Origin of the sequence: Azospirillum sp. CT11-132, assembly GCF_047302835.1 — a bacterium.
GTDB lineage: Bacteria > Pseudomonadota > Alphaproteobacteria > Azospirillales > Azospirillaceae > Azospirillum.
In genome coordinates, this window is the sequence record NZ_JBGLZA010000001.1 from 224,937 (window position 1) to 281,345 (window position 56,409).

At 67.7% G+C, this 56,409-nt stretch carries 52 protein-coding genes (2 of these 52 running past the window's edge); 17 read left to right on the top strand and 35 right to left on the bottom strand.

Translation table 11 applies throughout. The features are described from left to right. Positions 1-3,747, top strand: partial view of a PAS domain S-box protein gene (locus ACCD06_RS01000; protein WP_413338098.1) — the 3' portion only. 183 nt of this gene lie to the left of the window's left edge; the window shows 3,747 of its 3,930 coding nt (coding positions 184-3,930); its start codon lies beyond the left edge, outside the window; its stop codon occupies positions 3,745-3,747. Continuing rightward, entirely contained in the window at positions 3,744-4,874 is a 1,131-nt protein-coding gene (locus ACCD06_RS01005) for a two-component system response regulator (RefSeq protein ID WP_413338100.1), read from the top strand. The genes ACCD06_RS01000 and ACCD06_RS01005 overlap by 4 nt, the downstream gene beginning before the upstream one ends. Positions 4,875-4,929: 55 nt before the next feature. Here the strand turns inward: ACCD06_RS01005 and ACCD06_RS01010 are convergent, their stop codons facing one another. Beyond that, positions 4,930-5,529 carry a hypothetical protein gene (locus ACCD06_RS01010; protein ID WP_413338102.1) on the bottom strand — a complete coding sequence of 200 codons (600 nt, stop codon included), beginning with the start codon at positions 5,527-5,529 and terminating at the stop codon, positions 4,930-4,932. Between the two features lie 276 nt (positions 5,530-5,805). Next, a complete protein-coding gene (locus ACCD06_RS01015) occupies positions 5,806-6,612 on the bottom strand; it encodes a DUF2076 domain-containing protein (RefSeq protein WP_413338104.1) in 807 nt (268 codons plus the stop codon). Between the two features lie 377 nt (positions 6,613-6,989). On the opposite strand from ACCD06_RS01015, the gene ACCD06_RS01020 reads away from it, so the two are divergent. The 3 genes from ACCD06_RS01020 to ACCD06_RS01030 are packed head-to-tail and all read left to right on the top strand — an operon-like array spanning position 6,990 to position 9,941. Continuing rightward, on the top strand, positions 6,990-7,667 hold the full coding sequence (locus ACCD06_RS01020) for a chemotaxis protein CheX (RefSeq protein WP_247870637.1): 678 nt from the start codon (positions 6,990-6,992) through the stop codon (positions 7,665-7,667). Beyond that, the gene (locus ACCD06_RS01025) at positions 7,648-9,543 is read left to right on the top strand and encodes a PAS domain S-box protein (protein WP_109075029.1); all 1,896 of its coding nucleotides are present in this window, start codon (positions 7,648-7,650) and stop codon (positions 9,541-9,543) included. The genes ACCD06_RS01020 and ACCD06_RS01025 overlap by 20 nt, the downstream gene beginning before the upstream one ends. After that, a complete protein-coding gene (locus ACCD06_RS01030; RefSeq protein ID WP_109075030.1) occupies positions 9,540-9,941 on the top strand; it encodes a response regulator in 402 nt (133 codons plus the stop codon). The genes ACCD06_RS01025 and ACCD06_RS01030 overlap by 4 nt, the downstream gene beginning before the upstream one ends. Before the next feature lie 22 nt (positions 9,942-9,963). Here the strand turns inward: ACCD06_RS01030 and ACCD06_RS01035 are convergent, their stop codons facing one another. The 12 genes from ACCD06_RS01035 to gloB all read right to left on the bottom strand — a co-directional run bounded on the left by ACCD06_RS01035 (position 9,964) and on the right by gloB (position 26,040). Beyond that, the gene (locus ACCD06_RS01035) at positions 9,964-11,772 is read right to left on the bottom strand and encodes an ABC transporter ATP-binding protein (RefSeq protein ID WP_109075031.1); all 1,809 of its coding nucleotides are present in this window, start codon (positions 11,770-11,772) and stop codon (positions 9,964-9,966) included. Positions 11,773-12,012: 240 nt separating this feature from the next. Next, positions 12,013-14,130 carry a YgiQ family radical SAM protein gene (locus ACCD06_RS01040; protein ID WP_136702341.1) on the bottom strand — a complete coding sequence of 706 codons (2,118 nt, stop codon included), beginning with the start codon at positions 14,128-14,130 and terminating at the stop codon, positions 12,013-12,015. A 199-nt stretch (positions 14,131-14,329) separates the two neighbouring features. After that, entirely contained in the window at positions 14,330-15,577 is a 1,248-nt protein-coding gene (locus ACCD06_RS01045) for a TCR/Tet family MFS transporter (protein WP_413338108.1), read from the bottom strand. Positions 15,578-15,811: 234 nt separating this feature from the next. After that, positions 15,812-16,387 (bottom strand): TMEM175 family protein, encoded by a 576-nt coding sequence (locus tag ACCD06_RS01050; RefSeq protein ID WP_109075034.1) that lies wholly within the window; start codon positions 16,385-16,387, stop codon positions 15,812-15,814. A gap of 17 nt (positions 16,388-16,404) precedes the next feature. Continuing rightward, a complete protein-coding gene (locus ACCD06_RS01055; RefSeq protein ID WP_413338110.1) occupies positions 16,405-17,121 on the bottom strand; it encodes a YoaK family protein in 717 nt (238 codons plus the stop codon). Positions 17,122-17,579: 458 nt separating this feature from the next. After that, positions 17,580-18,443 (bottom strand): phosphate ABC transporter ATP-binding protein PstB, encoded by an 864-nt coding sequence (gene pstB, locus ACCD06_RS01060; protein ID WP_413338112.1) that lies wholly within the window; start codon positions 18,441-18,443, stop codon positions 17,580-17,582. A 2-nt stretch (positions 18,444-18,445) separates the two neighbouring features. Continuing rightward, positions 18,446-19,327, bottom strand: coding sequence for a phosphate ABC transporter permease PstA (gene pstA, locus ACCD06_RS01065; RefSeq protein ID WP_109075036.1), 882 nt, complete (start codon positions 19,325-19,327; stop codon positions 18,446-18,448). A gap of 5 nt (positions 19,328-19,332) precedes the next feature. After that, the gene (pstC, locus tag ACCD06_RS01070; RefSeq protein ID WP_109075037.1) at positions 19,333-20,316 is read right to left on the bottom strand and encodes a phosphate ABC transporter permease subunit PstC; all 984 of its coding nucleotides are present in this window, start codon (positions 20,314-20,316) and stop codon (positions 19,333-19,335) included. 108 nt (positions 20,317-20,424) lie between these two features. Then, a complete protein-coding gene (gene pstS, locus ACCD06_RS01075) occupies positions 20,425-21,492 on the bottom strand; it encodes a phosphate ABC transporter substrate-binding protein PstS (RefSeq protein WP_413338361.1) in 1,068 nt (355 codons plus the stop codon). A 186-nt stretch (positions 21,493-21,678) separates the two neighbouring features. Next, a complete protein-coding gene (locus ACCD06_RS01080; protein WP_413338115.1) occupies positions 21,679-24,288 on the bottom strand; it encodes a methyl-accepting chemotaxis protein in 2,610 nt (869 codons plus the stop codon). 283 nt (positions 24,289-24,571) lie between these two features. Continuing rightward, positions 24,572-25,177, bottom strand: coding sequence for a glutathione S-transferase N-terminal domain-containing protein (locus tag ACCD06_RS01085; protein ID WP_413338117.1), 606 nt, complete (start codon positions 25,175-25,177; stop codon positions 24,572-24,574). A gap of 95 nt (positions 25,178-25,272) precedes the next feature. After that, entirely contained in the window at positions 25,273-26,040 is a 768-nt protein-coding gene (gene gloB, locus ACCD06_RS01090; RefSeq protein WP_413338119.1) for a hydroxyacylglutathione hydrolase, read from the bottom strand. Positions 26,041-26,094: 54 nt separating this feature from the next. On the opposite strand from gloB, the gene ACCD06_RS01095 reads away from it, so the two are divergent. After that, the gene (locus tag ACCD06_RS01095) at positions 26,095-26,919 is read left to right on the top strand and encodes a methyltransferase domain-containing protein (protein WP_109075041.1); all 825 of its coding nucleotides are present in this window, start codon (positions 26,095-26,097) and stop codon (positions 26,917-26,919) included. On the opposite strand, the gene ACCD06_RS01100 is transcribed toward ACCD06_RS01095, so the two are convergent. Continuing rightward, entirely contained in the window at positions 26,904-28,130 is a 1,227-nt protein-coding gene (locus ACCD06_RS01100; protein WP_413338122.1) for a methyl-accepting chemotaxis protein, read from the bottom strand. The two genes, ACCD06_RS01095 and ACCD06_RS01100, sit on opposite strands and share 16 nt — an antisense overlap. A 199-nt stretch (positions 28,131-28,329) precedes the next feature. Between ACCD06_RS01100 and ACCD06_RS01105 the strand changes: the two genes are divergently transcribed. Beyond that, positions 28,330-28,878 (top strand): RBBP9/YdeN family alpha/beta hydrolase, encoded by a 549-nt coding sequence (locus ACCD06_RS01105; RefSeq protein WP_413338124.1) that lies wholly within the window; start codon positions 28,330-28,332, stop codon positions 28,876-28,878. A gap of 90 nt (positions 28,879-28,968) precedes the next feature. After that, positions 28,969-30,021 carry a 4-(cytidine 5'-diphospho)-2-C-methyl-D-erythritol kinase gene (locus tag ACCD06_RS01110; protein ID WP_413338125.1) on the top strand — a complete coding sequence of 351 codons (1,053 nt, stop codon included), beginning with the start codon at positions 28,969-28,971 and terminating at the stop codon, positions 30,019-30,021. Positions 30,022-30,028: 7 nt separating this feature from the next. On the opposite strand, the gene ACCD06_RS01115 is transcribed toward ACCD06_RS01110, so the two are convergent. From ACCD06_RS01115 to ACCD06_RS01125, 3 genes are all read right to left on the bottom strand, one after another. Beyond that, complete coding sequence (locus tag ACCD06_RS01115) at positions 30,029-30,331, bottom strand: hypothetical protein (RefSeq protein ID WP_413338127.1); 303 nt, start codon at positions 30,329-30,331, stop codon at positions 30,029-30,031. Positions 30,332-30,336: 5 nt separating this feature from the next. Then, complete coding sequence (locus ACCD06_RS01120) at positions 30,337-31,410, bottom strand: ABC transporter substrate-binding protein (protein WP_136702351.1); 1,074 nt, start codon at positions 31,408-31,410, stop codon at positions 30,337-30,339. A 105-nt stretch (positions 31,411-31,515) separates the two neighbouring features. Then, entirely contained in the window at positions 31,516-32,748 is a 1,233-nt protein-coding gene (locus tag ACCD06_RS01125; RefSeq protein WP_109075047.1) for a Bcr/CflA family multidrug efflux MFS transporter, read from the bottom strand. Positions 32,749-33,073: 325 nt separating this feature from the next. Between ACCD06_RS01125 and ACCD06_RS01130 the strand changes: the two genes are divergently transcribed. Then, positions 33,074-34,069: a BMP family lipoprotein gene (locus ACCD06_RS01130; RefSeq protein WP_413338129.1), complete on the top strand. Its 996-nt coding sequence runs from the start codon at positions 33,074-33,076 to the stop codon at positions 34,067-34,069. A gap of 21 nt (positions 34,070-34,090) precedes the next feature. Here ACCD06_RS01130 and ACCD06_RS01135 read toward each other — a convergent pair whose 3' ends face one another. Beyond that, the gene (locus ACCD06_RS01135; RefSeq protein ID WP_109075049.1) at positions 34,091-35,284 is read right to left on the bottom strand and encodes a pentapeptide repeat-containing protein; all 1,194 of its coding nucleotides are present in this window, start codon (positions 35,282-35,284) and stop codon (positions 34,091-34,093) included. A gap of 291 nt (positions 35,285-35,575) precedes the next feature. Between ACCD06_RS01135 and msrB the strand changes: the two genes are divergently transcribed. The 3 genes from msrB (at position 35,576) to ACCD06_RS01150 (ending at position 37,481) form a co-directional block, all read left to right on the top strand. Continuing rightward, entirely contained in the window at positions 35,576-36,007 is a 432-nt protein-coding gene (gene msrB, locus ACCD06_RS01140) for a peptide-methionine (R)-S-oxide reductase MsrB (protein ID WP_136702355.1), read from the top strand. 241 nt (positions 36,008-36,248) lie between these two features. Further along, complete coding sequence (locus ACCD06_RS01145; RefSeq protein WP_413338132.1) at positions 36,249-36,812, top strand: hypothetical protein; 564 nt, start codon at positions 36,249-36,251, stop codon at positions 36,810-36,812. Positions 36,813-36,854: 42 nt separating this feature from the next. Next, positions 36,855-37,481, top strand: a complete 627-nt coding sequence (locus ACCD06_RS01150) for a hypothetical protein (protein ID WP_136702357.1) — start codon at positions 36,855-36,857, stop codon at positions 37,479-37,481. Between the two features lie 7 nt (positions 37,482-37,488). Here ACCD06_RS01150 and ACCD06_RS01155 read toward each other — a convergent pair whose 3' ends face one another. Next, on the bottom strand, positions 37,489-38,184 hold the full coding sequence (locus ACCD06_RS01155; RefSeq protein ID WP_085091146.1) for a response regulator: 696 nt from the start codon (positions 38,182-38,184) through the stop codon (positions 37,489-37,491). 204 nt (positions 38,185-38,388) lie between these two features. On the opposite strand from ACCD06_RS01155, the gene ACCD06_RS01160 reads away from it, so the two are divergent. Continuing rightward, positions 38,389-39,795 (top strand): PLP-dependent aminotransferase family protein, encoded by a 1,407-nt coding sequence (locus ACCD06_RS01160; protein ID WP_413338134.1) that lies wholly within the window; start codon positions 38,389-38,391, stop codon positions 39,793-39,795. A gap of 188 nt (positions 39,796-39,983) precedes the next feature. Further along, positions 39,984-40,706, top strand: a complete 723-nt coding sequence (locus ACCD06_RS01165; protein WP_413338136.1) for a hypothetical protein — start codon at positions 39,984-39,986, stop codon at positions 40,704-40,706. A 4-nt stretch (positions 40,707-40,710) separates the two neighbouring features. On the opposite strand, the gene ACCD06_RS01170 is transcribed toward ACCD06_RS01165, so the two are convergent. Beyond that, complete coding sequence (locus ACCD06_RS01170; protein WP_136702360.1) at positions 40,711-41,379, bottom strand: response regulator transcription factor; 669 nt, start codon at positions 41,377-41,379, stop codon at positions 40,711-40,713. Positions 41,380-41,534: 155 nt separating this feature from the next. Then, entirely contained in the window at positions 41,535-42,578 is a 1,044-nt protein-coding gene (locus ACCD06_RS01175) for an OmpA family protein (protein ID WP_109157621.1), read from the bottom strand. 213 nt (positions 42,579-42,791) lie between these two features. Between ACCD06_RS01175 and ACCD06_RS01180 the strand changes: the two genes are divergently transcribed. After that, complete coding sequence (locus tag ACCD06_RS01180) at positions 42,792-43,874, top strand: MBL fold metallo-hydrolase (RefSeq protein WP_413338138.1); 1,083 nt, start codon at positions 42,792-42,794, stop codon at positions 43,872-43,874. A 6-nt stretch (positions 43,875-43,880) separates the two neighbouring features. Here the strand turns inward: ACCD06_RS01180 and ACCD06_RS01185 are convergent, their stop codons facing one another. Beyond that, positions 43,881-44,087 (bottom strand): hypothetical protein, encoded by a 207-nt coding sequence (locus ACCD06_RS01185; RefSeq protein ID WP_042696427.1) that lies wholly within the window; start codon positions 44,085-44,087, stop codon positions 43,881-43,883. A gap of 228 nt (positions 44,088-44,315) precedes the next feature. Between ACCD06_RS01185 and ACCD06_RS01190 the strand changes: the two genes are divergently transcribed. Beyond that, positions 44,316-44,597, top strand: a complete 282-nt coding sequence (locus ACCD06_RS01190; RefSeq protein ID WP_109157623.1) for a hypothetical protein — start codon at positions 44,316-44,318, stop codon at positions 44,595-44,597. A gap of 132 nt (positions 44,598-44,729) precedes the next feature. On the opposite strand, the gene ACCD06_RS01195 is transcribed toward ACCD06_RS01190, so the two are convergent. The 7 genes from ACCD06_RS01195 to ACCD06_RS01225 form a co-directional block, all read right to left on the bottom strand. Continuing rightward, a complete protein-coding gene (locus ACCD06_RS01195; protein ID WP_109157624.1) occupies positions 44,730-45,830 on the bottom strand; it encodes a branched-chain amino acid ABC transporter substrate-binding protein in 1,101 nt (366 codons plus the stop codon). A gap of 170 nt (positions 45,831-46,000) precedes the next feature. After that, positions 46,001-46,360, bottom strand: a complete 360-nt coding sequence (locus ACCD06_RS01200) for a DUF6867 family protein (protein ID WP_413338141.1) — start codon at positions 46,358-46,360, stop codon at positions 46,001-46,003. A 1-nt stretch (position 46,361) separates the two neighbouring features. Further along, positions 46,362-47,072, bottom strand: coding sequence for an ABC transporter ATP-binding protein (locus ACCD06_RS01205; protein WP_042696422.1), 711 nt, complete (start codon positions 47,070-47,072; stop codon positions 46,362-46,364). Between the two features lie 3 nt (positions 47,073-47,075). After that, on the bottom strand, positions 47,076-47,951 hold the full coding sequence (locus ACCD06_RS01210) for an ABC transporter ATP-binding protein (protein ID WP_136701020.1): 876 nt from the start codon (positions 47,949-47,951) through the stop codon (positions 47,076-47,078). An 11-nt stretch (positions 47,952-47,962) separates the two neighbouring features. Then, the gene (gene livM, locus ACCD06_RS01215) at positions 47,963-49,462 is read right to left on the bottom strand and encodes a high-affinity branched-chain amino acid ABC transporter permease LivM (protein ID WP_136702847.1); all 1,500 of its coding nucleotides are present in this window, start codon (positions 49,460-49,462) and stop codon (positions 47,963-47,965) included. 5 nt (positions 49,463-49,467) lie between these two features. After that, positions 49,468-50,373, bottom strand: coding sequence for an ABC transporter permease subunit (locus tag ACCD06_RS01220; protein ID WP_085091136.1), 906 nt, complete (start codon positions 50,371-50,373; stop codon positions 49,468-49,470). A gap of 386 nt (positions 50,374-50,759) precedes the next feature. Further along, positions 50,760-51,533 carry a hypothetical protein gene (locus ACCD06_RS01225; protein ID WP_413338144.1) on the bottom strand — a complete coding sequence of 258 codons (774 nt, stop codon included), beginning with the start codon at positions 51,531-51,533 and terminating at the stop codon, positions 50,760-50,762. A 277-nt stretch (positions 51,534-51,810) separates the two neighbouring features. Here ACCD06_RS01225 and ACCD06_RS01230 point away from each other — a divergent pair, with 277 nt between their 5' ends. After that, complete coding sequence (locus tag ACCD06_RS01230) at positions 51,811-52,803, top strand: ROK family protein (RefSeq protein ID WP_413338146.1); 993 nt, start codon at positions 51,811-51,813, stop codon at positions 52,801-52,803. 10 nt (positions 52,804-52,813) lie between these two features. Here the strand turns inward: ACCD06_RS01230 and ACCD06_RS01235 are convergent, their stop codons facing one another. The 5 genes from ACCD06_RS01235 to ACCD06_RS01255 form a co-directional block, all read right to left on the bottom strand. After that, a complete protein-coding gene (locus tag ACCD06_RS01235; protein ID WP_109073421.1) occupies positions 52,814-53,221 on the bottom strand; it encodes a hypothetical protein in 408 nt (135 codons plus the stop codon). 155 nt (positions 53,222-53,376) lie between these two features. Further along, positions 53,377-55,083: an ArnT family glycosyltransferase gene (locus tag ACCD06_RS01240; RefSeq protein WP_413338149.1), complete on the bottom strand. Its 1,707-nt coding sequence runs from the start codon at positions 55,081-55,083 to the stop codon at positions 53,377-53,379. Continuing rightward, on the bottom strand, positions 55,080-55,415 hold the full coding sequence (locus ACCD06_RS01245) for a lipid-A-disaccharide synthase N-terminal domain-containing protein (protein WP_109155304.1): 336 nt from the start codon (positions 55,413-55,415) through the stop codon (positions 55,080-55,082). The genes ACCD06_RS01240 and ACCD06_RS01245 overlap by 4 nt, the downstream gene beginning before the upstream one ends. Before the next feature lie 37 nt (positions 55,416-55,452). Continuing rightward, positions 55,453-56,214 carry a glycosyltransferase family 2 protein gene (locus ACCD06_RS01250; RefSeq protein ID WP_109073424.1) on the bottom strand — a complete coding sequence of 254 codons (762 nt, stop codon included), beginning with the start codon at positions 56,212-56,214 and terminating at the stop codon, positions 55,453-55,455. 114 nt (positions 56,215-56,328) lie between these two features. Then, positions 56,329-56,409, bottom strand: partial view of a DegQ family serine endoprotease gene (locus ACCD06_RS01255; protein ID WP_413338152.1) — the 3' end only. It continues 1,512 nt past the right edge of the window; only the last 81 of its 1,593 coding nucleotides appear in the window; the start codon falls outside the window, past its right edge — the gene reads right to left on this strand; its stop codon occupies positions 56,329-56,331.

Genomic DNA, 56,409 nt, shown 5'->3' on the forward strand with positions numbered 1-56,409 from the left:
GCCGACCGCGACCTGACGCTCAGGGCGCGCAGCCTGCAGCTGAGTTCGGAGGAGCTGGCCGACACCAACGAGCGGCTGCGGCGCGAGGCGGCGGCGCAGGCCCATGCCATCCGCCGGCTGCGCGGCATCGCCAACAGCCTGCTGCGGGCGGACGGCCGCCCCGAACTGCCGGATTCCGCCGACAGCAGCCCGACCGACAGCCTGGAACGGCTGAGCCAGCTGATGGCCGGACTGGTGGAGGAACGCTCGGCGGCGCAACGGGCGTTGGAGCAGCAGAAATTCGCGCTCGACCAGCATGCCATCGTCAGCATCACCGACCATCGCGGCATCATCACCTACGCCAACGACAAGTTCTGCCAGATCAGCGGCTTCAGCCGCGAGGAGTTGCTGGGCCGGTCGCATCGCATCGTCAATTCCGGGCGCCATCCCTCCGGCTTCTTCGCGGAGATGTGGCACACCGTCATGGATGGGCAGGTCTGGCACGGCGAGATCTGCAACCGCACCAAGGCGGGTGAGGAGTATTGGGTGGCGGCGACCATCGTCCCGCTGCTGACCGCCGACGGCCAGCCGCACCAGTACATCGCCATCCGCACCGACATCACCGAACGCAAACGGATGGAGGCGGAGCTTGAGGACAGCCGGCGCTTCCTGCAGAGCATCACCGACAGCATGGGCGAGGGCGTCTTCTCGCTGGACCGCAACGGCTTCTGCACCTTCCTGAATCCGGAAGCCGAACGTCTGCTGGGCTGGTCGTTGGCGGATCTGCGCGGCATCACCCTGCATGACGCCGTCCATTACAAGGACGGGCAGGGGCGGCCGGTCTCCGGCGCGGACTGCGCGGTGCTGAACACCGTCCGGCGTGGCGAGATCCATCGTTCGGAAACCGACCATTTCGTCCGGCGCGACGGCACCATCTTCCCGATCGCCATCACCGCGGTGCCGCTGCGCGAGGATGGCCGCATCGTCGGTTCCGTCACCGTCTTCCAGGACATCACCGAACGCCAGCGCATACTGACCGCCCTGCAGGAAAGCGAGGAGCGGCTGACGGTGGCGCTCGACGCCTCCAACACCGGGCTGTGGGACTGGAACCCGGTGACGGACCACGCCTATTTCTCCGACCGCTGGCTCGGCATGCTGGGCTATGCCCCCGGCGAGCTTCCCGGCAACGGCTCCACCTGGCTCGGGCTGCTGCACGAGGACGACCGGGAGCGCGTGCTGGCGACGCTGGAGGAGCATGTGGCCGGCCGCGCCGCGGTCTACGAGGTCGAGTTCCGCATGCGCCACAAGTCCGGCGCCTGGGTCTGGATCCTGTCGGCCGGCAAGGTGACGGAGCGCGATGCGGACGGCCTGCCCACCCGCATCACCGGCATCCACAAGGACGTGACCGACCGCAAGCGGACCGAGGACGAGCTGGCCCGCGCCAAGGAGGAGGCCGACCGCGCCAACCGGCAGAAGAGCGACTTCCTGGCCAACATGAGCCACGAGATCCGCACGCCGATGAACGCGGTGATCGGGCTCAGCCACCTGATGATGAAGACGGAGCTGACGCCGCGTCAGCGCGACTATCTGGACAAGATCCACGCCTCCTCGCGCAGCCTGCTCGGCATCATCAACGACATCCTCGACTTCTCGAAGGTCGAGGCCGGAAAGCTGACGATCGAGGCGATCCCCTTCCACATCGGCGACGTGCTGCAGGAGGTGGCGACGGTCGTCCTGCCCAAGGTGCGGGAAAAGGGGCTGGAGCTGATCGTCGACCTGCATGGCGGCGTGCCGGGCACGCTGGTCGGCGACCCGCTGCGGCTGGGGCAGGTGATCCTCAACCTCGTCTCCAATGCCGTGAAGTTCACGGAGCGGGGCGAGGTGGTGGTGACGGTGGACGGGCGCATCGGCACCGGCGACGATTACCGGCTGGAGGTGGAGGTCTGCGACACCGGCATCGGCATGTCGCCGGAACAGGCGGCTGCGCTGTTTCGGCCTTTCACCCAGGCCGACAGTTCCACCACGCGGCGCTTCGGCGGGACCGGGCTGGGGCTGGCGATCTGCCGGCAGCTGGTGGAACTGATGGGCGGCGGCGTGTCGGTGGAAAGCCGGCCGGGGGAAGGCAGCATCTTCCGCTTCGCCATCCGCTGCCGCGTGGCGGCCGGTGACACCGCCGACGACCGGCTGCCGCGCCACCTGATGGAGCGCCGGGTTCTGGTGGTGGACGACAGCGACGCCGTGCGCTCCATCCTGACCGACATGCTGGAACGCTTCGGCCTGACCGTGGAATCGGTCGGCGATGGCTGGTCGGCGCTGCGCCGGCTGGAGGAGGGGCAGGCCGGGGCGAAGCCGGCGGTGGAGCTGGTGGTGCTGGACTGGCGCATGCCGGACCTCGACGGGGTGGAAACGCTGCGCCGTCTGCGCGCGCTGCCCGGCGCCCAGCCGCCGGTGGTGATGACCACCGCCTATGGCGGCGATGGGGTGCAAGGGGCACTCGATGGGGCGCTGGGAGAAACGGCCGGCCCCGCAGGGCCGGTCACCGCCGTGCTGGAAAAGCCGGTGACGCCGTCCGCCATGTTCGATTCGGTGATGATGGCGCTGGGCGGGGCGGCCCGGCCCGCCGATACCGCACGCCGGGCGAACGACCCCACCCAGTCGACGGAGCTTTCGGCGCTGGTCGGGCGCAGCGTTCTGCTGGTGGAGGACAATCCGGTCAACCAGCAGGTCGCCTGCGGCCTGCTGGAACTGGTCGGCATCGAGGCGACCGTGGTCGGCAGCGGCGAGGAGGCCCTGCAATGCCTGCGCGAGGTGAAGTTCGACCTCGTGCTGATGGACGTGCAGATGCCGGGGCTCGACGGCTATGAGACGACGCGGCTGATCCGCCGCGAACTGGAGCTGTCAAGCCTGCCGATCATCGCCATGACCGCCCACGCCATGGCCGGCGACCGCGAACGCTGCCTCGATTCCGGCATGAACGACCATGTCTCCAAGCCGATCGATCCGGACACGCTGTATGCGGCGCTCGCCCGCTGGCTGAAGCCGGTGCGCGGGATCGGGGGTGCCGCAGCCGGACCGGCCGCGATGCCGGCCGCCGCCGTATCGGCCGCCCCGGCGCTGCCCGACAGCCTGCCGGCGCTCGACCTTGCCGTCGCCCGGCGCAATGTGAATGGCAACCTCGCCCTGCTGCGCCGGATCCTGACCGATTTCGCCGCCACCCACGAGGGGGAGGCCGTGCGCCTGGCCGCCGCGGTGCGGGAGGAGCGCTGGAAGGACGTGCTGCGGCTGTCCCACACGCTGAAGGGCACCGCGGCCACGATCGGCGCCATGGACCTGTCCGCCCTGGCCGGGCGGATCGAAGCCGGTGCGATGACGGTGCCGCCCGTCCTGGAAGACGGGGTGCTCGACCGGCTGGCCGACGCGCTCGCGCTGGTGGTGGAGGGGATCGGCACCCTCGGGCGGCCGGCGGCGGACAGCGTTCCGGCGGGGGAGCCGCCGGTTGCGCCGCCATCCTCGGCGGCCGGGCTTCCGCGCGACCTGCTGCGGGCCGCGCTGCCGCTGGCCGACCGGCTGGGCGGTCTGCTGATCGCCGGCGACCCGGAAGCCGGCGATCTGGCCGATGCGCTTGCCCGCCTGCTGACCGGCAGCCCGGTGGCGCAAATGGCGGAGCGGGTGAACCGCCATGCCGGCGCCTTCGATTTCGACGACGCGGCCACCGCCCTGACCGAACTGCGCGACCGCCTGCGTGACTGGAGAGAGACCGCGACATGAGCCTGCCGAACCCGGTCGGACTGCCGAACGGCGACAAGCCGCGCATCCTGGTCGTCGACGACGAGCCGATCAACCTGAAGGTCATGGCCGACCTGCTGCGCGACAGCTACGGCCTGATCGTGGCGAAGGACGGGCCGCAGGCGCTCGCCCGTCTGGCCGGCGACCCGCTGCCCGACCTGATCCTGCTGGACGTGATGATGCCGGGCATGGACGGGGTGGAGGTCTGCCAACGGCTGAAGGAGGATGCCCGCACCCGCGACGTGCCGGTGATCTTCATCACCGCCATGGGTCAGGTCCATGACGAGACCCGCGGGTTCGAGGTCGGGGCGGTCGACTACATCACCAAGCCGATCTCGCCGCCGGTGGTGCTGGCGCGGGTCCGCACCCACATCGCGCTCCGCGAGGCGAGGCGCGCGCTCGCCGACCAGAACCGGCAGTTGGAGGACCGGGTGGCGGAGCGCACGCGCGACCTGCTGCGCGCCCAGGACGCCACCATCCGCGCCATGGCCTCGCTGGCGGAAACCCGCGACAACGAGACCGGCAACCACATCCGCCGGACCCAGAACTATGTGCTGGCGCTCGCCCTGCATCTCAGCCGTGATCCGCGCTATGCCGGCCGGCTGGACGAGGAAACCATCGAGCTGCTCTACAAATCGGCGCCGCTGCACGATGTCGGCAAGGTCGGCATCCCGGATTCGATCCTGCTGAAGCCGGGCAAGCTCAGCGACGACGAATTCCATGTGATGAAGACCCACGCCGCGCTGGGCCACGACGCGATCTTCGCCGCCGAAGGGCAGGCGGAGATCGCGTTGGCCGGCGAAAGCTCCTTCCTGCGCATCGCGCGGGAGATCGCGCACGGCCACCACGAGCGCTGGGACGGCACCGGCTATCCCCAGGGACTGGCGGGGGAGGCGATCCCGCTGTCGGCCCGGCTGATGGCGGTCGCCGACGTGTACGATGCGCTGATCAGCCGCCGCTGCTACAAGCCGCCCTTCCCGCACGAGAAGGCGGCGGCGATCATCCGCGAAGGCGGCGGCAGCCATTTCGACCCCGCCGTGGTCGCTGCCTTCACCGCGCTTGAGGACGAGTTCAGGGATATTGCCAGCCGGTACAGTGACGAGGAGTGAAAAAGCAATTCTTGACCGCAAAAATAAACAAGTAGCTTAATTTTTGCTTGATGCCCTAACAGGGAATTTTATTTCTTGCCACCCTTATGCTCTTCTTGCTTTTTATAATCTTTACGCTTCCGTAAACATCTATCACTGCCACAATCAACAGAAGAAATGCATAGAAAATTTTGCCGCAAATATTTTCTGTTTGAGAATGCAGAATCCAAGTTCCGGCCAAAATCTGCAACAAAGAGAAAATAACCAGCATCGTTTGTACCGCCATATATGGCAATAAAATGAAGTTATCCCGGCCGTCCTCGCCTTTGAATCTCAGCCAGCTTTCGTACAAGGCTAGGTTTTCAAACCCATTCTCAGCTTTGATGATATTCTCTGCCTCCCAGCAAAATAACGATGATCTCGATATTTTTAGAAACTCCCCAGCCCAATACATGAACAGCAGTGACGATGTTAACCCAGAAACAACCAGAACTATCCCAGATGCCCACGACTTTTCAGTGGAATAAAGATGAGCGGACGCTGGCATTAACGCGCCAGACAGGGCTACAAAAAGCCCAATTATTATCCTCTGGGAATTAAGGGCCTCAATCGTTTCTTTATGTACTAGCTCAATAATTTTCAATTGAGCTTCTACCTTTTGATTCTTCTCTGACATTAATTTCTCCAGAGAAAAAATAAAAATGATTAGTGCGCACCCATATTAGGAAGAAATGAGTAAAACATGAGTTAACAATCCGCGGAGAATGGTGCTATTTTCACCCATTCGCGGGGCAGATATATCAATAACATTATCGAAATTGATCGCCTCAAATTCTTCTTGTCATAAGAAAATTATATGTACTGATTACAAAAAATAGTGACGCCAATTAAATTTGGCGCCACTAATAGATGAAGCCGCTTAAATTTCTTTATCATGCCAAAGACTTGTTTATCATATCCAGGAATCGTCCCCGCCACCGCTGCCGCCATCGTCGAAGGACGAGTCGTCATAGGACGCATCGTCGGCCGGCGGCGGATCGGGGTTGTAGGAGACGTCCTGCGCCGCATCCGGCGCCGTGTCGGCCTGCGGTCCCTGGTCGTCACCATAGTAATTGTTGTTGATGACGGTCTCGTTGATCGTCTCGCCGCCCAGAGGCTGGGCCATCGCCGTGCCGAATGGGCCGGGCGAATGATGCAGCAGGGAGGAGATGGCGCTCGCCGCCAGCATGCCGCCGGCCACCCCCGCGGCGGTCTGCGCCGCGCCGGCGAAGAACCCGCCGCCGCGCGGGGCCATGCCCGACTGCGGGAAGGGGGGAGGGCTGTATTGCTGCTGCGGATAGGCGGCGCCCGGCGCGGCACCCCACGGGCTGCGGCCGGCAACCGGCTGGCCCTGCGCCGGCTGTCCTTGAGGCGGCTGAGAATGGGACGGGGCAGGGGGAGGTTCGGCGCCGCGGCCCCAGGGGCTGCGCCCGATGCCGAGCGCGTTCGACAGGAAGCTGCCGCCGGATTGCGCCGGCTGGGCCGGGCGGTCGCGCAGTTGCCGCTCCAGTTCCTCGATCCGGGTCTGGGCTGCGGTCAGCGCCTGCTGCTGCACCAGCACCGTCTGCGCCATGTAATAGGACGACAGCGGCTGGTCCTGGACCGACCGGCGGATGAAGTCCTCCGCTTCGGCATCGCGCGGCTGGGATTGCTGCTGCGTTTCCACCTCGCGCAGGCGGCGGAACAGGTCGGACAGAAGCGTGCGTTCCTCGGGGGTCATCGACGTCTCCTAACATGGCGCCCGTCGCAAGGGGCGCCACCCCTTGATGTGGAGTCACCATCCCCCGCCGGACAAGTCCCCCACCGGGAGGTTCCATCCTTGGAGCCTGTCCCGTCCCCACAACGCGGCATCGGTCACTTGGTTTCGCATCACTGGAAATATTACGCAAAAGAGTCGAGGACTTGCCGAACGTTCCGAACGTGGTTCTTTGGACGGTTGATCGTTGGCCTGACCATTGTGGGAAGTGAGGCGGCTATATCGGCTATGGCGTCGCCGGCTTAACATATGACATTGACGGGGGTGCCTTTTTCCAGGCCGATAGGCCACATTCGTGATGCGACCGCCCGGCGGCGCCGGTTGTGAAGCCGAGACCAAGAATGAACAGGCGCCGAGCGATGGTGGAACTGACCGACCTGGAGCGCGATGCGCTGACCGAGTTGGTGAACATGGGGGTCGGTCGCGCCGCCACCCATCTCAGCCGCATGGTCAACGACCAGGTCCTGCTGTCCGTGCCGACCGTGGACATCGTCAGCCGGCAGGAGGCGTCGGATTTCCTGACCGCGCGCGAACGCCACGGGCTTGTGGCGGTGGAGCAGCAGTTCCAGGGCTCCTTCGACGGCCGCGCCATGCTGATCTTTCCGGAGGCCAACAGCCTGGAACTGGCCCGCGCGGTCCTGGGCGGCGAGCTGACCCTGGCGGAGATCGTGGATCTGGAACAGGACGCCCTGGCCGAAATCGGCAACATCATCCTGAACGGCTGCCTGGTGGTGGTCGCCAACGCGCTGAGGGACCGGCTGACCATCTCGCTGCCGGCGGTTCTGCGCGGCGACGGCGCCAACATCCTGACCGACAAGGCCGGAGGCGCGGACGAGCTTGTGCTGTTCCTATACATCGATTTCACCATCCGCAGCCGCAGCATCCGCGGTTACATCGCCCTGCTGATGGGGGTATCGTCCCTGCAGTCGCTGAAGCAGTTGATCCACGCCTTCATCGAAGGCATCGCCGCCGAAGAACCCTCATCCGCCGGAACGTCGCATGGCTCCCAGATTGCCTGAACAACCCACCTGGGCGCTCGATGTCCTTGGCGCGCTGGATGCGGGCATCCTGCTTCTGGACCGCCATTGCCGCGTCCTCTACTGGAACGGCTGGATGGAGCAGGCCTCCACCCTGACGGCCCGGGAGATCCTGGGGCACGACCTGTTCGATGCCCTGCCGAACCTGCGTGAATCGCGCCTGCACATCGCCGTACGCGATACGCTGGCCACCGGCGCGCCCGGCGTCCTGTCGCACACGCTGAACCCGATGCTGTTCCCGCTGCGCCTGCCCGACGGGCGGCGGATGGTCCACAATGTTGTGATCCGCCCGCTGCCGTCCAACGCGTCGTCGCCCCATTCGCAGTCGGCCGGCAGCGAGGCGCGCTGCCTGATCCAGGTGACCGACGTCACCGCATCGGTGAACCGCGAGCGGGTGCTGCGCGAGCAGCGCGACGCCCGTTACCGCGCCATCGTCGACACCGCCCCCGACGCCATCATCACCACCGACACCCGCGGCATGGTGCAGTGGATGAACGGCACCGCCACCCGCCAGTTCGACTACCGCCCGGACGAGCTGATCGGCCAGAGCGTCAGCGTGCTGCTGGGCGACGACGCGCCCGACTGGATCGCCATGGCGGAGCGCAGCGGACTGGGCGCCAGCGGCATGGACGCCGCCACCCAGCCGGTGGAACTGTCCGGCCGGCGCCGCGACGGCAGCCACATCGACCTTGAGCTGTCGATGGCGCGCTGGGAATCGGAAGGGCGCAGCTTCATCACCGGCATCCTGCGCGACATCACCGAACGCCGCCGCACCCGCGAGGAGCTGCGGACCAGCGCGCTCGCGATGCGCCAGCTTGCCGAACAGACCAAGGCGACGCTGGACGCGCTGCCGGCCTTCATCGCCGTGCTCGACCGCTCCGGCCATATCGTCTCGGTCAACCGCGCCTGGGCGGAAGCAGGGCCGGAAACCAGCTTCCTCGGCCAGGGCTGCATCGTCGGCGACGACTATCTCGACCATTGCGGCCGCGGGGAAACCGCCGACCCGCGGGCGGACGGCGTGATGGAGAGCTTGCGCACGCTGCTGAACGAGGGCGGCCCGCCGGTGTCGGCCGAGTACGTCACCAACACCCAGCACTGGTTCCGCTGCCTTGCCGCGCCGATGCCGGCCGGTCCCTTCGGCGGCACGGTCCTGATGCACATCGACGTGACGGAGATCAAGTCGATGGAGGCGGCGCTGCGCAAGCTGGTCGGCCAGAAATCGACCCTGCTGCGCGAGGTCAACCACCGCGTCAAGAACAGCCTGCAGCTGGTGTCCAGCCTGCTGACGTTGCAAACGCTCAGCCTGCCCGACGAAGGGGTGCGGGTGCATTTCCAGGATGCCCGCAGCCGCATCGAGGCGATCGCCCGCGTCCACAACCGCCTTTATCAGGCCGACCAGTTCCAAACGATCGAGTTCGGCACCTACCTGAACGAACTGTGCGAGGATCTGGCGCGTGCGTCGGGCGGCGACAGCATGTGCGACATCGTCGTGCGGTCCGACGTGATCGACCTGCCGATCGACCATGCCGCGCCGCTCGGCCTGATCGCAAACGAGCTGATCACCAACGCGGTCAAGCATCGCGGCAATGGTCCGGCGCGGGTGACGGTGACCTTCATGCGCGAGGCCGACGACCTTGCCCTGACCGTTTCCGACCGCGGGCCGGGCCTGCCGTCCAACTTCGACATCCGCAAGAGCCGCAGCCTGGGCATGCGCCTGGTCTCCAGCCTCGCCGGCCAGATCCGGGCCAGCGTCGACATCGACACCACGCCGCAGGGCACCACCTTCCGCATCGAACTGCCGGTGCCGGACGAGGTGCCGCTTCTCGAAGCGACGTCCACCGAGGAGATCGGGGGATGAAGATCCTGCTGGTGGAGGACGAGGTGCTGATCGCGCTGGAACAGCAGCTCTATCTGGAGAATGTCGGCCACAGCATCATCGGCCCGGCGATCACCGCGACGGAGGCGGTGGAGATCGCCACCGCCGACAGGCCCGATCTGGCGCTGGTCGACGTGCATCTGGGCATGGGCACCAACGGCATCGACGCCGCGCGCGGGCTGACGAAGCTGGGCGTGCCCTGCCTGTTCATCACGTCGTTCCGCGACGAACTGAAGAAGGACGGTCCGCTGACCGGCATCGGCTGTCTGCCCAAACCCTTCACAGAAAGCGGCCTGATCGCCGCGGTCGACGTCGCCCGCGCGATCCTGGCGGGGGAGACGCCGCGCAACGTGCCGCAGACGATGGAACTGTTCGTGTGAGGGGAGGGGGCGATCCCCTCCCTCAGCCCCCGATCCGGCGGATCGGCTCCGGCGCCGACTGCTGTTCGAACAGGCGGCGGTAGAGCCCGCCCGCCCGGTGGAGCAGGGCGGCGTGGCTGCCTTCCTCCACAACCCGGCCCTGGTTGAAGACCAGGATGCGGTCCAGCGTGCGGACGGTGGACAGGCGGTGGGCGATGATGATGGCGGTGCGGCCCTGCATCAGCCGCTCGATCGCCTCCTGGATCAGCGCCTCCGATTCCGAATCCAGGCTGGAGGTCGCCTCGTCCAGGATCAGGATCGGCGCGTCGGCCAGGAAGGCGCGGGCCAGCGCCACCCGCTGACGCTCGCCGCCCGACAGCTTGACGCCGCGCTCGCCGACCAGCGTCGCATAGCCCTTCGGCAAGCGGGCGATGAAGTCGTGGGCGTTGGCGAGCTTGGCCGCCCGCTCGATCTCCGCCATCGACGCGCCGGGGCGGCCATAGGCGATGTTCTCCGCCAGCGTGCGGTGGAACAGGATCGGCTCCTGCGGGACGATGGCGATCTGCGAGCGCAGCGACTGTTGGGTCGTCGCCGCGACCTCCTGCCCGTCGATCAGCACACGGCCGTCGGTCACGTCATACAGGCGCTGGATCAGCTTGACGAAGGTGGTCTTACCCGACCCCGACGGCCCGACCAGTCCGACCCGCTCCCCCGCCTTAATGGTCACCGACAGGTCGCGGTAGAGGGGGGTGGTGTGGCCGCCATATTGGAAGGTGACATGATCGAAGCGCACCTCGCCCGCGCCGATGCGGATCGGCGTCGCGTCCGGCCGGTCCTCCACCCCCAGCGGTTCCGCATGGATCGCCACCAGCTCCTCCATCTCGTTGACGGAGCGCTGGAGGTGGTTGATGTGCATGCCGATGTCGCGCAGATAGCCATGCACGACGAAATAGGTGGTCAGCACATAGGCGACGTCGCCCGGCGTCGCCTGCCCCCGCCACCAAAGCCACAGCGCCGTCGCCACCACGCTGCTGCGGATCAGCAGCAGAACCACCAGCTGCACGGTGCTGTGGCGGGTGTGGCGGGTCCAGGTGCGGTGGGTGCGGCGGCTCCACTTGTCGACCACGCCGGCCAGCCGGTCATCCTCGCGCGGCTCGGCACCGAAGGCCTTGACCACCGCGTTGCAGCCGATGGCGTCGGCCAGCGTCCCACCCAGTTTCGTATCCCAGGCATTCGACAGCCGGGCGGCCGGCGCGATGTAGAGGGTGGAGAACATCACCGTCATCGCGATGTAGACCGCGGTGCCGAGCGCGATGACCAGCCCCATCGCCGGCCAATGCAGCCCAAGCGTCACCATCGTGCCGATCAGCACGACCAGCGACGGCCACAGCGCCAGCAGCAGCGTGTCGTCCAGCGTGTCGAGCGCCCACATGCCGCGGGTGATCTTGCGCACCACCGACCCGGCGAAGCTGTTGGCGTGCCAGTCGGTGGAAAAGCGCTGGATGCGGTGGAAGCTGTCCTGGCCGACATCGGCCATGATGCGCAGGGTGAAGGGGATGACGCCACTCCAGGCGAGATGGCGCATCACCACCATGCCGACGCCCAGCGCCACCATGGCACCGAAGGCGGTCAGGGCCGCATGCAGCGCCGCGTCGCGGTCGCCCGGCAGCAGGGTCAGCGCATCGACCAGCCTGCCGGCGAACAGCGGCATGAAGACGTCGGCCAGCGTCGCCAGGGCGATGGCTCCGGCGATGCCGACGGCCAGCGGGGTCTGGCGGCGCCAGTGACGGAAGGTGAAGGCCAGAACGCTGCGGATGGCGTTCGGGCGCGGGGTGCGTTTGGACAGAGCCATGGGTTCCAACCGGGGCAGGGCCGGCCATGCAGGCGGCGGCGCCGCCAAAAGCAGCGTTGGGGGGAAATGCGGCAATGATCGCCCTCTCTCCCCCGGGGAGAGGGAGGGGACCCACCCCGGCGGCGTGGGGGGGGTGAGGGGGATGGTGGCAGGACGTTGCGGAAATCCCCGCCGTGCTTCCCCCTCACCCTGACCCTCTCCCCAGGGGGGAGAGGAGAATGGGGCGTGCGCCCTTTACCGTCACCGACCCTTCAAATTCGTCTGGCGCGGCTTCATGCCGGAAGGCTTGCCTCCAGCCCCAGCCGGCTTCGCCCCCGGCGGCTTGCCAACCGGCGGCACCACGCGGCGGCCCTGGCCAGCCTGCTGGGTCAGGAAGGACTTGCACTTCGGCCCCTTCTCGCGCGGCTTGGCGGTGGCACCCACCGGCTGCCAGGCCGGGATCAACTGCTCCTCGCCCGGTCCGATCAGGTCCTCGCGGCCCAGGCGCTTCAGCGCCTCGCGCAGGATCGGCCAGTTCTCCGGATCGTGGTAGCGCAGGAAGGCCTTGTGCAGGCGCCGTTGCTTCAGCCCCTTCGCCGACGACACCATCTCCGACCCGACGCGGCGAACCGGACGCAGGGGGTTGCGCTCGCTGTGGTACATCGCGGTCGCCAGCGACATCGGCGAGGGCAGGAAGGTCTGCACCTGATCCGCCTTGAAGCCGTTCCGCTTCAGCCACAATGCGAGGTTCATCATGTCCTCGTCCGTGGTGCCGGGATGGGCGGCGATGAAGTAGGGGATCAGGTAGAGCTTCTTGCCCGCCTCCTTCGCCGCCTTGTCGAACATCCGCTTGAACTCGTCATAGGCGCCCATGCCGGGCTTCATCATCTTCGCCAGCGGACCCGGCTCGGTGTGTTCCGGCGCGATCTTCAGGTAACCGCCGACATGGTGGGTCACCAGCTCCTTGACATATTCCGGATTGCGCACGGCGAGGTCGTAGCGCAGCCCCGACGCGATGTGGATCTTCTTCACCCCCGGCACCGCGCGGGCCTTGCGGTAGAGCTGCACCAGCGAGGAATGGTCGGTGTTCAGATTCTTGCAGATGTCCGGGAAGACGCAGGACGGGCGCCGGCAGACGGATTCCGTCTCCTTGTCCTTGCAGGCGAGGCGATACATGTTGGCGGTCGGCCCGCCCATGTCGGAGATGACGCCGGTGAAGCCCTTGGTCTTGTCGCGGATATGCTCGATCTCGCGCAGGATGGAGCCTTCCGACCGGCTCTGGATGACGCGCCCCTCATGCTCGGTGATCGAGCAGAAGGAACAACCGCCGAAGCAGCCACGCATGATGTTGACCGAGAAGCGGATCATCTCCCAGGCCGGGATGCGCGCATCGCCATAGGACGGATGCGGCGCCCGCGCATAGGGCAGGTCGTAGACGCCGTCCATCTCGTTGGTTTCCAGCGGGATCGGCGGCGGGTTCAGCCACACGTCGCGGTCGCCATGGCGCTGGACCAGCGCGCGGGCGTTGCCGGGATTGCTCTCCTGGTGCAGCACGCGGCTGGCATGGGCGTAGAGCACCTTGTCGGCCGTCACCTGTTCGAAGCTGGGCAGGCGCACCGCCATGCGGTCGGCCCCGGCGGCGCGCGGCGACACCGGCGCCGACGGATCGTCGATGGAGCTGCTGTCGACCACCGTCCAGCCTTCCGGCAGGGACGAGCGCATGATCGCGGTGCCGCGGATGTCGGTCATCGCCTTGGGCGATTCCCCCTTCAGCGACCGCTGGGCGATCTCGATGATTGCACGTTCGGCATTGCCGAAGACCAGCATGTCCGCCTTGGAATCGACCAGGACGGAGCGGCGGATCTTCTCGCTCCAATGATCGTACTGGGCGATGCGGCGCAACGACGCCTCGATGCCGCCAAGGACGATGGGCACGTCCTTGTAGGCTTCGCGGCAGCGCTGGGAATAGACGATGACGGCGCGGTCCGGCCGCTTGCCGCCCTCGTCGTTCGGCGTGTAGCTGTCGTTGTGGCGCAGGCGACGGTCGGCCGTGTAGTGGTTGACCATCGAATCCATGTTGCCGCCGGTCACGCCCCAGAACAGCCGCGGCTTGCCCAGGATCTTGAACGGCTCCGCACTGCTCCAGTCCGGCTGGGCGATGATGCCGACGCGCAGGCCCTGCGATTCCAGCAGCCGGCCGATGATGGCCATGCCGAAGCTGGGATGGTCGATATAGGCGTCGCCGGTGACGACGATCACGTCGCACTGGTCCCAGCCCAGCCGGTCCATTTCCGCACGCGACATCGGCAGGAAGGGCGCCGCCTTGGGGCGCACGCTCCGGTCCGGGCGGTGGGCGAACAGGTTGGGGGCCGCGAGCATCGCGTTCTCCGGGTCTCTATCAACAATGCGGATGGATAAGCCGACAGTCTTACCCTGTCGTCCGCCAAATTCCCACCGCTGATAACGCAGCGGAGCAATGGGACATTGTGCGGGGTGGCGCGACAGCTATGTGGGACGCCCCACAGCCGGTGCAAGGGCCGGCCATGGGGGTTGGGCACGGGGAAGGGCAGGGTGCCGTTCAGGCGGCGACACCGTCCGCCCCCACGGCCCGTCCATTGCGGCGCGCCACCACCCAGCCGATCAGCGCACCGGCCAGCAGCACCAGCGCCGCGATCAGGAAGGCTGCACCCGGAAGCGGGAACAGCGCTTCGCTGCCCACCGAAGCGGAATAGACCGCCCCGAAGAAGACCGGCGACAGGATGCCGGCGACGCTGGCCACGCTCATGTTGGCACCCTGCAGCTGACCCTGTTCCGACGGGCTGACCCGCTGCGTCATCAGCGACTGGATGGTCGGCATCGCCAGGCCCCACAGCGCGTTCGGCAGGATGGCGAGCGCGAACCAGCCGCCATCCGGCGCCAGCCCCATGCAGGCCAGCCCGACGGCCCCGCCGAACAGGCCGACGACCATCGTGCCGCGGTCGCCCAGCCATTTCACCATGCGCGACACCACCAGCCCCTGCATGACCATGTCGAGCGCGCCGACCACCGCCAGCAGAAGCCCGACATCCCACGCGCTCCAGCCATAGCGATGCGCGGCATAGAGCACGAAAACGGCGGGGAAGACCTGATGGGAGACATGAAGCATGAAATTGACCATCGACAGACCCGACAGCTCCGGGTGCGAACGCAGCAGCCGCAGCGCCCCGAACGGGTTGGCCCGGCGCCAGGAAAAGGCCATGCGGCTTTCCGGTGGCAGCGATTCCGGCAGCACCACCAGACCATAGAGGAACGCCAGCCCGCTGAGCAGGCCCGCCCCCCAGAAAGGCGCCCGCGGTGAGATTTCGCCCAGCAGACCGCCCAGAAGCGGACCGGCGATGAAGCCGGCGCTGAATGCGGCGCCGATCAGGCCATAGGCGCGCGCCCGCTGCTCCGGCGGTGTCACGTCGGCCATATAGGCGAAGACGGTGGTGAAGCTGGAGGAGGTGACGCCGGCGATCGCCCGTCCGACCACCAGCCACCACAGGTTCGGCGCCACCGCCATCAGCACATAATCCGCCGCCAGCCCCAGCGCCGACAGCAGGATCACCGGCCGCCGCCCGAACCGGTCGGACAGCGACCCGATCACCGGGGAGCAGAAGAATTGCATCAGCGCCCACAGCGCGATCAGCGCACCATTGATGGTGCCGGCCTGGGCGTCGGCTCCGGCGAACTGCTCGATCAACGCCGGCAGCACCGGAATGACGATGCCCATCGCCACGATATCGAGCGCCGCGGTGACGAGAATGAAGGCCGTCGCGGCCTTGCGCGGACGAAGAACGGGAGACATGGAAAAGACCTTCAGGAACAACGAGGTTTAAGGCGCCCGAACAGGGCGCGGGCGCGCCCCGGCCAGAGAGGGCAGGCCGGGCGGCATCGCACAATGAAGCATCATCATAGGATGCGCGCAGCCTGTTGTGAAGCGAATTATTTCCGATAGCGGATATGTTTTGCCGTCGCACGCGGTTAGGTCGGCTTGCCGATCACCGCCACCGGTAAATCCCTGTATGCGCTGATCGCTTTGTCACCCCTCCAAGGTGCGTTCGATCCGGCGGTCAGGCACCAGCCACAACAGGATCACCAGGACGTACAGCAGGATGGACAGCCATTGCAGGATGAAGGCCGCCGGAATGGCCAACACATAGATGGCCAGGCTGATCTTGCCCTTCAGATCGGACCCGACGGCACGCGCCACGGCCGACTCCCGGCCGCCGCAGGCGATGATCGCATGTTCGGTCAGGCTGTAGCCGACCGCCGCCATGCCGAGGACGACGCCATAGGCCGCCGTCGCCACCGGCGAGAACGAACTATCGTCGAGCCAGCGGATGACGAAGGGAACCAGCGACAGCCAGAACAGCAGAAAAAGATTCGCCCACAGAACCCGCCCGTCGATCCGGGTGGTCGCCTGCAACAGATGATGATGGTTGTTCCAGTACAGTCCGACATTGATGAAGGACAGCACATAGGCCAGCAGAATGGGAACACGCTCCGCCAGCGCGGCAAGACTGCCGTCAACCGGCACCTTCAACTCAAGCACCATGATGGTAATGACGATTGCCAGCACCCCATCGGTGAACGCCTCCATCCGGCCGGCCTTCATGATCGATCTCCGAAGCGTCAGGCCGCTGCCGGCGCGGCGGCCACGGGGTGAAGCGCGCAGACTGCGGTGCCGGCCAGCACCAGCGCCCCCACGACGACCAGGGGAAGCACCAATCCGCTCTGCATCACCATGACGGCGCCGATGGCGGCCCCGAGAAAGATCGCCGCCACGCTGGCCACCCGCCGGCCGAGGTTGAGGTTCGCCCCGCCGGCGAGGCTGGAATCGGCGGCCACCCCCGTCAGGGTCAGGGTCAGAACCGTCGTGGTCAGGTCGGGAACCTTCAATTGCCGGACGGTCCCGTTGCGGAAGCCCATGGCGAACCCGGTCAGCGCGATGATCGCATAGATGCCGAACGCCCTGGATTGCACCGCGGCATTCAGGTCGGCATCGAAGCCGGCAGCGACGACCGCCGCGATCCAGAACAGCGACGTTTCGAACAGCGCCGAGGCCAGCAGCCAGTGCCGCATCGGCCGTCCGGCCAGCGTCCTGCCGAGCCGGCCGGCGATCAGGGCGCCGGCAAGGAAGGAGACCAGCGCCGTCACCGCCGGCATGACCAGAAAGCCCGGCGTTCCCACCGCGGCAAAGCCGAGAAAGACGATGTTGCCGGTCATGTTGGCGGTGAAGACCTTGCCCAGCCCAAGAACGCTGATGGCGTCGACCAGCCCCGTCGTCACCGACAGGAGAAGCAGAAGCCATGGCAGGGGAGAAGTGCCACTCGCAGCCGGTGCGGACATTGCCGTCGCCTTCCCAATGTTTCAGATGGGTGGAGCGACAAAGTCTGTCATCGACGCGACACCGGTCTTGTCGGTTCGCGGCCGGTTTGGAAAATTCTGCACATCCTGCCGAAGCGGCGGAATTATTCCGCAGCAGCATCGGCACATTGGCATCGCAAAGCTGACGGAAGACTGACAGTTCCATGTTGCGAGGGACTGACAGTTTAGCTTTGCGCTTACACACACCAAAAAAACACATAAGTTCGATTATGGAAATCTTATCGCATGCGTCTATGCCGACACCCACCTTATGGTGCTACAGTCGTGAATAGGCAGCGGCGTACCGTAAGGGATGCCGGGCAGCCTTCGGGTCCGTGGGGCGTGTTTCCCTCCCCAGCCGTTGCCGACTTCTCAAGCACCCGAAAGGCAAAATGCCGCCGACCCTTTCCCACAGCGGGCAGGACCGGCGGCACAAAACCTCAGCCGAAGCGGCCGGTGATGTATTCGGACGTCTTTTCCTTGGTCGGGTTGGTGAAGATCTCTTCCGTGTTCCCGAACTCAATCAGTTCGCCCAGATACATGAAGGCGGTGAAGTTGGAGATGCGGGCCGCCTGCTGCATGTTGTGGGTGACGATGGCGATGCAGTAGTCGGAGCGCAGCTCGTCGATCAGCTCCTCGCACTTGGCGGTGGAGATGGGGTCGAGCGCCGAGGTCGGCTCGTCGAGCAGCAGGACCGACGGCTTCACCGCGATGGCGCGGGCGATGCACAGGCGCTGCTGCTGGCCGCCGGACAGGCTCATGCCGTTCTGGCGCAGCTTGTCCTTCACCTCGTCCCACAGCGCGGCGCGGCGCAGCGAGAACTCCACCCGCTCGTCCATGTCGGCGCGGGACAGCTTCTCGTACAGCTTCACGCCGAAGGCGATGTTGTCGTAGATCGACATCGGAAACGGCGTCGGCTTCTGGAACACCATGCCGACGCGGGCGCGCAGCAGGTTCAGGTCCTGCTTGGGCGACAGGATGTTGTGGCCGTCCAGCAGCACCTCGCCGGTGGCGACCTGCTTGGGATAGAGGTCGTACATCCGGTTCAGGATGCGCAGCAGGGTCGACTTGCCGCAGCCCGACGGGCCGATGAAGGCGGTGACCTGACGGTCGTACAGCGGCAACGAGATGCTCTTCAGCGCCCGGTAGCCGTCATAGAAGAAGTCCAGGTTGCGGACGCTGATCTTCTCGGGCAGGCCGGCACCGGCGATTGCACGATCGGCGGCGGTTCCGCCCATCATGCTGGGGGGCATCTGGCGGCTGCCGTGGGCGGGGCTGTTGGCGTCCATGTGGGTCATCGTCATGGTTACTTTCTCGTCGTGCCGAGACCGGCCAGCAGCCGGGCGCCGATGTTGAGGAGCAGGATGGCGACCGTGATCAGCAGCGCGCCACCCCAGGCCAGCTGGCGCCAGTCCTCATAGGGCGACATCGCGTACTGGAAGATGACCACCGGCAGGTTGGCCATCGGCGCGTTCATGTCCGCGCTCCAGAACTGGTTGTTCAGGGCGGTGAACAGCAGCGGCGCGGTTTCGCCGCTGATGCGGGCGACGGCCAGCAGCACGCCGGTGATCATCCCGTTGCGGGCGGCGCGGTAGGCCACCATGGTGATGACCTTCCACTGCGGCGCGCCCAGGGCGGCGGCGGCCTCGCGCAGGCTGTTGGGCACCAGCTTCAGCATGTCCTCGGTCGTGCGGACGACGACCGGGATGACCAGCACCGCGAGCGCCATGGCGCCGGCCCAGGCCGAGAAATGGCCCATGCGGACGACCAGCACCTCGTAGACGAACAGGCCGACCATGATCGACGGCGCGCTCAGCAGCACGTCGTTGATGAAGCGCACCACCTCGGCCAGCTTGGTGCCCCGGCCGAACTCCGCCAGATAGGTGCCGGCCATGACGCCGACCGGCGTGCCGACCAGTGTGGCGACCGTGGTCATGATGACGCTGCCGAAGATGGCGTTCAGCAGACCGCCCTCTCCGCCCGGCGGCGGCGTGTTCTCGGTGAACAGGCTGAGATTGATCGCCGACAGCCCGTTGTAGAGCAGCGTCCACAGGATGGCGACCAGCCAGAACAGGCCGAAGCCGGCGGCGCCCAGCGCCAGGGTCAGCGCCAGCTTGTTGGCAATGCGCCGGCGGTGATACAGCCCCCCGATCGGGGTCGCCAGCGTCGCGGAATTGGACATGGTCATGGGCCTCAGACTCCGGCCTTGCGCTGCAGGCGCAGCAGCATCAGCTTGGCGATCGACAGCACGGTGAAGGTGATCAGGAACAGGATCAGGCCCAGCGCCACCAGCGAGGAGGTGTAGACGTCGCCGACCGCCTCGGTGAATTCGTTGGCGATGGAGGCCGAGATCGTCGTGCCCGGCGCCATGATCGAGGAGCTGATGCGGTGCGCGTTGCCGATGACGAAGGTGACCGCCATCGTCTCGCCCAGCGCCCGGCCGAGGCCCAGCATGACGCCGCCGACCACGCCGGTGCGGGTGTAGGGCAGTACCACGTTCCACACCACCTCCCAGGTGGTGGCGCCCAGCCCATAGGCGGACTCGCGCACCATCGGCGGCACCGTCTCGAAGACGTCGCGGGTGATGGAGGTGATGAAGGGCAGCACCATGATGCCCAGGATCAGGCCGGCGGTCAGGATGCCGATGCCGTAGGGCGGGCCCATGAACAGGTTGCCGATGCCGGGGATCTGGCCCAGCGTGTTGATCAGGAAGGGCTGGATGGTCGACTGCATGAAGGGGGCGAAGACGAACAGGCCCCAGATGCCGTAGATGATGCTGGGAATGCCGGCGAGCAGCTCGATGGCGACGCCGAGCGGGCGCTTCAGCCAGGCCGGGCACATCTCGGTGATGAACAGCGCGATGCCGAAGCTGACGGGAATGCCGACGGCCATGGCGATGATGGACGTGACCAGCGTGCCGTAAATCGGGGCGAGCGCGCCGAATTGCTCGGACACCGGGTTCCAGACTTCGGTCGCGACGAAGCCGAAGCCGAACGTGCGCAGTGCCGGAAGCGCGCCGTCGATCAGGGAAACCGTGACGCCGCCCAGGATCAGCAGGACGAGCAGCGCGAATGCGAGGGTGGCGTTGCGGAAGGCCGCATCCTGCAGGCGCTGGCGGCGGGCCCGTCGGGCGGTGGAGGCGTGTGCGTCGGTCAAGGTCAGCGCGATCTCGGTCATGGCCGCTCCGTGAGGCGTGCGGTGGGAACGGCGCAATTTCCGCTCCCACCGGCGATCATGCCCTCGGGCGAGCCGTCCGCCGGCCCACCCGAGGTCGGTTGGCCGTGGTTACTTGGCCGACGCGGTCCAGACCGGCTTGCCGTCGGCCTGGATGGTCTGCGCCCAGGTCTTCTGGACCAGCGACACCACCGAGTCCGGCATCGGGACATAGTCCAGCTCGGTCGCCATCTTGTCGCCGTTCTTATAGGCCCAGTCGAAGAACTTCAGCGCTTCGCCGGAAGCCGAGGCGTCCTGCGGGTTCTTGTACATCAGGATGAAGCTGGCGCCGGTGATCGGCCAGCTCTCCGCACCCGGCTCGTCGGTCAGCAGGACGTAATAGCCCTTGCTGTTCGCCCAGTCGGCGTTGGCGGCGGCAGCCTGGAAGGCCTCGATCTTCGGAGCGACGGTCTTGCCGTCCTTGTTCTGCAGGTCGAGGTGGGTGATGTTGTTCTGCTTGGCGTAGGCGTATTCGACGTAGCCGATCGAGCCGTCCGTCTGCTTGACCATGTTGGCCACGCCTTCGTTGCCCTTGGCGCCGATACCGGCCGGCCACTGGACGGAGGTGTTGGCGCCGATCTGGGTCTTGAACTTCGGGCTGGTCTTCGACAGGTAGTCGGTGAACAGGAAGTTGGTGCCCGACCCGTCGGAGCGGTAGACCGGGGCAATGGCGGTGTTCGGCAGGTTGACGTCGGGGTTCAGCGCCTTGATCTGCGCGTCGTTCCACTTGGTGATCTCGCCCATGTAGATGTTGGCGAGAACGGTGCCCGACAGCTTGACCTCACCGGCCTTGATGCCCTTCAGGTTCACGACCGGAACCACGCCGCCCATGATCATCGGGAACTGGATCAGACCGGCCTGCTCCAGCTCTTCCGGCTTCAGCGGCATGTCCGAAGCGCCGAAGGTGACCGTCTTGGCCTTGATCTGCTTGATGCCGCCGCCCGAACCGATCGACTGGTAGTTCAGGCCCGTGCCCGTCTCCTTCTTGTAGGCGTCGGCCCACTTGGCATAGATCGGGTACGGGAAGGTGGCACCGGCGCCGGAGATGTCGGCGGCCGAGGCGACCGACAGCGGGGCGACCGACACGGACAGAGCGGCCAGGGCACCGAAGGCGGCGCAACGAACGAACGCCGAAGTCATGGTTTTCACGGCAAAACTCCCGATAGGTTTGGACGGTGTCGTTGGGTTGGAGAAATGCCCGGCCTCGGCCGGACGTCGTAACCCGCCTTCTTCGTCGCGGTGACCATAGCCGCCGCCAGTGACGGGTTTGTTTTGTTTACGTGTCAGTTTTATGAAACCGACCCGTTCTTGCCCGAAGCCGCCCGCTCATCGCGCGGCCCGGATTTCCTGGAGGAACAGATGCACGGCGGAGCCGAGGCTGGTCGCCTCGTGCGACAGGCTTTCCGCCACCTGCAGCACGTCGCCCGCCTGGGCGCGCACCTTGGCCGCGGCCTCCGACAGGCCGGCGACATGGTCCGACGCCGCCTGGGTACCGACCGCGACGCGGTGGGAGCTGTCGACGATGCTCGACGTGATCATCGCCTGTTCCTCCACCGCCGCGGCGATGGCCGAGGCATTGGATTCGATGCGCTGGACGCTGCCGGTCATGGTCGCCACCACCTCCGCCGTTTCGCGGCTGGCCGCCTGGGTCGCGGCGATCTGGCGGGCGATCTCGGCGGTGGCCTGGGCGGTCTGGCCGGCAAGGGCCTTCACCTCCCCCGCGACGACCGCGAAGCCGCGGCCCATCTCCCCTGCCCTCGCCGCCTCGATGGTGGCGTTCAGCGCCAGAAGGTTGGTCTGGCCGGCGATCTCGTCGATCAGCCCGACGACGGTGCCGATCTCACCCGCCGTGCTCGACAGGTCGGCGACGGTGGCCTTCACCTGCTCCGCCCCGGCGGCGGTGTCGCCGATGATGCGGGCCGATTCCCCGGTGCGCTTGCTGATCTCGGCAATCGACTGCGAGATTTCCGACGCGGCGGTCGCCACCTGCTGGATCCCCGCCGCCATTTCACCGGACAGCTGCATGGCGGCCTCGGCGCGGTCGTTGGCGTTGGCGGCGATGTCAGTCAGCGAGCGGGCGCGGGCGGCCATGACGCTCGCGGCCTCGGCCAGGGTCTCGACGCTGCTCAGCACGTTGCGCTCGAACTGGTCGGCGATCTCCAGCATGCTCGTGCGGCGGGCCGACGCGGCGTTGCGGCGCTCGACCTCCACCTTCTCATGCGCCTCTTCCATGGCGCGGGCATTGGCGATGAAGACGAACAGGGCGCGGGCCATGTCGGTGATCTCGTCGTTGCCGTCGGCCTTCTGCTCCACCGTCAGGTCGCCGTCGGCAACCCGGCGCATGGCGTCGGCCAGCGCCTCCATCCGGCCGACGACGCGGCGCCCGACATAGAGCGAGACGATCAGCCCGGCCAGCAGCACGCCGGCCGTCGCCAGCAGGATTTGGATCTCGTTGGTGCGTTCCAGCGCGTCATGGGCGGCGGCGGCCCCGTCGGCGGTCGCCCGCTCGGCCGATTGGACCAGCCCGTCGACCATGGCGGTCAGGGTGGCGCCGGTGCTGCGGTTGCTGTCGATCAGCGTGGCATTCTCGGCATAGGCCGCCAGTTCGCCGCTGCGCAGAGCCAGGATGCCGTCGTCGCCGAAGCCAAGCGCCAGCAGCCGCTCCGCCAGCCGGCGGGACTCCGCGCCCAGATCGTCGTTCGAGTCCTTCAAGGTGCCGCGGATCGTCGCCGCCAGCGGATCGAGCGTGCGGCGGGCTGCCGTCAGGCGGGTCGGCGTTTCCGCATTGCCGGCCTCTGCCAGCTTGCCGGCCAGCAGGTTGGCGTCGGCCATCAGGCCGCTCAGCACGGTGTAGCGGTGCTGGGCTGCCGGCACGACGTTGGTTGACAGGTCCTGCATCCGCTCGGCGATCGCGTTGCCGGCCTCGGCGATTCGGCCGCGCGAATTGAGCATCAGCGGCAGCATGCGGGCGTTGGCGTCGCGGTCCAGCCGGACGATGTCATCGACGCCAGCCGCCAGCGATTCGGCCAGCTTGTGCGCCTCCGCCTCCGGAATGCCGGGGGTGAGTTGGCGGACGCGGCGGGTATAGACGCTCTTGTCGCCGTCGCCGTACGCTGCCAACTCGTTGATCATTGCCACGACCGGAGCCGCCGCTTCGTTCTTCGCCAGCGGACGCAGCGCGCCCTGCAGGTCGGACAGCGCGGAGTCGAAGTCGGTGGACAGCGACATCACCTTCGACCGGTCGGTCTCGAAGGCACCGATCAGCAGCGATTTCGCCAGGGCGGCTTCCGCCCCGCGCAGCTGGAACAGCGGGATCACCGTCTGCCCCAGCTCGGCGCCGATCACCGCGGAGGATTGCGAGGTCGCCTCGACCATCGCGGCGATCGCCTGGGCCAGCTGCTCGCGCGACGCCTGCATGTCCGGCTTCAGCGCGGCGAGCAGCTTGGCATGAATGTCGCTCAGCTCCGCCAGCCGACCGCTGCGCTGTTCCTGCAGGGTGAGTCGCCGGCCGGTGGCCGTCCCCAGCGCGTCGATGGTGCCGAGCAGCGAGCGGGCGGTGCCGGTCAGTTCCGCGACGCGATCCGCATCGCCCCCAGTATGACCATACCCGTCCGCCAGCCGGACGAGCTGCCCGTCCAGCGCCCCGCGCTGTTCCGCCACCGCGCTGCGCAGCCGGCCCAGATCCTCCTCGGAGGTCGCGGCGTCGATCAGCGGCCCCAGCGCCAGCACCCGCGCCGTCGTGGTGGCAAGGCCATGGGCGGCGCTGAGCACTGGCACCTGCGTTCCGGTGATGTCGGCGACATGGCCGCGGACGGCGCCATAGGACATCCAGCCCACCACCGCGGCGATGCAGGGAAGTGCCGCCACGGTGCCGAAGGCGATCAGCATCTTCGACTTGATGCCGGACCGCCGGCGCTGGTCGATTGGCTTTGCCATAAGGGCCACCCGTGGCTTGGAGGTTGTCCGTGCCGCGCCCGCGGTTCTCCGCGAGCCGGCCGGCGCCATGGGTAGCCCTTCTGGTTGGATGAATCGGTGACGCTTCGATGAAGTTTTCGCGACGCACAATCGAAAGATCGCTGGAGACGGGAAATCATCCGTCGCGCAGCCGGTCATGGTGAATCGAACGTAAACGGCGCCGAATAGAAAAGCGGCGCCCGACCCTGCCGGACGCCGCTCTACTGCACGTATGCCGCGTAAAAGCTTGGCCCTGCGGCCGGCGTTACACCGGCGGCGCCGTCCGCCGCAGGCTGTCGCGGTCGGAGGCCTTGGCGAACCACGCGGTCAGCGCCGGCCGCCCCTCGCGCCAATCCTCATGCCCGAAGCGGAAATCGAGGTAACCAAGCGCCACCAGCACCGCCAGCGTGCCGATGGTGGCCTCGCCGTCCAGCGACGCGGCCTCGGCCTCCAGGAGATCGAGCGAGCGGGCGACCGCCTTGCGCTGGCGTTCCATCCAGTTGGCGGATTTCTCCCCGTCCGGACGCATGGACTCCAGCCGGCGCAGGATGGCGGCGTCACAGATGCCGTCGGCGATGGCCTGCAGCCGCAGCGCAGTCCAGCGGGCCGGGCCGGCCTGCGGAAGCAGCGGTGCCCGGTCGCCCAGCGAATCGAGATACTCGACGATCACCGGGCTGTCGAACAGGGTGGTGCCGTCTTCCAGCGTCAATGCCGGCACCTTGCCCAGCGGGTTTTCCTGGGGCAGGTCGGTGTCGGCCGACCAGGGATCGGTCGTCACCCGCTCCACCCGGTCCTCCAGCCCGCGTTCGATCAGCACCATCATCACCTTGCGCACATAGGGGGATGTGGCGCTCCAGCGCAGCTTCAACATGGACGCTCCTTACGCTTCTGATTGGCCGCTTCGGTTTGGTTGACGACAGGCTAGCGGCAGGCCGGATCGCCGGTCCACCGCCGGGCCGGCAACCCTCATCCCCGGAAATGGTCCTTGCGCCGGCGCAATTCGGCGAACACCTCCACCGACGGGGCGCCGGACATGCCGATGGCGGACTGGACGCCGGGATCGTCGGCACGCAGGAAGGGGTTGGTGCGGCGTTCCATCCCGATTGTGGTGGGAATCGTCGGCTGGTTCCGCTCGCGCAGAGCCGCCACCTCCTCCATCCGCTGGTGCAGGGCGGCGTTGGCGGGATCGACGGTCAGGGCGAAGCGGCCGTTCGACTGGGTGTATTCGTGGCCGCAATAGACGCGGGTCGAATCGGTCAGCGCCCGCAGGCTCTGCAGCGAGTCCCACATCTGGGCCGGCGTGCCTTCGAACAGCCGGCCGCAGCCGAGCGAGAACAGCGTGTCGCCGCTGAACAGGGTCTCCGCCGCCTCGAACCAGAAGGCGATATGGCCGCTGGTGTGGCCGGGAACCGCGAAGACGCGGGCGGTCTGTTCGCCGAACACCGTGCGGTCGCCGTCTCCCAGCATCACGTCCAGGCCGGGAATGCGGTGGGCATCGGCGCGGGCGCCGACCACGCTGGCGCGATAGCGGGCCTTCAGCGCCTCGGCGCCGCCGATATGGTCGTCATGGTGGTGGGTCAGGAAAATGTGGGTGAGGGACCAGCCCCGCCGCTCCAACTCGGCCTGCACCGGGGCGGCGTCGCCGGGATCGACCACACCGACCTTGCCGGATGCCGCGTCGCGCAGCACATAGATATAGTTGTCGGCGAAAGCCGGAACGAGAATGACCTCCACGGCAGCGGACTCCCTGCTGTTGCGATACGAAACCCGTGTTACGCTTGGGATACCATGTACACAGATATCGTCGATCTGAGGGAGTTCTACGAGTCCGGATTGGGGCGCACCGCCCAGCGGATGATCCGCCGGCGCATCCGCACCATCTGGCCGGACGTGCGCAACCAGATCGTGCTCGGCGTCGGCTACACCACCCCGTACCTGCGTCCCTTCATGGGCGAGGCCGACCGGGTGGTCGCGGTGATGCCGGCCAGCCAGGGCGTCAGCTTCTGGCCGGCGGAAGGGCCGGGCATGGTGGCGCTGGGCGACGAGGCCGACCTGCCCTTCGGCGACAACACCATCGACCGCGTGCTGTTGGTCCACGGCCTGGAAGGCACCGAACAGCTGCGGCCGATGATGCGCGAGATCTGGCGGGTGCTGGCCGGCGGCGGCCGGGTGCTGGCGGTGGTGCCGAACCGCCGCGGCCTGTGGGCGCGCGCCGACTGGACGCCCTTCGGCCACGGTTTCCCCTATTCCGCCTCGCAGCTGAAGCAGGTTCTGCGCGACACCATGTTCGTGCCGGAACGCACCCGCCACGCCCTGTTCATGCCGCCGCTGCGCTCGCACTTCCTGCAGAAGACCGCGCCGGCCTGGGAAGAGGTCGGCGGGCGCTGGTTCAAGGCCTTCGCCGGGGTGACGATGATCGAGGCGTCGAAGCAGATCTTCGCCGGCGTGTCGCGCCGCGCGGCGCAGCAGCCGGTGAAGCGCCGGCTGATCGTGCCGCTGCCGGGCGGTGCGGCCCCCGCCGCCCGCAGCGGCAGCGCCCGCACCACCATCGCCGGAGCCACCATACCCGGCGGCGACTCCGTCGACTGCCAGCAGCCTTATCCCCGGACCTGACGCAGCACGTCGGTGATCCGGCCGCTGATGCCGCTGCCCAGGGTGCCGGCCCGCTCCGCGATGGTTCGGCTCAGCGTCGTCAGTTCCTCCAGCGTGCGCGTCACCCCGCCCAGCGTCTGTTCGGCATCGCCGATCCGCTGCTCCGCCGCCATGGCATCCTGGCGCGACTGGTCGAGCGAACGTGCGACATCCGAAGTCAAGGCCGCCTGCTCGTCGATGGCCGCGGCGACGGTGCCGTTGATCGTCTGGATCGAACCGATGGTGGAGTGGATGCGGCCCAGCGCCTCGTCCACCGCGGCAGTCTCCTTCTGCAGGTTGGCGACCTGATCGGCGATCTGCTTGGTGGCGTCGGCGGTCTGGCGCGACAGCGCCTTCACCTCGTTGGCGACGACGGCGAATCCACGCCCGGCCTCGCCCGCACGCGCTGCCTCGATGGTCGCGTTCAGCGCCAGCAGGTTGGTCTGGCTGGCGATGGCGTTGATCAGCTTCACCACGCTGGCGATCTGTTCGGCGGCGGAGCGCAACGAGTTCATCACCGTGGTGGCGCGGTCGCTGTCGGACGCCGCGGCAAGGCTGATCTCCCGCGCCTTGCTGGTGTCGCCGGAGATCTGGTCGGAGGTGGAGGCCAGCCGGTCCAGCATGCCGGCGATGGCGCTGACCGAACCGTCGACGGCGCGGGCCGCACCGGCGGCATCGGCGGCCTGCCGCAGCCCCTCCGTCCCGGCCGAACGGACGGCGGCGACCGCCGATTCCAGCTTGCGGCCGGCCTCGGCCAGTTCGGCGGCGAACCCGCCGACCTCACGCTCCACCCGCTCGGACAGGTCGCGCATCAGGGCGAGGCGGCGCGTCTCCGCCGTTTCGGCCCGCAAGGTCGCCACCACCCAATGACGGGCGAGGCGGGCGAAGCGGCGCGCCTGCTCCGTCGGGCCGGCGACGGCGAGCGCACCGACCCGGTCGCCGTCCAGATCGATGGCGATGGCATAGCCTTCCCGCATGGCGCCGCCGGACTTGGCCGCCTCGTCCCGGCTGACGGCGCGCTCGTCCAGGCGGCGGGCCATGATGTCGGCGCCGGCCGGATGGGTGGTGCCGATCCGCTCCCGCGCGGTGGAGGCGACGACGCTGCCGCCCTGACCGACGAAGGACACGACGGAATCCAGTTCCCGCCCGATGGACTCGCAGAGTTCCTGTGCGATGGTGGCGCTGATGTCCAAGACGTTTCTCCCCTTCTTCCCGTTTATGGTTTTCCGTCATCATTCCATGACGACGCCCGATGCTCTCCCCGCGGCCCCGCTCACGGCACCCTCGCTCACGGCACCCTGGAATGCCGATCCACCTCGTGGAGAGAATTCCCCGATTCGCAGGTAACCTTCCGACACTACACGCAACATTTACGAACGAAGAGTTGAAAGAATGACGCAGCCGACCATTCTGGTGCTTCCCGGCCTCGGCAACTCCGGTCCCGACCACTGGCAGACCTGGTTGGAAGGCCGGCTGCCGGCCCTGACCCGCGTCGATCTCGGTGATTGGGACGCGCCGGCGCCCGACCAGTGGGTCGAGCGGCTCGACCATGCGGTCCGCTCGGCCCCCGGCCCGGTGGTGCTGGTCGCGCACAGCCTGTCCTGCATCCTGGTGGCGCGCTGGGCGACCGCCGGCGATGCCGCGCACAAGGTCGCCGCCGCCCTGCTGGTCGCCCCGCCCGACGTCGAGTCGCCTGGGACGGTGCCGGTCGAGGCCTGTCGCTTCGCCCCGGTGCCGGCCGATCCGCTGCCCTTCCCCACCGTGGTCGTCGGCAGCCGCAGCGATCCCTACTGCAACGCCGCCCGCGCCTGCGGCTTCGCCGCACTGTGGGGCGCCGACTTCATCGATGCCGGCGAGGCCGGCCATATCAATGCCGAAAGCGGCCACGGCCCCTGGCCGATGGGCGAGACGCTGCTGAAGGACCTGCTCGCCCAGATCTGAACCAAGCCTCTGAACGCACCCTTGCCGCTGCGGGTGAAAGGGTGCGACACAGGGGGCGTCGTCGCGCGCCTGCCAGCGGATTCGGAGCTTATGACCGGCACTTTCATCTTCGAGGCCGCCCCGGCCAAGCTGAACCTCTACCTGCATGTCACCGGCCGCCGCGCCGACGGCTATCACGAACTGGACAGCCTCGTCGCCTTCGCCGAGTTCGGCGACAGCATCGCCCTGACGCCGGCCATCACGCGCGTGGCGTTGCGCGGAGCCGACCTGCCGCCGGCCGGCCCGCGTCTGGCCATCGCCGGCCCCTTCGGCCCGGCACTGATGGGCGAGAACCCGGCCAACAATCTGGTGATTCGCGCCGCCCACGCTCTGGCCGCCCGGCTGGGCCGCGAGGCCGACGTGATGATCGCCCTGACCAAGGCGCTGCCGGTCGCCTCCGGCATCGGGGGCGGATCGGCCGACGCCGCCGCCTGCCTGCGGGCGCTCGCCCGGCTGTGGGGAGTGCCGCCCGACGACCCGGCGCTGTTCGCGGTCGCCGCCGGGCTGGGTGCCGACGTGCCGGTCTGCGTCGCCGGACGCAGTTGCTATTTCAGCGGCATCGGCGACGTTCTGGACGAGGCGCCGGACCTGCCGGAAACCCATGCGGTGCTGGTCAATCCGAACGTGCCGGTGCCGACCCCGGCAGTGTTCAAGGCGATGGCCGCTACCCGCGCCAAGAGCGGCGGCGCCTTCTCCGCCCCCGCCCGCTTCACCCGCAATCCGGCCGACGCGGCCGACCTCGCGGCGCTGCTGCTGGAGCGCACCAACGACCTGACCGCCCCGGCCCTGACGGTGGCGCCGGTGATCGCCGACGTTCTGGCGGCGCTGGAACGCAGCGCCGGTTGCCTGCTGCCCCGCCTGTCCGGCAGCGGCGCCACCTGCTTCGGTCTCTACGCCACGGCGGCGGCGGCGGAATCTGCGGCGAAAACCATCGCGGCGACGGCGCCCGGCTGGTGGGTGAAGCCGACCCGCCTGCTCCCCACCCCGCCCGGCGCCCCTGCCCTGCCGCGCGGCATCGTCGCCGATCCCGTTGCCGCCCAACCCGCCGGCGTCCCCCCGCCCGCCGCGCCGTTCCCCGACACCGGCGGCTGGGGCGTCGGCTGAGACCGGCTCACGCCCGCATGTAGCTCCAGCCGTCCGCCTGCGCCTCGGCGATGTCGAGGACGCCGGCGGTGACCACCGTCAGCCCGTCGGCGGTCCGGCCGGTCTTCGCCAGCGTGTTGCCGCAAACGCGCAAGTGCCGGTCGGTCTCCGCATCCGGGCTGTCGAGCGCCGCGGCGACGGCGCCCGCATTGACGACGATGCGCACCTCCGCATCGGGCCGGGCCTTCAGCAGGTTGCGGGCATTGTTCCGCGCCCGCTCCAGCGCGGCCGGCGTGGGCGCATGGATGACCAGCCGCAGGTTGGAGGTCATGGCGGTCACTTTCCTTTCGCCGCATCATGGAAGGAGAAGTCGAACAGCGTGTCGACATCGACCGGCTCGGTGATCTGGTTCAGCGACTGCTGGAAAGCCTGCATCTTCTTGGTGGAGTCCAGGATCACCCGCGGGTCGTCGACGAAGGTCGTCGCGTCGGAGGTCAGCGCCGCCCGCATCACGTCGCGCTCGACCAGCCCCTTGCCGATGATGTCCGTCACCAGCTCCGCCGTGCGGTCCGGGTTGGACTTGGCGAAGGCGGTCGCGCGGATGTGCAGCTTGACCAGTTCGGCCACTGCGTCGCGGTTCTTGGCGATGGCGTCCTCGGTCACCGCCAGCACGGCGCCCGGCTGCTTGGGGAACATGGTGCCGGCCTTGGCGATGATGGCGGCCTCCTGCAGGCGCGACTTCACCAGCGTCAGGATCGGTTCCAGGATCGAGGCGCCGTCGATGGCCCCGGTCAGCAGCGCCTGCTGCAAGGGCTGCTCGCCCATGCCGACGATCTCGACATCGTCGGGGGGGATGTGGGCGACCTCCGCCATCCAATAGCGCAGAACGGTGTCCGGCACCGATCCGGCCGGCAGCGAGCCGATCTTCGGCCGCCGGCCATTGGCGGCACGGAAGGCCTTGACCCCTTCGGCCGGGTTGGCGGCGCCGGCCATCGCCTTGGCCAGCGGACCGCGGCCAATCAGCGCCACCTGATCGATGACGTTGGCGGCAACGACCTTCAGCTTCACCCCTTTCGACCGGGCGATCAGCGCCGGGCCGATGCCGACATAGGCGACGTCCAGCGTGCCCGAGGCGAGCGCCTGGATCATCGCCGGCCCCGACTGGAAGCTGGTGGTCTGCAGGCTCAACCCGGCATCCTTGGTCCATCCCTCGCCCGTGATCACGTAAAGCTGGGTCATCGGGATGATCGGAATGTAGCCGACGCGCAGGGTCGTCGCCGCAAAGGCCGGCAACGGCAGCGACGCGGTGGCTGCGGCAATGCCCAGCGCTGCGGCACCCACCAGAAGATCGCGGCGGGCCACGGGGCGGGCGGAGTTGAAAAGCGGCTTCGGCGGCGGGGTCTGCGGCATGTCGGGTCTCCTTTTGCCGCGAGAGCCTAGTCCGCCCGGCCGCGGAATTCAATTCACGCCGAACCCCGACAGCTCCAATCCATATTTTACAGAACTTTCCTGTTTTTATGCTCCCGCCGGCAACCGACGGCGGAATGGACGGATCAGCCATAGGTTCAGCGCCAGACCGACCAGGGCGCCTCCCCCGATCACCGCCGCCATCGGCATGGCCGTGCCGTCGGCCATCAGCCCGACCGCCCAGCCCGAAACCGCGCCGCTGCTGAACTGCAGCATGCCGGCGAGCGCCGATGCGGTGCCCGCCATCTGCGGGAAGGATTGCAGCGCGCCCGCCATGGAATTGGCGAAGCAGAATCCGGTCAACGACATGAACAGAAACAGGCAGCCGACCAGCCCCCACAACCCGCCCCAGCCGCCCATCACGCAGGCGACCAGCAAAATGCCGCTGGCTGCCGACAGCCAGACGCCGATACGCAGCATCATGTCGGACCCGAAGCGCATCACCGCGCGGCTGTTCAGCGTGTTGACGATGATCATGCCGACGATGTTCAGCCCGAACAGGAAGCCGTAATTCTCCGGCCGGACGCCGAACAGCTCGATATAGACAAAGGGCGAGCCGGAAATGAAGGCGAACATCCCCGCATAGATGAAGGACGAGCCGATCGCATAGCCGAGATAGCGGCGGTCGGTCAGCAGCTTGCGGTAGGACTCGGCCAGCACCATCGGGCGCAGGCTGGTGCGCCGCGACTCCGGATGGGTTTCCGGCAGGCTGGCGAGGGCCAGCATCGCGACGGCGCCGAAGGCCGCTTGCGCCCAGAAGATCCAGCGCCAGTTGGCCCACACCAGGATCTGGCCGCCGATCAGCGGCGCGATGATCGGGGCGGCGCCCATCACCAGCATCATCATCGACAGGACGCTGGCCGCGCGGTCGCGCTCGAACACGTCGCGGATCATGGCCCGGACCAGCACCGGCCCGGCACAGGCCCCCACCGCCTGCACGAAGCGCCAAGCCGCCAGATGGCCGACATCGACGGTCAGCGAACAGCCGACGCAGCCGACGGCATAGAGAAGGATGCCGGTCGCCACCGGGATCCGCCGGCCGAACCGGTCGCTCAGCGCCCCCCACAGCAATTGCCCGACGCCGAAGCCCAGGAAGAAGGCCGACAGGGTCCATTGCACCTGATCCTGCGCCGCATGCAGCTCGCGGCCGATCGCCGGCATGCCGGGCAGATACATGTCGGTGCCCATCGGTCCGAACGACATCAGCACGCCCAGCGCCGCGATGAAGAACGGGCTTTCGGCAGGCGAACGGGAACGAACGGCGGCAAGGCGCGCGAACATCAGCAAATCCAAATGTGAAAAGGGGGAGAGGAAATCGACCGGACGGAGTCCGCAGCTTTTAAGCTGCGCCGTCCCCTGCCGGACGCAAAGTCCCGTCTCGGCATGGCTGCCTTGAGTAACCTGCGATGGAATGCCGCCGCGACAATCCGCGCCCTGGCCGAACCTCGGTCGCCCCTTGGCCGAGCGTCGACCGGTTGGCGCCCGCTTCGCTGCACGCCCTCGCGCCGGGATGGATCGCGGCGCAACAAAATTCTGGTTCGGACCGCAATTCCATGCCTAAAATTGAATCCGGATGAAGGGCTTCCACCCAGCCAGAGGCCGCGCCATGCCGCACCCGACCCGCCGGTCGATCCTGTTCTTCGGTGCCGCCGGAACCGCTCTGGCGCTGCTTCCGCAACGCGCCCATGCTACGGCGATCCAGCCCGGATTGGTCTATGCGGCGGGGCAGAAGTTCGACAAGAGCTTCAACGAGGGGGCCTTCGCCGGGGCGGAACGCTTCAAATCGGCCACCGGCATTCCCGTCCTGGAATATCTGCCATCCACCCCCGCCCAGTTCGACCAGGCGGCGGCATCGCTGCTGCGGCGCGGGGTGACCGATCTGATCGCCATCGGCTTCTATTACGCGACGCCGCTGGCCCGGCTGGCCCCGGCGCACCCGGCGGTGCGCTTCACGCTGATCGATGCGGTGGCGGAGGGGCCGAACATCCGCAGCGTCACCTTCAAGGAGCAGGAGGGATCCTTCCTGGTCGGCGTGCTGGCGGCGCTGGCGTCGAAAAGCGGGACCGTCGGCTTCATCGGCGCGCTCGACATTCCCTTGATCCGCAAATTCATCGCCGGCTTCGAACAGGGCGCCCGCCATGCCCGCGGCGACGTCAGGGTGCTGGTGAATTTCGTCGGCACCACGCCGGCCGCCTTCAACGACCCGGCCAGCGGGGCGGAGGTGGCGCGCAGTCAGTTCCAGCGCGGGGCCGACGTGGTGTTCGCCGGGGCCGGGGTTTCGAACTTCGGCATCTTCGCCGTGGCGGACGAAGCCAAGCGGCTGGCCATCGGCGTCGACAGCAACCAGAACTACCTCTACCCCGGCACCATCCTGACCTCGATGCTGAAGCGGGTCGATCTGGCGGTGGCCTCGAGCCTCGAAGCGGCACGCCAGGGCACTTGGAGCGCCGGCACGGTGGCGCTGGGGCTTGCCGAGGGGGCGGTCGATTACGCGGTGGACGAAAACAACCGCGACCTCGTGACCCCGGAGATGGTCAATGCGGTGGAAGCCGCCCGGCGTGGCATCGTCGCCGGCCGCATCCCCGTCGCCGACGGAAGCTGAGCCGCTTTTACGCCGATGCCCCTATGCCGGCGCCTCGAAGGGCTGCCAGCCGCGGGCGGCGGACAGGTCGGCGCCCTTCAGCGTGGCGAAGCTGGTCTTGATCGCCGTCAGGTCGGTGCCGCGCAGCACCACGCCGGCAAGGCTGGCGTCGCGCAGATCGGCGCCGTTCAGCCGGGCCTTGGCGAAGCTGGTCGGCCACAGCCGGCTGCCGTCGCCGCTGAGATCGACCTTGCGGAACTTGGCCCGCCACAGCTTGGCCCCGGCCAGATTGGCGCCCTCCAGGTTGCAGCCGGACAGGTCGGCGCTGGTGAAGTCGGCATCGCGCAGATCGCTGTAGGACAGGTCCGCCATCATCAGCTTGGCGCCGGAGAAATCCGCCCCGCGCAGACCGCAGAAGCGCATCACCGCCCCGCACAGCAGCTGGTTGGCGAAATTGTAGCCGCGCAGGTCGATCCGCTGCAACTGGATGCGGTCGCCCCCCTTGCCCAGCTTGTCGACCCAGATCTGGTGCTCGGCGATCAGTTCGCTCATCCGGGCCGCGGTGGTGGTCAGGCCGGTGCCGTCCACGTCGACGCCGTGCCGCTCCAGCGCCGTGCGCAGTTCGTCGTTCAGCCGGGCGCCGCACATCAGCACGCCGTCCAGCGTCGTCTTGCGCATGGTGGCGCCGGTCAGGTCCGCCCCGATCAGGATGGCGCCGCTGAGATCGCTGCCACTGAAATCGACGCCGGACAGGTCGCTGCCGCTGAAATCGCACTGCGCCATCCGGCAATCGGTCAGGATCGCCTTGGACAGGCTGCAGCCGACGAAGGTGGTGGTTCCGTCGCTGTTGCCGGCCGCCCGGAATTCGCCGGCATCCAGCACCATACCGCGGCGCAGGTCCGCACCCTGCAGATTGGCGTTCTGCAGCTTGGCGCCGTCCACCCTGGCCCCGCGCAGGTCGGCGCCCTGCAGCTGCGCGCCGGTCAGGTCGGCCTTCGACAGGTCGGCACCGTAGAGATCCGCCTTGGACAGCAGCGTCCCGACCAGACGCGCCCGCGCAAGGCTGGCCCCGGTCAGCTTGGCGCCCGACAGGTTGACGCGGTTCAGGCCCAGTCCGCCCAGTTCGTAGAAGCTGAGATTGGCGCGACGCCCCTTCCCTGCCGGATCGCGCAGCAGCCATTGCTGGTGCCGCACCAGCGCATCGCGAACCGCCCGGAGGTAGCGTTCATCCATCATGCGGCGCGTCGATGCCCCGGCATTGCCGTCCCGGACACGCTGTCCCGGACTGTTGGCGTCCAGGATGTTACCGAAACCGATTCAATTCCGAAAGGTACCAGCGGTCGAACCTTCGCCGGATCGGCAAGAATCTTTTGTCGCAGACGCACGTCCTGTCCGATATAGGCCGCCCCGCCGGTCACGACCGCGTGATGGCCGCGTGATGGCTGCCTTGCCCGGCTTGGGTGGGCGGGATTGCGGACCAATATAGGTGGCTCAGGATACCGACCATCAGCATGGGAGACCGGCGGCATGCCCGAATCGGACAAGACGCAATCGGCGAAAAGCGAGCAGGCCAGAAGCGAACAGGAGTGGAAGCGGGAGCTGTCGCCCAACCAGTACAAGGTGCTGCGCGAACACGCGACGGAATATCCCGGCACCAGCCCGCTGAACGACGAGAAGCGCCATGGCGTCTATCGCTGCGCCGGCTGCGGCCAGCCGCTCTACGCCAGCGACACGAAGTACGAGAGCGGGTCGGGCTGGCCCAGTTTCTGGGAGCCGCTGCCCGGCGCCGTCGAGACCTCCACCGACCACAAGCTGGCCTACCCGCGCACCGAGGTTCATTGCGCCGCCTGCAAGGGCCATCTTGGCCATGTCTTCGACGACGGGCCGCAGCCGACCGGCAAGCGATACTGCATGAACGGCGTCGCCATGAGCTTCGAGCCGGCGGAAAACACCGACTGACCGGCCGGACTATGACCGGGTGCCGGGGTTACTCCGCCTGTTCGGCATCCGGTCATAAACCCTCCCAAAAAAGGCGGGTTTACTCTTATTTCGGCTAAAAATGACAACCTCGGCTTGGAGCGCGATGGTATGATCCGCCCCGTGCGACGGGTTGTCGCGAGGGCATCGCGGCCCTTCGCCCGCCGTGGCACGATGCGTCGGTACACCGGCGCAGGCATTCGGTGCGGCTGGCGGAGGGCGAATGGTCATTTCGGCCGAATTCCTGGGGATGCTGCTTCTGATCGCCAGCGCCGCCGCGCTCGGACTGTCCATCGTCGTCGATGTCGGCCGCGTCAGCGCGGAGAAAACGCGCGAGGCGATGAACCAGCGCCAATACGACAAGAAGCGCGCCGCGCTCGCCGAATGGCGCCAGAAGACGGAGCGCAAGCGCGTCGACCTGACCACGCTGCAGGCCCGCCTGACCGAATTCAACGGCCGGCGCCAAAAGGCGCTGACCGAATTACGGGCGCTGGAATTTTCAAAGATTGAGCTTGTCCACGAACTGGGCGACCAGGACAGCGACGGCGACATCTATTGGGCGCAACTGGCCGCCGGGCCCAATTTCAACGAGCTGGACCGCAAGGACATCGTCTTCTCCCGCCAGATTTGGGAATACCGCAACGTCGCCCACATCACCGCCCCGTCCGCCGAACAGGCCCACGGGACGGTCCGGACCAGCTTTTCCCAGCGCAATGGCGTGATCTGCTCGCCGGTGGTTCCGCTGGCGCTCGCCCCCGACCCCGAGGCGGAGGCGTCCGCGGCATGAGGGGGGCGGCATGAGGGGCGGCAGCATGAAGAGGACGGCCGCATGACCGGCATGATGCTGTATTTCGCGCTGGGCCTGATGGTGCTGACCGTCCTGTCCAACCGTTACTGGCGCCGCCAGCTGGTGGTGACGCGGATCGCCATGTCCAAGCTGAAGGAGAAGGTGGACGACGTGACCAAGGAGGTCGCCGACGTCGCGTCCGACTACGCCCAGCTGGCGCATCACCATGCGGAGATGGAAAAGCGCGTGCAGAAGGCGGAGATCGACATGCAGGCCGCCATCCTCGAGCTTGACAAGAAGAAGTCGTCGGCGATGCAGCGTTATTTCGTCTTCGACCGCAACGAGCCGCGCCCCGGCCGCTTCTGGGAGGTTGCGGTCCGCTGCCACCCCACCGGCGTCAGCCTGTCCGACCAGCGGGGCTATCGCGGCTGGTCCGGGGTCCGCCGCTACCTGCTGGTCGCCGATGGCGACCGCGAGGCGCGCGAACGGGTCGCCGCCCGCTATCCCCGCAAGGCCGGCTTTGAAATCGTCGAGGTCGCCGGTTGCCGGCTGAACGGCCTGACCGTCAACCGCATCTCCGAACTCAGCACCTTCCGCAAGCCCGGAAAGCCGGAGGAAGACGGCGCGGCCGCCCGTCCGCAGCGCCGGGCCACATCGGCACAATCCTGACCGCAGCCTAATCCACCGCAGCCTGGAACATGTAGCCCATGCCGTGCACGGTGACGATGCGGCTGGGATCGGCCGGATCGGGCTCCACCACGCGGCGCAGGCGGCGGACCAGCCGGTCGATGGAGCGGTCGTAGGGCACCGAATCGCCGCGCAGGGTGAGGTCGAGCAGATCGTCCCGGCTCAGCACCCGCCCCGGATTCTCGACGAAGGCGGCGAGCAGTTCGAATTCGGCGGAGGTCAGGCGCGCATCCTCGCCATGGGGATCGCGCAGGCGGCGCTTGTCCAGATGCAGCTCCCACCCGTCGAACCGCTTCACCCGTCCACCGGCCGGCCGGGTCGGCTTGGCGATGCGGCGCAGCAGGCTGCGGGTGCGGGCCAGGATTTCGCGCGGCTCGAACGGCTTGGTGATGTAGTCGTCGGCGCCCAGTTCCAGCCCGATCAGCCGGTCCATCCGGTCGGACCGTCCGGTGATCAGGATGATGCCGATGTTGGAGGTCGCCCGCAGTTCCCGCGTCACCGCCAGACCGTCCTTGCCGGGCAGCCGGATGTCCAGCAGCAGCAGGTCGATCCTTCCGCGCGCCAGCAGCGCCGACAGCTGGTCGCCGTCCCGCGCCAGCATCACCCGATAGCCCTCCCCTTCCAGGTAGGCCTTCAGGGTCTCGCGGGTGATGGGATCGTCGTCGACCACCGCGATGGTGTGCATTGTCCCCCGTGCCGGACTGCGATGGGTGGCGGATTGTCTGCCACGCCCCATACCGAAGCTATCGGTTCCTCTAACTTGATACAAGATGCGGCGTAACGGACTTGCGCAAGGCGTTTCCGGATTGTTCGGCTTTTCCCTGCCCTGCCGACGGGGACAATCGCGTGGACCTTGCCAGCGGGTCGGGACAATGCCACATTTGTATTCATGACAAATTGGACCCCGAACCTGGAGGGCCGTCCCGGCCCGCTCTATCGCGTCATCGCCGACGCACTGGCGGACGACATCGCCGACGGTGTTCTGCCGGTCGGCACCCGGCTGCCGACCCACCGCGACCTCGCCTTCCGCCTGGGCGTGACGGTCGGCACGGTGACGCGCGCCTATACCGAGGCGGAAAAGCGCGGGCTGATCGGCGGAGAGGTCGGGCGCGGCACCTTCGTCCAGGGCCAGCGTGCGCCGGCCACCCCCCTGCCGCTCGGCTGGCCGCCGGCCGGCGAGACCTCGGCCGGCCCTGCCATCGTCAACATGACGACGGTCCATCCTGAACATGCGGTCGCCGTGCAGACCTTCGGCCAGACGCTGACGGCCATCGCCGCCTCCGGTCATGCCGCGGCGCTGATCGGCTACGGCCCCCATGCCGGCCTGCCCGACCACCGCGCCGCCGCCGCGGCCTGGCTGGAACGCCAGCACCGTGTCAAGGCCACCCCGGACTCGGTGCTGCTGACCACCGGTGCGCAGAACGCGCTGGCCGTGACACTGGCTGCCGTCGCCCGCCCCGGCGACGTCATCCTGGCGGAACGGCTGACCAACATCGGCACCAAGGCGCTGGCCGCCACCCAGGGCTATCACCTTGAAGGCGTCGCCATCGACGAACACGGGCTGGTGCCCGACGCCTTCGACAGCGCCTGCCGCCGGCTGGGGCCGAAGGCGGTCTATCTGGTGCCTACCCTGCAGAATCCGACGGCGGTCGTCATGCCCACCGCCCGCCGCCGCGAGATCGTGGAGATCGCCCGCCGCTATGGCGTGATCCTGATCGAGGACGACGTGTTCGGCTTCATGGTTCCGGATGCCGTGCCGATGCAGACCATGGCCCCGGACATCACCCTCTATGTGTCCGGCGTGTCGAAAAGCCTCGCCGCCGGGCTGCGGCTGGGCTTCGTCGTCGCCCCTCCGGAACTGCGCTCCCGCGTCGAGACCGCCATCCGCGCCCTGCAATATTCCGCCCCCGCCCTGCCGGCGGAGGTCGCGACGCGCTGGATCCAGGACGGCACCGCCGATCGCATCGTCGCCACCCAGCGGGAGGAGGATTTGGCCCGCCAGCGGCTCGCCCGCTCCATCCTGCCGGCCGAAACGGTCTACGGCCATCCGGCGGCCCAGCATCTGTGGCTGGTCCTGCCCGAACCCTGGCGGCGCGAGGATTTCATCGGCGAGGCCCGCCGCCGCGGGGTGATCGTCACCGGCGCCGATGCCTTCGCCGTCGGCCGCGCCAGTGCCCCCCATGCAGCGCGTGTCAGCCTGTGCATGCCGCGCAGCCGTGACGAGGCCGCCCGCGGCCTGCGCGCACTGGCCGACGCGATCGACGCGCCGGCGGCGGCGATGCTGTCCATCGTATGAGGGTGCAGGGCGGCGGACCCTGCCGCCCCGATGGGAAAATCCTGCCGCCCGACGGGACCTGAATTGCCGACCGTCATACCGATTGCAGCGCGACTTCCTTCCTTATCAAGAGCTTGGCTCTGGCCCGTATCCTGCAAACCTCTCGCCCATCATTCCTTTCCGGGAATGTGGGAAGAGGGGAGCGCACCATGGTCAGCCTGTCCAGTTACGCCGATATCGGCGGCATGGCCCAGAGCCTGCAGCAGTCGATCGACGCCGCGGTCAAGCGCGTGCAGCAGCAGGCGGCGGGCAATGGCGGCGCGACCGGCAAGGTCCAGGAATACGAGCAGACCGTCAACAAATCGGCGATGAACGCCGCCCCCTTCGCCACCAACATCGGAACGCTGGTCAAGGACAGCAGCCGCCTGAACGTCTTCAGCTCGCTGGCCTCCAACGATCCCGCCGATTTCTACAAGTTCAACGTCACCACCTCCGGCGCCGCGACGCTCGGCACGGTGGGCGATGCCGGCGTCCGGCTGCAGCTGATGGACCGCGGCGGCAAGATCATCGCCGACAGCAACAAGGATGCCGGCGCCAGTTATGACGCTTTCCAAAAGCTGAAATCCGGACAGCTCACCCTCGACAAGGGCGATTACACGCTGCGCATCGCCCGCGACAAGGATGTGCCGGTCAAGGACGCCAAGAGCTACGGCGTCCAACTGCGCATGGGCAACTACAGCAAGGATTACGACACCATCGCCAAGCAGCCGGCCAAGGGCGACAATCCCTTCGGCGGCAACACCAAGCTGCAGGGTCTGGCCTCGATCCTCGGTGCCGGCAGCGCCTCACCCAACCCCGCCTCGATGCTGCTGGGCGGGTCCGGCGGCAACGCCTACGCCGGCCGCGGATCGCTGCTGAACGCCATCCTGTAGCGGGTCAGACCAGCCGGTCGCGCCCCGATTCCTTGACCAACAGTACCGCCTGGGTGCGGCTGCCGACGCCCAGCGCCTTCAGGACGCCGGTGACGTGGGTCTTCACGGTGGACAGGTTCAGGCCCAGCCGTTCGCCGATCTCCTGGTTGGACAAGCCCTGGGCCAGCAGATCCAGCACCTCCAGCTGCCGACGGGTCAGCCCGTCGAAGATGGTTGGTGCCGCGCCGCGGGCGGTCGCCGCGGCAGGCGGAACCGGCGCTCCCGGCATGCCCAGCACCGGCGGCACATAGGACCCGCCGGCCATCACCAGCCGCAGGATGTTCACCACCAGCACATCGTCGGTCGATTTCGGAATGAAGGCGCGGACGCCGCGCGACAGCACCGCGCGCATTTCGTCCGGCGACTCGATCATCGAGAAGATGGCGACCGGAACCGGGGCCACGCGCTTGACCAGCGCCTCGACATCGTCCAGCCCGCCCAGTCCCGGCATGCGCAAATCCATCACGATCAGGTCGAACGGGGTCTCCCCGTCATGCATCGACGTGTCGAGGATGGCGTTCAACTGGCTGAAGCTGGTGGCGGCCACCACGGTGGCATGCTCGTCCAGTTCACCCACCAGATGGGTCAAGCCGCTGCGGACGATGGAATGATCGTCGGCGATCAGAACCTGCATGTAACGTCTCGGACCGAAGATGCCTGGGGTACCGCACCGTCATACGCTGACGCAACGGTCCGCGCTACCTCCTTCGCACGTCGGACAGCCGCAATCCCGGAAGGGTCACGGACGTTCGCCGGGGGAGAGGCGCGCGCCCCTCCCCCATTCCCCGGTCAGGAGATCTTGATCATGATCTGCGCACGGCGGTTCGACGGCTCGCGCACGTTCGGACCGGTCGGAACCATCAGCTGGTTCTCGCCGACACCTTCGATGGTGATGATGTTGGCCGGCGTGCCGTGCCGGATCAGCGCCTGACGCACCGCCTCAGCCCGGCGCAGCGAGAGCTTCTGATTGTAGGACGGCGAGCCCGAGGTGTCGGTGTGGCCGATCACCTGGATGCGGACGGCGCGGGCGCGGCTGGCTCCCTCCGCCGCATCGGCGATGATCTTGTCGGAGTTCGGCGTGATCACCGATTTGTCCCAATCGAAGAACACCTGATACTCGCTCTGCGGCTGGGCCGCCATCGGCGGCGCGGCCGGGGCCGGGGCGGCGACCGGCGTGGCCCGCTCCGGCCCGCCGAAGGTATAGCGCAGCCCGGCCAGGATGGTGTGGTTGCGGTACTCGCCCTTGGAGGTCACCGGACCAAGCTCGAACTCCGGATCGACGGTGGCGAAATACCGGTAGTCCAGCGTCAGCGCCACATTGTCGTTGATCGCATAGGACGCGCCGACGATGCCCTGATAGGCGAAGACCCAGTCGCGGTCGCTGGCGCCGTTCAGTGACTGCTTCACGCCGGCGATACCGGCACCGGCGCCGATATAGGGGGTGATCGGCAGGCCGATGTTGATGTCGTACAGCAGGTTGCCCATGAAGGCGACCGAGCTCATCTTGCCGCCCAGGCCGTTCAGGCCGGGGGTGGCGCTGCTGGTGCTGTCGACGCTGTTGCGCCACCGCCAGGCGGCCTCCAGTTCGGCGCGCAGCCCCATCGCGGTGGCGTAGCCGACCGACAGGTCGCCAATGCCGCCAATCTTGAATTCCTCCTTCAGACCCAGGCCCGGGGCCGGATAGCTGCTGAGGTCGGCATCCTCGGTCCAGTTCACGCCGGCCCCCGCGCCGACATAAAAGCCTTCCGTACCGGCAAAGGCGGCGGTCGGGACGGCCAGTGAAGGAACGGCGACGGCCAGTGCCGTGCCCAGTAAAATCCCACGCATCGTCATGTTCTTGTTCCCATCGTTGACGGCGTTGGCGGATCGGGACGTCCCGGCCTGCGGCGAAGTGCGTGACAGAACGGGCTCCGGCCCCGACAATGGAATTGGCTGGCACGGCTTCCAATCCCGGCTCCGCAAGGCCATTTTTCCTGTTGCAGATTTGCCTCACCGGAACTAGGGGCATTTTCTCTCGTGATAACAACAGCTTGGACAGACAGCGCAATGGCTTCTACCCCGGACGGATCGGTTGATTACCCCCTCTGCACCACCCCCGATCCCGGCGGATGGCAGGAGGTGGTGCCCGGCGTGCTGTGGATCCGGCTGTCCCTTCCCTTCCAACTCGACCACATCAATGTCTGGGCGCTCGACGGCGGGGCGGCCGGCTGGACGCTGGTCGACTGCGGTCTGGGCGATCCGCGCAGCCGCGCGGTGTGGGAGGGTTTGCTGCGCGATGCGCTGGGCGGGCGTCCGGTGGAGCGGGTGGTGGCGACCCATTTCCATCCCGACCACATCGGCGCCGCTGCCTGGCTGGTGGAGCGGACCGGCGCCGGCTTCGCCACCTCGCTGACTGAGTGGCTGTTCGCCCGCACCCTGTCCGCCGGCAACGATGCCGCCGCCGATGCGGTGGTCGAGGGTTTCTACCGCCGCTGCGGGCTCGATGAGGAGGCGCTGGCATCCCTGCTCGCCCGCAAGGGGGCCTACAGCCGCGGGGTGCCGGCGGTCCCGGCGACTCTGACGCGCCTGCGGGCCGGCGACCGGCTGCGGGTGGGCGACCGTGATTGGACGGTGATCGGCGGCAGCGGCCACACGGCGGAGCCGGTCAGCCTGCACCGCCCGGCCGATGCGGCCGGTCCGGACCTGTTGATTTCCGGCGACCAGATCCTGCCGCGGATCAGCCCCAACATCAGCGTCTGGCCGTCGGAGCCGGACGCCGATCCGCTCGCCGACTATCTCGCCAGCCTGGAGGGGTGGAATGCCCTGCCGGCGGACACCCTGGTCCTGCCCTCGCACGGGCGCCCTTTCCACGGCCTGCATCGGCGCGCCGGGGAGCTGGCCCGGCATCATGCGGAGCGTCTGGCCGAGATCGAAACGCTGTGTGTGGAACCGCAGACCGCCGCCGCGGTGACGCGGGCGCTGTTCCCGCGTCCGCTCGACCCTCAGCAGATGCTCTTCGCTGTGGGCGAGGGGGTGGCGCACCTCAACCACCTGATCGGCAAGGGGCGGCTGGAGCGGCTGGCCGGACGGCATGACGGAATGCCGGCCGCCGACCTTTACCGCCGGCCGGAAGTCACGGGTCCGGCCTGACGGCGATCACTCGGTAACGATCTCGAACTCGTGGGGATCGAGCAGGGTCGCCACCGACAGGGTCTTCAGCGTCTTCGGGTCGTCGGTGCGTTTCATCTGTGCATGCTGGGTGCCCATGCCGTCCTTGCGGATGGCGATCACTTCCCAATAGCCACCGCTGGGGGACAGCTTGCGATAAATCTGTCCCTCAACCACCTCGCGCTTCCTGCGCATTTTCGTTCTCCAAAACCCGTCCCATACCGGCGGCCGTCACGGTCGCCGCGAAGGGCGCCATTGAAGCACAAAACCCCCCTGCCGTGGCGAGTGTCCGTTCGGTGACCCTTTGCCGATGCTGCATATGCACCGTCGCAGTGCCGCACGACGGTGGCACCCCCGATGACCCTTTGCCGCAGTGCGGTTTCCTGGTGGAACAAAATCTGCGGCTGTGGGTTCATATGCGTCATGAACACCGATCTCGACGTGCTTGTCTTCGCGACCCGCCTGGTTGATGAACTGGGCGAGACCGCGATTCGAATGAGCCGCGTTCGTCTTGTCGAACTCACGGCCGCCAATCACACCCGTGCCGCCGCCTTCTGGCGGGAGGTGATGCGCACCTCCGAACGGCTGCTCAGCGAGCAGTCGGGACGGCGTGTGGCGACCGGGCTCTCCTCCCCGGCCATCGCCGCGGCGCAACCGGCTGTGGCCCAGCATCACGTCGCGCATGTTCCCCGACCTATTCCCTGACCCGTTTTCGGCCAAGGCCGCGGTGCCGCCGCAGCCTTGTCGGGCGGGCAGCAGAACCTCCCATCGATCCTCATAGAAAAAGGGCCGGCACGGAGTGCCGACCCTTTTCCACGGAACGCTGATGCGTTTCGCTTACTTCACTTCGGCATACTGGCCGTTGTGCCACTTGTACCAGACATAGGCCGGGCTGGTGACGTCGCCCTTGGCATCGAAGGCGATCTTGCCGATGACGGTGTCGTAGTTGCCCTTGCGCATGACTTCGGCAACCTTGGCCGCGTCGGTCGACTTCGCCTGCTTCACCGCGTCCGCCCAGATCTGAAGAGCGGCATAGGTGTACAGGGTGTAGCCTTCCGGCTCGTAACCGGCCTTGCGGAACGTCTCCACGACGGCCTTGGCGGTCGGCTTCTCGCGCGGATCCGGACCGAAGGTCATCATGGTGTCTTCGCCGGCGTCGCCGGTGATGGCCCAATACTCGTTGGTCACCAGGGCGTCACCCGACACGATGGTGGCCTTGAGGCCCTGGTCCTTCATCTGGCGGGCGATCAGGCCGGCCTCGGTGTGATAGCCACCGATGTAGACGGCGTCGATGTTCGCCTGCTTCAGCTTCGACACCAGAGCGGAATAGTCCTTCTCACCGGCCGTATAGGCTTCGTAGATGGCTTCCTTCTGGCCGCCGGCGTTCAGCGCCTTCTGCGTCTCGTCGGCCAGACCCTTACCATAGGCCGACTTGTCGTGCAGGATGGCGACGTTCTTGCCCTTGAACTTCTCCAGCAGATACTTGCCGGCGATGATGCCCTGCTGGTCGTCACGGCCGCAGACGCGGAAGACGTTCTTCAGGCCCTGCTCAGTCAGCTTCGGGTTGGTCGAAGCCGGGGAGATCTGCAGCATGCCCTCCTCGGCGTAGACCTGGCTGGCCGGGATCGACGAGCCCGAGCAGAAGTGGCCGGCCACGAACTTCACACCGGCCTTGGCCAGCTGGTTGGCGACGGCGACGGCCTGCTTCGGATCGCAGGCGTCGTCACCGACTTCCAGCTTCAGCTTCTGGCCCAGGACACCGCCGGCGGCATTGATGTCCGCGACGGCCTGCTCCATGCCCTTCTTCATCTGCTCGCCGAAGGTGGCGTACTGGCCGGTGATCGGGCCGGCGGTGGCCACCGCGATGTCGGCCTTGGCGGCCGTGGCGGAAAGCGCGGTCGCCGCGATCGCGGCGAGAAGGGACAGCTTGAATTTCATGGGTGTGCTTGCTCCCTGTTCTGTGTGGTCCCTGTTGCAACATACCCCCGGCCCTTACGGGCCTTGCCGCCGGGTCCCCTCCGGCGGGTTCCAGAATACCATACCCCAAGTGGTGCATAGTGCGACAGTTTCGCAGGCACCAATCAGCCGTACGGTCTATTCCTGTTGTCCTATTCTCCGGCACCCGTGCCTGTCCGCTCCCGCCAGCCGAAGGGACCGGCGCGCTCATAGAGCCACGGATACTGGTTGACCATGCGCCTTGCGATGGCGATGCGATGCGCCGTCAGCGTGATGAGGCCGAGCACGACCGTGTGAACGATGAAGCCCCACGGCGACAGCAGTTCCTCGCCGAACAGGCCCCAGGCCAGGAAGCGGTCGCCAACCCCCAGCAGCAGCGAGTAGGCCAGCACGCTTCCCACCGGCTTCCAGCCCTCCGCCAGCGTCTGGCCGGTCAGAACGCCGCAGCCGCCGAACACCAGAAGCGTCAGGAACACGAAGACCGGAACCGACGAACCCAGGATCGTCTCCATCTCAGTGACCCCCTTCCAGATAGGCGGACCGCACCTCCGGGTCGGCCAGAAGCTGCGCCCCGGTTCCCGTCATCGTGATCTTCCCCGTCACCATCACATAGGCCCGGTGCGCCAGCTTCAGCGCGTGGAAGGCGTTCTGCTCCACCATGAACACCGTCATCTTCTGTTCCCGGTTGATCTCCTGGATCACCTGGAAGATCTGCTTCACGATCAGCGGCGCCAGACCCAAGCTGGGCTCGTCCAGCAGAAGCAGACGCGGCTGGCTCATCAGCGCCCGCCCGATCGCCAGCATCTGCTGCTCGCCGCCCGACATCGTGCCGGCGCGCTGGTTGATGCGCTCCTTCAGGCGCGGGAACAGCGTCAGCACCCGCTCCAGCTCGCGGTCGAAGCTGCCGGGCTGCGCGACGATCGAGCCCATCTGCAGGTTCTCAAGCACCGTCATCCGCGGGAAAATGCGACGGCCTTCGGGAGACTGCGCGATGCCGCGCCGCACGATCTCGTGGGTCGGCAGGTCGGTGATGTCCTCGCCCTCGAAGAACACACGGCCCTGGCGGGCGCGCGGGCTGCCGCAGATCGTCATCAGCAGCGTCGACTTGCCCGCCCCGTTGGCGCCGATCAGCGAGACGATCTCACCGGCGCCGATCTCGATGTCGATGCCCTTCAGCGCCTCGATGGCGCCGTAAAACGTATGGACGCCCGATACCTTCAGCATGGCTCAGGCCCCCTTCTGGGCAAGATTGAGGTCCGACGCGACCTCCGGCGGCAGCGCTTCGTCCTCGTCCTCGCCGAGGTAGGCGCGGATCACCGCCGGGTCGTTCTTCACATGCTCCGGATCGCCGTCGGAAATCTTCCGGCCATAGTCCAGCACCACCACATGGTCGGAAATGCGCATCACCACGCTCATGTCATGCTCGATCAGCAGAACGCCGGTCCGGTGGCCCTGCGGCGTCTGCACATCACGGATGAAGGTCAGGATCTCGGCCAGCTCGCCCGACTCGCGCGGGTTCAGGCCGGCCGCCGGCTCGTCCAGGCAGAGCAGAACCGGCTCGGTGCACATGGCGCGTGCGATCTCCAGCCGGCGCTGGGCGCCATAGGGCAAATTGCCGGCCTCCCAGTCGGCGAACTCGGTCAGACGCACCCGGTCCAGCCAGTATTTCGCCAGCTCCACCGCCTCATGCTCGGCCTTGCGGAAGCCCGGCAGGCCGAGCAGGCCGCCGATGGCGAAGCCCGACGCCCGCATCAGCTTGTTGTGCTGGGCGACGATCAGGTTCTCCAGAACGCTCATGCCGCTGAACAGCCGGATGTTCTGGAAGGTGCGCGCCACCCCGGCCAGCTGGGCGATGCGGTAGCCCGGCATCCGCTCCAGCAGGAACTCCTTGCCCTGCGGGTGGCGCAGCGTCAGCCGGCCCACCGTGGGGGTGTAGAAGCCGGTGACGCAGTTGAACAGCGTGGTCTTGCCGGCGCCGTTCGGGCCGATCAGCGCGGTGATCTCGCCCGCCCGCGCCTCGAAGGACACGTCGTTGTTCGCCACCAGACCGCCGAAGCGCATGGTCAGGTGCTCGACGCTCAGCAAAGGCTTGTCAGTGCTCATCGGTGCGGCGCTCATTTCGCGGCTCCCGCCGGGATCGGCTTCTTGCCGCCATGCAGGAGGATGGTCGGGTCGCGGTGGGCCAGCAGGCCGCGCGGACGCCACAGCATGATCACCACCATGCCGGCGCCGAACGCCAGCATGCGGTAGTCGGCCAGCTCGCGGAACGCCTCCGGCAGGCCGATCACCAGCAGGGTGGCGACCACCACGCCGATCTGGCTGCCCATCCCGCCCAGCACCACGATGGCCAGGATGATCGCCGACTCGATGAAGGTGAAGCTCTCCGGGCTGATGAAGCCCTGGCGCGTCGCGAAGAAGGAGCCGGCGAAGCCGCCGAACATCGCCGCGATCGCAAAGGCCGCCAGCTTCATGTTGGTGCGGTTGATGCCGAGCGAGGCGCAGGCGATGTCGTCCTCGCGCAGAGCCTCCCAGGCGCGGCCCAGCGGCAGCTTGCGAACGCGCAGCGTGAACAGGTTCACCACCAGCGCCAGGGCCAGGATGAGGTAGTAGAGGAAGACGATGCGGTGCAGCGGCGAGTATTCCAGCCCGAACAGCTCGTGGAAGGCGGCCATGCCCTCGGCCGGGCTGCGGCTGAAGTCGGCGATGCCGAAGAAGCTCGGCCGCGGAATGCCGGAGATGCCGTTGGGGCCGCCGGTGAACTGGTACCAGTTGACCAGGATGATGCGGATGATCTCGCCGAAGCCCAGGGTCACGATGGCGAAATAGTCGCCGCGCAGACGCAGCACCGGGAAGCCCAGCAGCACGCCCGAACAGGCGGCCAGCAATCCGGCCAGCGGCAGGCAGACCCAGAAGCTGAGGCCGAAGTAATGGGCCAGCAGCGCGTAGGAATAGGCGCCGACCGCATAGAAGGCGACATAGCCGAGGTCGAGCAGGCCGGCGAGGCCGACGACGATGTTCAGGCCCCAGCCCAGCATGATGTAGGTCAGCAGCAGGATGCCGATGTCCAGCAGCATGCGGTCGGCCAGCGGCGTCATCGGCAGGACGGCGGCGAAGACCACGGCGACCGGGCCGATGTATTTGCTGGCGTGCTGCACCTTGGCGGCGATGCGGTCCATCCGCTTGTCGCGGTCGGCCTGGCTCAGCTTGGAGCGGCCGGTGGCCACCGTCATGGCGGCGCGCAGCGCGATGACGCCGCCGCCCAGCACCAGAACCAGCCGCAGCACCTGGGTCGGCATCGGCAGCACCAGCCCGACGCCGGCGCAGATCAGCGCCAGGATCAGCACCGGCAGCGCCATGCCCTGGCGGATCAGCCCGAGGCCGAGGCGGCCGAAGAAGACCAGGAGGAGGGAGGCGATCACCTCCTCCGGCCGGGCTTCGATGCCGAGACCGGTGGGGCGGTCGACCGTGCGCAGGCCGACCAGCGGCACGGTCAGCAGCAGGGCGACGAAGGCGGCGAGGCCGGCGTCCTTGACGGTGGCGGCCCAGTCGACGCCGGGGCGCTTGCCGTTGATGTGGAAATGGGGGTGCGACGGCGCGTGGGAAGGGGTGGTCATGGCGCTTACACCTTCTCGATCTCGGGCCGGCCGAGCAGGCCGGTGGGCCGGAAGATCAGGACGAGGACGAGGATGGAGAAGGTTGCGACGTCCTTCCATTCGGAGCCGACATAGCCCGACCAGAAGGCCTCGATCAGGCCGATGACCACGCCGCCGAGCATGGCGCCGGGCAGCGAGCCGACGCCGCCGAGCACGGCGGCGGTGAAGCTTTTCACGCCGGCGAGGAAGCCGATGTAGAAGTCGATGACGCCATAGATCAGCAGCACCATCATGCCGGCGACGGCGGCGAGCGCCGCGCCCATGACGAAGGTCAGCGAGATGACGCGGTCGACGTTGACGCCGAGCAGGCCGGCCATCTTCTTGTCCTGCTCGCAGGCGCGCTGGGCACGGCCCAGCGAGGTGCGGTTGATCAGGATGGTGAAGCCGACCATCAGGACCAGGGTGATGATGATGGTGGCCAGCCGGACGTAGCTGACGGAGACGGCGCCGTCCATCAGGGTGAGGTTGCCGGGCAGGATGGGCTGCAGCGGCTTGGAGCGGGCGCCCTGGAGGATCTGGATATAGTTCTGCAGGAAGATCGACATGCCGATGGCGGAGATCAGCGGCGCCAGGCGGGGCGAGGAGCGTAGGGGCCGGTAGGCGATGCGCTCGACCGTCCAGCCATAGACGCTGGTGAACAGCATGGAGGCGACCAGCATGATCAGCAGGGCCAGCGGCACCCAGGTGACGCCGAGCGCGCCGATGGCCAGGAAGGTGATCAGCGCGACAAAGGCGCCGATCATGTAAATCTCGCCATGGGCGAAGTTGATCATGCCGATGATGCCGTACACCATCGTGTAGCCAATCGCGATCAGGCCGTAAATCGCCCCAAGCGACAAGCCGTTGATCAATTGCTGGAGAAAATAGTCCATGTCCTCATCCCACCTTCAGCGCGGCGCAAAGGCAGGGTGCGGCGGCACGGGCACACTCGGCACACCGGTCTCGCAACAGCAGCCCCCTGTCTGGTGCAGCCCGTCCAGTCACCAAACGGAATGCCGTTTCATCGGGAGTTCCGTCTACTGGTCTGACGGACCATGATTTTTCCTGTTCGGAGGATGCTCCTGCAATCCGGCCGGGCCATCGGGCAGGCGCCCCTCCTGACCTTTTCGGTAGTACCAGCCTGACGGATTTTTGCAAGACAGATTTGTGCTGTCCGCATGCGTGATCCTCCCGGACAACCGGAGCCTGAAATGAGAAACGCCCCGCCGGCGGTTGCCGGCAGGGCGTTTCTCGCAACGAACCAGAGATCGTTGAAGCGTCAGCGCACGGCGACCGACTGCTTGGCCGGGGCGGCGGCGACCTTCTGCTTCGGCTTGGTCGCAGCGGCGGCCTTGGCCGGCTTCGCCTTCGCGGTCGTGGCCTTGGGCGCCGCCGGGGCGGGCGTGGCTGAAGCGACAGCGAAGACGGGATCCGGATTGCTGACCGTCTTCACGTCGCAGAGCGGACGGCTGGCCAGATGCATCAGGCCGGCGCCCTTCTCGTCGGTGGTCAGGGTGCGCAGGTCGTCGGGCGTCAGGTCCTTGGCGGCGACCGAACGATCGACGAAATTGGCGCAGTATTGCGGAATGCCGATGGTGGCGGCGCGGCGGCTGATCTCGTTCGCCAGCTCCGTCCGGAACATGTCGAACTGGCGCGTGGCGTTGCCGCCGCCCGACCGCTTGTAGAAGGCGATCAGCGACGCTTCCGAGTTGGACAGCATGGCGCGGTTCTTGACCGAGAAGTCCTGGTAAAGGTCGAAGGGCTTCTTGTCCGGCGTGACCGTGCGGCAGGTCAGGCCGACGATCATCATCTCCGTGTGCAGGCGCATCATCTGCTCGGCCGCATATTCGGAGCGGTTGTAGCAGGCGGGCGTGGCCGGGCCGCTCGACTTGGCCGGGCGCGCCTTCGCGGCAGCCGGCTTCGCAGCGGCCGCCTTCGCAGCCTCCTTGGCGGCGGCACTCGTGGGCGCGGGCAGGGCGAGCAGCGCGCCGAGGACGGCGGCGCCGGTCAGGGCTTTCAGGGACAGGCGGAGGGCGGCGCGCTGGCGACTCATCAGGGGCTCCGGTGGCGCGGTACGATAGGACGGGTTCGGGCGGAGATGGGCGGCGCCCGACAGTCGGCGACCTTCTACCCGAACGCCCGGGCTGGTCAATGGGATTTGCCCGCCGCTCGCGTTTTGTCCCATCACCGCGGCGGAGAGGCAACGCAGGTCCGGGCGGCTCCCGGCGACAGGGTCATGCCCCTCCGGACAGGGGTGGCGCCCGCCGCTGGACGCGGCGGGTCCGGCGACGCTATGGATGGACGTAGGACAGTCGGACAGGTGACAGGGCATGGCAGCCACCGGATCGCAATCGGTCGGAACGGGGTTCGGAACAGAGTATGCGGGCGGGCACCGCATCGGCATCGACCTGGGCGGGACCAAGACCGAGGGCATCCTGCTCGACCGACAGGGAAACCAGTTGGCGCGCCATAGAGTTCCCACGCCGAAGGGAGATTACGACGGCACGGTCGCGACCATCCGCGATCTGGTCGCCCGCCTGGAAGATAAAATCCCCGGCGGGCACAAGGCGACGGTCGGGCTTGGCATTCCGGGCGCCATCTCTCCGGCGACCGGGCTGGTCAAGAACGCCAACTCCACCTGGCTGATCGGGCGCGATTTCACCCGCGACCTGACCCAGGCGCTCGGCCGGCCGGTGCGGATCGAGAACGACGCCAATTGTCTGGCGGTTTCGGAGGCGACCGACGGCGCCGGGGCCGGCTGCGGCGTGGTGTTCGCGGCGATCCTCGGCACCGGCTGCGGTGCCGGCATCGTCGTGCATGGCCGGGTGCTGGGCGGACGCAACGCCATCGCCGGGGAATGGGGGCACAACCCGCTGCCCTGGCCGACCGATGCCGAGCGGCCGGGACCGGCCTGCTATTGCGGCAGGCACGGCTGCCTGGAGACCTTCGTGTCCGGACCCGCTGTGGCGGCGGACCATCTCGCGGCGACCGGCGAAAGGCTCGACGCCGCGACGATTCTCGCCCGCGCAGCCGATCCGTCCGCCGCCAACGACGGATGCAGGTCGACGGCGGACCGGCTGGTCGGCCGCCTCGCCCGTGGTCTGGCGGCGGTCGCCAACCTGCTGGACCCCGACGTCATCGTGCTGGGCGGCGGCCTGTCGAACGCCGAGCTGCTGTACGAGCGGCTGCCGGCGGCGATGCAGCCCTGGGCCTTCAGCGACCGTCTGGACACGCCGGTGCGCCGCGCCCGCCATGGCGATTCCAGTGGCGTGCGCGGCGCTGCATGGCTGTGGCGGCCCGGAGAGCTGCCGGACGGGACCTGACGGAAGGAGCTTAGTCGGTCCGCGCGGTGCGCGGGGCCGGCGGGACATCGGCGCTGCGCGGCGGAGCAGCGCCGCGCCGGGCGGCGGCGGGGTCCACCGGCGGCGGCGTCAGCGAGTGGGAAGCGGAATAATGCTGAGTCGTCCGCTTCACATCGGTGCCGTAGCGCGTCATGCCGGCGCGGTCCTTGCCCGCCTTGATCGCCCCCCAGTGGGACGGGGCCGGGCCGGGGATCGGCTGCGCCTGATCCATGTTGCGCAGGAGCGGGCCGGTCGGGACCATCTGGTCATACACCCAGGGTGCATACTCCTGCTTCTGGGCATGGGCCGGCAGCGACAGCGTCACCATCGCCAGCGTGGCGGCCACGGCGGAGAGGGCGAATTTGACGGCGGTTTCGGCAGAGGAGGCAACGCGGGTCATCGAACAGGCGCCTTTCGTCCGGAAAAACGGATCGGAAGGGTCAGTCGAGCGGAAAGCGCCCGCGCCGTCCAATGCGGAGGCGCGTTACCCACCCCGGTTGCGGCATCCCCAAGCGGAGCAAACCCCCGTCCTTCCGATACGGATCGGAAGGCGGGTTATTGCGCCGGCAGCCGGTAGAGCGTCAGATGCAGGCGCTTGCCGGTGTTGTAGTTGAAGCCCGACAGCTCCGCCAGCGGCAGCGGCGTCGCCGTGCCGAGGCTGTCGAGGAAGGCCGGCGCCTCCCGGTCCTCCACCAGGGCCAGCCCGCAGGCGCGGTCCGCCGTCAGATGCGCCGCCGCCGCCGGCCCATGGACCAGCTTGGTCGGCGTGCCGAGCAGGAAGACCAGGCTCGGCTCCGAATAGCCGGCGGAAGCCACCACGCTGTCCGGACAGGGCCGGACCTGCGCCACCGCGCGGGCGGCCTGCCGGCTGACCCACACGCCGTCAATGTTCGGCAGCACGGCGGCATAGGTCCCGGCATAGAGCAATGCCGCGGCGCCGACCCCGGCAGCCAGCCCGGTCCGCCGTTCGCCCCGCAGAAGCGAGCGCAGGGCAAGGGCGAAGAGGCCGCCCACCGCCGGCACCAGCGCGACCCCGACCGGATCGATCCGGCGGTCGACCAGCCAGGGGATCACGGCAACGGCCAGGGTGAGGGCGCCAAATCCGATCACGCCCAGCGCCACCGCGGCGGCGACCAGCCAGCGGCGCGGCCGTTCCCGGCTGCGGTCGAAATTGTCGATCAGGGCCGCGGCGGCGACTGCGGCAATGGCCGGGAAGACTGGCAGGGTGTAGTGCAGGAGCTTGGTCGGCACCGCTTCGAACACCAGCCAGCTCGGGACGATCCAGGCGATGCAGAAGCGCACCGCGTCCAGCCGGCGCCGCGCCCACACCCAGGGAACCGCCAGCAGCGCCAGCAGCGACCAGGGGGCGAAGGTCACCCAGAAGGTGCCGAGATAATAGCCGGGCGGCAGCCCCTTGCCCTCCTGCCCGCCCGACACCTTGCCCAGCATGTCGTGGCCGACGGATTCGGCGAAGAAGGCGCCCTTGCTCTTGATGGCGATGGCGATCAGCCAGGGGGCGGCGATGGCGACGACGATGCCGAGCCCGGCCAGCGGTTTCAGCCGCTTCAGCCACCCGGCCTCGCGGTCCCACAGGGCGAGCACCAGCGCGGTGGTGCCGGACACCAGCAGGACCATCGGCCCCTTGACCAGCACGCCGACGCCGGCGGCGATCCAGAAGACCAGCGGAACCGTCCAGGCGGCACGCCCGGCGGGGACCGGATCGCGGCGGCCGAGATAGAGATGGGCGAGCGCGGCCTGTCCGATCACCACGGTGGCGAGCAGGACGGCATCCGTCTTCCCCATCCGCGCTTCGACCCCCAGCACGACGCAGGACGCCATCATCAGCCCGGCGATGAAGCCGGCCGGGCCGCCGAACAGGCGCGCGGCCGTCCAGGCGCTGGCCAGAACCGCCAGGATCGCTCCCAGGAAGGAGGGGATGCGGTAGGTCCAGATGACCTTGTCGGCCCCGACCGGAATCCCACGCAACGCATCGGCCGCCGCGGTGGCGGCGCTCTGCAGCCAATAGATTCCGACCGGTTTCTTGTAACGCGTCTCGTCCTGGAAGCGGATGTCGACGAAGTTGCCGCTGTCCAGCATCTGGGAGGAGGCCTGGGCGAAACGGGCCTCGTCACGGTCGAAGGGCGGCAGCACCGTGAAGCCGGGCAGGAACAGCGCCGCGGCGATCGGCGCCAGCAGTGCGTAGGCCCAGATCGGCAGACGGCTGGTCGGCGGACGACTGCGTTGCGGAGAAATTGCGGTCACGATTTGCTCGGCACCGCGCCGTCGGCCGCCTGCGACTTCTTGTGGCTCCAGACGAAATAGACGTTGCGGGCGTAGATCACCAGACCCATGCCCTGCCCCAGCATGAAGACCGGGTCGAAGCGGTAGAAGGCATAGGCGAACAGCAGAACGCCGCCGCCCAGCGAGAAGTACCAGAACAGCTCCGGCACCACGCTGCGGCGCGCCTTCTCGCTGGCGATCCACTGCACGAGGAAGCGCATGGTGAACATGATCTGCGCGAATACGCCGACCCCGACCCAGATCAGGTCGGTGGTGCTTTGCCCCTGGAACCACGCTGCGGCGCGCTCGATCATCGTAAAATCCTGTCCCGAAAGGGTCGCTAGACGTCAATCAGAGGCGTTCGGAGACCGGGGACAGCTTTGTCCGCCGCTTCAGCCAGTAAACGCCCAGCAGATCGACCACGCCGATCAGCCCGCGCCGCCAGTTGTTGTATTTCGACACGCCGCGCTCGCGCGGGCGATGGTTCACCGGCACATAGGCCACCGGATGGCCGTGGGCACGGAACAGCGCCGGCAGGAACCGGTGCATCGCCCCGAAAAAGGGCAGGTCGAGGAAGGCGTCGCGACGGAACAGCTTCAGCCCGCAGCCGCTGTCGGTGCAGCCGTCCTGCAGGAAGGACTGGCGCACCGCATTGGCGATCTTGGAGGCCCAGCGCTTCGACAGCGTGTCCTGCCGCTTTTTGCGCAGGCCGCCGACCAGGACCGGCGCACCGGCCTCCCCGGTCGACACCAGGGCGTAGAGCGCCGGAATGTCGGCCGGGTCGTTCTGGCCGTCGCCGTCCAGCGTCACGACGAACTCGCCACGCGCCGCCTTGACGCCGCTGCGCACCGCCGCGCTCTGGCCGGAGCGGCGGACATGGCGCAGCACGCGCAGCCGGCCGGCATCCACCGCCGCGGCAAGGCGCGCCTGGGTGTCGTCGTCCGACTGGTCGTCGACGAAGATGATCTCGAAACCGCCGACCGGAATCAGCGCCCGCTCGATCTCTTCGAGCAGCGGCAGCACATTCTCGGCCTCGTTGAAAACGGGGACAACGACCGACAGCCGCACCGGCTGGCCGTTCTCCGGATAAATGCTCACGGTTTGCCATCCCATTCGCCGAACGGGCGGCAAATTACTCTCGCGGCGCGGCGAACGGTAGCGGAAAAGGATGAGACGGAAGCGGGGCAGATCCCCGCTTCCGTCCGATCCGGTTCCACAGCGGCCGGATTACCCCTTCCGCCCACTGCTGGAGGGGGACAGCGGAAGCGGGACATAGCGCAGGTCGCCGCCGCGGCTGACCAGCATCAG

Excerpts from the sequence above, each read along its gene's own strand:
- ACCD06_RS01005 (WP_413338100.1), top strand. The coding sequence starts at position 3,744 with ATGAGCCTGCCGAACCCGGTCGGACTGCCGAACGGCGACAAGCCGCGC.
- ACCD06_RS01010 (WP_413338102.1), bottom strand. The coding sequence starts at position 5,529 with ATGTCAGAGAAGAATCAAAAGGTAGAAGCTCAATTGAAAATTATTGAG.
- ACCD06_RS01015 (WP_413338104.1), bottom strand. The coding sequence starts at position 6,612 with ATGACCCCCGAGGAACGCACGCTTCTGTCCGACCTGTTCCGCCGCCTG.
- ACCD06_RS01020 (WP_247870637.1), top strand. The coding sequence starts at position 6,990 with ATGAACAGGCGCCGAGCGATGGTGGAACTGACCGACCTGGAGCGCGAT.
- ACCD06_RS01025 (WP_109075029.1), top strand. The coding sequence starts at position 7,648 with ATGGCTCCCAGATTGCCTGAACAACCCACCTGGGCGCTCGATGTCCTT.
- ACCD06_RS01030 (WP_109075030.1), top strand. The coding sequence starts at position 9,540 with ATGAAGATCCTGCTGGTGGAGGACGAGGTGCTGATCGCGCTGGAACAG.
- ACCD06_RS01035 (WP_109075031.1), bottom strand. The coding sequence starts at position 11,772 with ATGGCTCTGTCCAAACGCACCCCGCGCCCGAACGCCATCCGCAGCGTT.
- ACCD06_RS01040 (WP_136702341.1), bottom strand. The coding sequence starts at position 14,130 with ATGCTCGCGGCCCCCAACCTGTTCGCCCACCGCCCGGACCGGAGCGTG.
- ACCD06_RS01045 (WP_413338108.1), bottom strand. The coding sequence starts at position 15,577 with ATGTCTCCCGTTCTTCGTCCGCGCAAGGCCGCGACGGCCTTCATTCTC.
- ACCD06_RS01050 (WP_109075034.1), bottom strand. The coding sequence starts at position 16,387 with ATGAAGGCCGGCCGGATGGAGGCGTTCACCGATGGGGTGCTGGCAATC.
- ACCD06_RS01055 (WP_413338110.1), bottom strand. The coding sequence starts at position 17,121 with ATGTCCGCACCGGCTGCGAGTGGCACTTCTCCCCTGCCATGGCTTCTG.
- pstB (WP_413338112.1), bottom strand. The coding sequence starts at position 18,443 with ATGACGATGACCCACATGGACGCCAACAGCCCCGCCCACGGCAGCCGC.
- pstA (WP_109075036.1), bottom strand. The coding sequence starts at position 19,327 with ATGACCATGTCCAATTCCGCGACGCTGGCGACCCCGATCGGGGGGCTG.
- pstC (WP_109075037.1), bottom strand. The coding sequence starts at position 20,316 with ATGACCGAGATCGCGCTGACCTTGACCGACGCACACGCCTCCACCGCC.
- pstS (WP_413338361.1), bottom strand. The coding sequence starts at position 21,492 with ATGACTTCGGCGTTCGTTCGTTGCGCCGCCTTCGGTGCCCTGGCCGCT.
- ACCD06_RS01080 (WP_413338115.1), bottom strand. The coding sequence starts at position 24,288 with ATGGCAAAGCCAATCGACCAGCGCCGGCGGTCCGGCATCAAGTCGAAG.
- ACCD06_RS01085 (WP_413338117.1), bottom strand. The coding sequence starts at position 25,177 with ATGTTGAAGCTGCGCTGGAGCGCCACATCCCCCTATGTGCGCAAGGTG.
- ACCD06_RS01095 (WP_109075041.1), top strand. The coding sequence starts at position 26,095 with ATGTACACAGATATCGTCGATCTGAGGGAGTTCTACGAGTCCGGATTG.
- ACCD06_RS01105 (WP_413338124.1), top strand. The coding sequence starts at position 28,330 with ATGACGCAGCCGACCATTCTGGTGCTTCCCGGCCTCGGCAACTCCGGT.
- ACCD06_RS01110 (WP_413338125.1), top strand. The coding sequence starts at position 28,969 with ATGACCGGCACTTTCATCTTCGAGGCCGCCCCGGCCAAGCTGAACCTC.
- ACCD06_RS01115 (WP_413338127.1), bottom strand. The coding sequence starts at position 30,331 with ATGACCTCCAACCTGCGGCTGGTCATCCATGCGCCCACGCCGGCCGCG.
- ACCD06_RS01120 (WP_136702351.1), bottom strand. The coding sequence starts at position 31,410 with ATGCCGCAGACCCCGCCGCCGAAGCCGCTTTTCAACTCCGCCCGCCCC.
- ACCD06_RS01125 (WP_109075047.1), bottom strand. The coding sequence starts at position 32,748 with ATGTTCGCGCGCCTTGCCGCCGTTCGTTCCCGTTCGCCTGCCGAAAGC.
- ACCD06_RS01130 (WP_413338129.1), top strand. The coding sequence starts at position 33,074 with ATGCCGCACCCGACCCGCCGGTCGATCCTGTTCTTCGGTGCCGCCGGA.
- ACCD06_RS01135 (WP_109075049.1), bottom strand. The coding sequence starts at position 35,284 with ATGATGGATGAACGCTACCTCCGGGCGGTTCGCGATGCGCTGGTGCGG.
- msrB (WP_136702355.1), top strand. The coding sequence starts at position 35,576 with ATGCCCGAATCGGACAAGACGCAATCGGCGAAAAGCGAGCAGGCCAGA.
- ACCD06_RS01145 (WP_413338132.1), top strand. The coding sequence starts at position 36,249 with ATGGTCATTTCGGCCGAATTCCTGGGGATGCTGCTTCTGATCGCCAGC.
- ACCD06_RS01150 (WP_136702357.1), top strand. The coding sequence starts at position 36,855 with ATGACCGGCATGATGCTGTATTTCGCGCTGGGCCTGATGGTGCTGACC.
- ACCD06_RS01155 (WP_085091146.1), bottom strand. The coding sequence starts at position 38,184 with ATGCACACCATCGCGGTGGTCGACGACGATCCCATCACCCGCGAGACC.
- ACCD06_RS01160 (WP_413338134.1), top strand. The coding sequence starts at position 38,389 with ATGACAAATTGGACCCCGAACCTGGAGGGCCGTCCCGGCCCGCTCTAT.
- ACCD06_RS01165 (WP_413338136.1), top strand. The coding sequence starts at position 39,984 with ATGGTCAGCCTGTCCAGTTACGCCGATATCGGCGGCATGGCCCAGAGC.
- ACCD06_RS01170 (WP_136702360.1), bottom strand. The coding sequence starts at position 41,379 with ATGCAGGTTCTGATCGCCGACGATCATTCCATCGTCCGCAGCGGCTTG.
- ACCD06_RS01175 (WP_109157621.1), bottom strand. The coding sequence starts at position 42,578 with ATGACGATGCGTGGGATTTTACTGGGCACGGCACTGGCCGTCGCCGTT.
- ACCD06_RS01180 (WP_413338138.1), top strand. The coding sequence starts at position 42,792 with ATGGCTTCTACCCCGGACGGATCGGTTGATTACCCCCTCTGCACCACC.
- ACCD06_RS01185 (WP_042696427.1), bottom strand. The coding sequence starts at position 44,087 with ATGCGCAGGAAGCGCGAGGTGGTTGAGGGACAGATTTATCGCAAGCTG.
- ACCD06_RS01190 (WP_109157623.1), top strand. The coding sequence starts at position 44,316 with ATGAACACCGATCTCGACGTGCTTGTCTTCGCGACCCGCCTGGTTGAT.
- ACCD06_RS01195 (WP_109157624.1), bottom strand. The coding sequence starts at position 45,830 with ATGAAATTCAAGCTGTCCCTTCTCGCCGCGATCGCGGCGACCGCGCTT.
- ACCD06_RS01200 (WP_413338141.1), bottom strand. The coding sequence starts at position 46,360 with ATGGAGACGATCCTGGGTTCGTCGGTTCCGGTCTTCGTGTTCCTGACG.
- ACCD06_RS01205 (WP_042696422.1), bottom strand. The coding sequence starts at position 47,072 with ATGCTGAAGGTATCGGGCGTCCATACGTTTTACGGCGCCATCGAGGCG.
- ACCD06_RS01210 (WP_136701020.1), bottom strand. The coding sequence starts at position 47,951 with ATGAGCACTGACAAGCCTTTGCTGAGCGTCGAGCACCTGACCATGCGC.
- livM (WP_136702847.1), bottom strand. The coding sequence starts at position 49,462 with ATGACCACCCCTTCCCACGCGCCGTCGCACCCCCATTTCCACATCAAC.
- ACCD06_RS01220 (WP_085091136.1), bottom strand. The coding sequence starts at position 50,373 with ATGGACTATTTTCTCCAGCAATTGATCAACGGCTTGTCGCTTGGGGCG.
- ACCD06_RS01225 (WP_413338144.1), bottom strand. The coding sequence starts at position 51,533 with ATGAGTCGCCAGCGCGCCGCCCTCCGCCTGTCCCTGAAAGCCCTGACC.
- ACCD06_RS01230 (WP_413338146.1), top strand. The coding sequence starts at position 51,811 with ATGGCAGCCACCGGATCGCAATCGGTCGGAACGGGGTTCGGAACAGAG.
- ACCD06_RS01235 (WP_109073421.1), bottom strand. The coding sequence starts at position 53,221 with ATGACCCGCGTTGCCTCCTCTGCCGAAACCGCCGTCAAATTCGCCCTC.
- ACCD06_RS01245 (WP_109155304.1), bottom strand. The coding sequence starts at position 55,415 with ATGATCGAGCGCGCCGCAGCGTGGTTCCAGGGGCAAAGCACCACCGAC.
- ACCD06_RS01250 (WP_109073424.1), bottom strand. The coding sequence starts at position 56,214 with ATGGGATGGCAAACCGTGAGCATTTATCCGGAGAACGGCCAGCCGGTG.